This window comes from Streptomyces sp. NPDC054783 (assembly GCF_053611725.1).
In genome coordinates this window covers 115,344-171,387 of record NZ_JBSHAY010000019.1, presented here as the reverse complement: position 1 = coordinate 171,387, position 56,044 = coordinate 115,344, and the positions used below count along the sequence as shown (strand labels likewise).

54 protein-coding genes and 3 pseudogenes (2 of these 57 only partly in view) are annotated in these 56,044 nt (G+C 70.6%); 42 read left to right on the top strand and 15 right to left on the bottom strand.

The genetic code is table 11. The features are described from left to right. Together smc and ACWGJ5_RS29360 are read left to right on the top strand one after the other, a co-directional pair. On the top strand, positions 1-2,750 hold the 3' portion of the coding sequence (gene smc, locus ACWGJ5_RS29365; protein WP_453312665.1) for a chromosome segregation protein SMC. The gene continues 865 nt to the left of window position 1, outside the view; 2,750 of the gene's 3,615 nt are visible here — the last part of the coding sequence; the start codon falls outside the window, past its left edge; its stop codon occupies positions 2,748-2,750. Positions 2,751-2,954: 204 nt separating this feature from the next. Further along, positions 2,955-4,373: a sugar porter family MFS transporter gene (locus ACWGJ5_RS29360; RefSeq protein WP_453312664.1), complete on the top strand. Its 1,419-nt coding sequence runs from the start codon at positions 2,955-2,957 to the stop codon at positions 4,371-4,373. 117 nt (positions 4,374-4,490) lie between these two features. Here the strand turns inward: ACWGJ5_RS29360 and ACWGJ5_RS29355 are convergent, their stop codons facing one another. Next, positions 4,491-4,835 carry a hypothetical protein gene (locus tag ACWGJ5_RS29355; RefSeq protein ID WP_453312663.1) on the bottom strand — a complete coding sequence of 115 codons (345 nt, stop codon included), beginning with the start codon at positions 4,833-4,835 and terminating at the stop codon, positions 4,491-4,493. A gap of 68 nt (positions 4,836-4,903) precedes the next feature. Further along, positions 4,904-5,875 carry an LLM class flavin-dependent oxidoreductase gene (locus ACWGJ5_RS29350; RefSeq protein ID WP_453312662.1) on the bottom strand — a complete coding sequence of 324 codons (972 nt, stop codon included), beginning with the start codon at positions 5,873-5,875 and terminating at the stop codon, positions 4,904-4,906. Between the two features lie 92 nt (positions 5,876-5,967). Between ACWGJ5_RS29350 and ACWGJ5_RS29345 the strand changes: the two genes are divergently transcribed. Further along, on the top strand, positions 5,968-6,168 hold the full coding sequence (locus ACWGJ5_RS29345) for a hypothetical protein (protein ID WP_453312661.1): 201 nt from the start codon (positions 5,968-5,970) through the stop codon (positions 6,166-6,168). Between the two features lie 6 nt (positions 6,169-6,174). Here ACWGJ5_RS29345 and ACWGJ5_RS29340 read toward each other — a convergent pair whose 3' ends face one another. Beyond that, positions 6,175-7,626 (bottom strand): cytosine permease, encoded by a 1,452-nt coding sequence (locus ACWGJ5_RS29340; protein WP_453312660.1) that lies wholly within the window; start codon positions 7,624-7,626, stop codon positions 6,175-6,177. A gap of 172 nt (positions 7,627-7,798) precedes the next feature. Here ACWGJ5_RS29340 and ftsY point away from each other — a divergent pair, with 172 nt between their 5' ends. Further along, positions 7,799-9,001, top strand: a complete 1,203-nt coding sequence (ftsY, locus tag ACWGJ5_RS29335; RefSeq protein WP_453312659.1) for a signal recognition particle-docking protein FtsY — start codon at positions 7,799-7,801, stop codon at positions 8,999-9,001. A 328-nt stretch (positions 9,002-9,329) separates the two neighbouring features. Here the strand turns inward: ftsY and ACWGJ5_RS29330 are convergent, their stop codons facing one another. Next, the gene (locus ACWGJ5_RS29330; RefSeq protein WP_453312658.1) at positions 9,330-9,992 is read right to left on the bottom strand and encodes a bifunctional DNA primase/polymerase; all 663 of its coding nucleotides are present in this window, start codon (positions 9,990-9,992) and stop codon (positions 9,330-9,332) included. A gap of 457 nt (positions 9,993-10,449) precedes the next feature. Between ACWGJ5_RS29330 and nsdA the strand changes: the two genes are divergently transcribed. From nsdA to ftsH, 6 genes are all read left to right on the top strand, one after another. Next, a complete protein-coding gene (gene nsdA, locus ACWGJ5_RS29325) occupies positions 10,450-11,928 on the top strand; it encodes a transcriptional repressor NsdA (RefSeq protein ID WP_453312657.1) in 1,479 nt (492 codons plus the stop codon). Between the two features lie 343 nt (positions 11,929-12,271). After that, positions 12,272-13,615, top strand: coding sequence for an ammonium transporter (locus ACWGJ5_RS29320; protein WP_453312656.1), 1,344 nt, complete (start codon positions 12,272-12,274; stop codon positions 13,613-13,615). Beyond that, complete coding sequence (locus tag ACWGJ5_RS29315) at positions 13,612-13,950, top strand: P-II family nitrogen regulator (protein WP_453312655.1); 339 nt, start codon at positions 13,612-13,614, stop codon at positions 13,948-13,950. The genes ACWGJ5_RS29320 and ACWGJ5_RS29315 overlap by 4 nt, the downstream gene beginning before the upstream one ends. Positions 13,951-13,978: 28 nt before the next feature. Then, positions 13,979-16,477 carry a [protein-PII] uridylyltransferase gene (locus ACWGJ5_RS29310; RefSeq protein ID WP_453312654.1) on the top strand — a complete coding sequence of 833 codons (2,499 nt, stop codon included), beginning with the start codon at positions 13,979-13,981 and terminating at the stop codon, positions 16,475-16,477. A gap of 145 nt (positions 16,478-16,622) precedes the next feature. Further along, positions 16,623-18,173, top strand: coding sequence for a signal recognition particle protein (gene ffh / locus ACWGJ5_RS29305; RefSeq protein ID WP_453312653.1), 1,551 nt, complete (start codon positions 16,623-16,625; stop codon positions 18,171-18,173). A 117-nt stretch (positions 18,174-18,290) separates the two neighbouring features. Further along, positions 18,291-20,231 (top strand): ATP-dependent zinc metalloprotease FtsH, encoded by a 1,941-nt coding sequence (ftsH, locus tag ACWGJ5_RS29300; protein WP_453312652.1) that lies wholly within the window; start codon positions 18,291-18,293, stop codon positions 20,229-20,231. Here ftsH and ACWGJ5_RS29295 read toward each other — a convergent pair. Then, the gene (locus ACWGJ5_RS29295) at positions 20,228-21,178 is read right to left on the bottom strand and encodes an SAM-dependent methyltransferase (RefSeq protein ID WP_453312651.1); all 951 of its coding nucleotides are present in this window, start codon (positions 21,176-21,178) and stop codon (positions 20,228-20,230) included. The two genes, ftsH and ACWGJ5_RS29295, sit on opposite strands and share 4 nt — an antisense overlap. Before the next feature lie 575 nt (positions 21,179-21,753). Here ACWGJ5_RS29295 and ACWGJ5_RS29290 point away from each other — a divergent pair. The 17 genes and pseudogenes from ACWGJ5_RS29290 to ACWGJ5_RS29210 all read left to right on the top strand — a co-directional run bounded on the left by ACWGJ5_RS29290 (position 21,754) and on the right by ACWGJ5_RS29210 (position 34,840). Continuing rightward, the gene (locus tag ACWGJ5_RS29290) at positions 21,754-22,350 is read left to right on the top strand and encodes a hypothetical protein (protein ID WP_453312650.1); all 597 of its coding nucleotides are present in this window, start codon (positions 21,754-21,756) and stop codon (positions 22,348-22,350) included. Between the two features lie 301 nt (positions 22,351-22,651). Then, positions 22,652-23,071 (top strand): 30S ribosomal protein S16, encoded by a 420-nt coding sequence (rpsP, locus tag ACWGJ5_RS29285; RefSeq protein WP_453312649.1) that lies wholly within the window; start codon positions 22,652-22,654, stop codon positions 23,069-23,071. Between the two features lie 5 nt (positions 23,072-23,076). Beyond that, the gene (locus ACWGJ5_RS29280; protein WP_005479813.1) at positions 23,077-23,316 is read left to right on the top strand and encodes an RNA-binding protein; all 240 of its coding nucleotides are present in this window, start codon (positions 23,077-23,079) and stop codon (positions 23,314-23,316) included. Between the two features lie 82 nt (positions 23,317-23,398). Continuing rightward, the gene (gene rimM / locus ACWGJ5_RS29275; RefSeq protein WP_453312648.1) at positions 23,399-23,950 is read left to right on the top strand and encodes a ribosome maturation factor RimM; all 552 of its coding nucleotides are present in this window, start codon (positions 23,399-23,401) and stop codon (positions 23,948-23,950) included. Next, the gene (gene trmD / locus ACWGJ5_RS29270) at positions 23,950-24,783 is read left to right on the top strand and encodes a tRNA (guanosine(37)-N1)-methyltransferase TrmD (protein WP_453312647.1); all 834 of its coding nucleotides are present in this window, start codon (positions 23,950-23,952) and stop codon (positions 24,781-24,783) included. Before rimM ends, trmD begins: the two co-directional genes overlap by 1 nt. Positions 24,784-24,918: 135 nt before the next feature. After that, positions 24,919-25,269: a 50S ribosomal protein L19 gene (rplS, locus tag ACWGJ5_RS29265; RefSeq protein ID WP_055704359.1), complete on the top strand. Its 351-nt coding sequence runs from the start codon at positions 24,919-24,921 to the stop codon at positions 25,267-25,269. Positions 25,270-25,314: 45 nt separating this feature from the next. Beyond that, positions 25,315-26,010, top strand: a complete 696-nt coding sequence (gene lepB / locus ACWGJ5_RS29260) for a signal peptidase I (RefSeq protein ID WP_453312646.1) — start codon at positions 25,315-25,317, stop codon at positions 26,008-26,010. After that, positions 26,003-27,091: pseudogene (gene lepB, locus ACWGJ5_RS29255) on the top strand (signal peptidase I); the annotation flags it as partial. The gene lepB (ACWGJ5_RS29260) and the pseudogene lepB (ACWGJ5_RS29255), both read left to right, overlap by 8 nt. After that, on the top strand, positions 26,982-27,992 hold the full coding sequence (gene lepB, locus ACWGJ5_RS29250) for a signal peptidase I (RefSeq protein ID WP_453312645.1): 1,011 nt from the start codon (positions 26,982-26,984) through the stop codon (positions 27,990-27,992). The pseudogene lepB (ACWGJ5_RS29255) and the gene lepB (ACWGJ5_RS29250), both read left to right, overlap by 110 nt. A gap of 56 nt (positions 27,993-28,048) precedes the next feature. Continuing rightward, on the top strand, positions 28,049-28,834 hold the full coding sequence (gene lepB, locus ACWGJ5_RS29245; RefSeq protein ID WP_453312644.1) for a signal peptidase I: 786 nt from the start codon (positions 28,049-28,051) through the stop codon (positions 28,832-28,834). Next, the gene (locus ACWGJ5_RS29240) at positions 28,824-29,348 is read left to right on the top strand and encodes an NUDIX hydrolase (RefSeq protein WP_453312643.1); all 525 of its coding nucleotides are present in this window, start codon (positions 28,824-28,826) and stop codon (positions 29,346-29,348) included. Before lepB (ACWGJ5_RS29245) ends, ACWGJ5_RS29240 begins: the two co-directional genes overlap by 11 nt. A gap of 56 nt (positions 29,349-29,404) precedes the next feature. Continuing rightward, entirely contained in the window at positions 29,405-29,713 is a 309-nt protein-coding gene (locus ACWGJ5_RS29235; protein WP_003965949.1) for a DUF2469 domain-containing protein, read from the top strand. Positions 29,714-29,796: 83 nt separating this feature from the next. Further along, entirely contained in the window at positions 29,797-30,189 is a 393-nt protein-coding gene (locus tag ACWGJ5_RS29230) for a YraN family protein (protein WP_453312642.1), read from the top strand. Then, positions 30,190-31,815, top strand: a complete 1,626-nt coding sequence (locus ACWGJ5_RS29225; protein WP_453312641.1) for a YifB family Mg chelatase-like AAA ATPase — start codon at positions 30,190-30,192, stop codon at positions 31,813-31,815. It abuts the gene before it with no gap. Beyond that, positions 31,812-32,972 (top strand): DNA-processing protein DprA, encoded by a 1,161-nt coding sequence (gene dprA, locus ACWGJ5_RS29220; protein ID WP_453312640.1) that lies wholly within the window; start codon positions 31,812-31,814, stop codon positions 32,970-32,972. Before ACWGJ5_RS29225 ends, dprA begins: the two co-directional genes overlap by 4 nt. A 320-nt stretch (positions 32,973-33,292) precedes the next feature. Beyond that, complete coding sequence (whiG, locus tag ACWGJ5_RS29215) at positions 33,293-34,135, top strand: RNA polymerase sigma factor WhiG (RefSeq protein WP_453312639.1); 843 nt, start codon at positions 33,293-33,295, stop codon at positions 34,133-34,135. Positions 34,136-34,282: 147 nt separating this feature from the next. Continuing rightward, positions 34,283-34,840 (top strand): TetR/AcrR family transcriptional regulator, encoded by a 558-nt coding sequence (locus ACWGJ5_RS29210; RefSeq protein ID WP_453312671.1) that lies wholly within the window; start codon positions 34,283-34,285, stop codon positions 34,838-34,840. 183 nt (positions 34,841-35,023) lie between these two features. Here ACWGJ5_RS29210 and ACWGJ5_RS29205 read toward each other — a convergent pair whose 3' ends face one another. Then, positions 35,024-35,611 (bottom strand): murein hydrolase activator EnvC family protein, encoded by a 588-nt coding sequence (locus tag ACWGJ5_RS29205; protein WP_453312638.1) that lies wholly within the window; start codon positions 35,609-35,611, stop codon positions 35,024-35,026. A gap of 273 nt (positions 35,612-35,884) precedes the next feature. Here ACWGJ5_RS29205 and rpsB point away from each other — a divergent pair, with 273 nt between their 5' ends. The 6 genes from rpsB (at position 35,885) to ACWGJ5_RS29175 (ending at position 41,233) form a co-directional block, all read left to right on the top strand. Further along, entirely contained in the window at positions 35,885-36,790 is a 906-nt protein-coding gene (rpsB, locus tag ACWGJ5_RS29200) for a 30S ribosomal protein S2 (RefSeq protein WP_453312637.1), read from the top strand. A 174-nt stretch (positions 36,791-36,964) separates the two neighbouring features. Beyond that, positions 36,965-37,801: a translation elongation factor Ts gene (gene tsf, locus ACWGJ5_RS29195; protein ID WP_453312636.1), complete on the top strand. Its 837-nt coding sequence runs from the start codon at positions 36,965-36,967 to the stop codon at positions 37,799-37,801. Positions 37,802-38,005: 204 nt separating this feature from the next. Beyond that, positions 38,006-38,764, top strand: a complete 759-nt coding sequence (gene pyrH / locus ACWGJ5_RS29190; RefSeq protein ID WP_365718564.1) for a UMP kinase — start codon at positions 38,006-38,008, stop codon at positions 38,762-38,764. A 175-nt stretch (positions 38,765-38,939) separates the two neighbouring features. Further along, a complete protein-coding gene (frr, locus tag ACWGJ5_RS29185; protein ID WP_228623033.1) occupies positions 38,940-39,497 on the top strand; it encodes a ribosome recycling factor in 558 nt (185 codons plus the stop codon). Further along, on the top strand, positions 39,497-40,660 hold the full coding sequence (locus ACWGJ5_RS29180) for a phosphatidate cytidylyltransferase (RefSeq protein WP_453312635.1): 1,164 nt from the start codon (positions 39,497-39,499) through the stop codon (positions 40,658-40,660). The genes frr and ACWGJ5_RS29180 overlap by 1 nt, the downstream gene beginning before the upstream one ends. A 126-nt stretch (positions 40,661-40,786) precedes the next feature. Continuing rightward, a complete protein-coding gene (locus tag ACWGJ5_RS29175) occupies positions 40,787-41,233 on the top strand; it encodes an SRPBCC family protein (RefSeq protein WP_453312634.1) in 447 nt (148 codons plus the stop codon). Positions 41,234-41,253: 20 nt separating this feature from the next. Here the strand turns inward: ACWGJ5_RS29175 and ACWGJ5_RS29170 are convergent, their stop codons facing one another. Further along, a complete protein-coding gene (locus ACWGJ5_RS29170; protein WP_453312633.1) occupies positions 41,254-41,907 on the bottom strand; it encodes a YceI family protein in 654 nt (217 codons plus the stop codon). 275 nt (positions 41,908-42,182) lie between these two features. Here ACWGJ5_RS29170 and ACWGJ5_RS29165 point away from each other — a divergent pair, with 275 nt between their 5' ends. Next, positions 42,183-42,389: a hypothetical protein gene (locus ACWGJ5_RS29165; RefSeq protein WP_453312632.1), complete on the top strand. Its 207-nt coding sequence runs from the start codon at positions 42,183-42,185 to the stop codon at positions 42,387-42,389. Between the two features lie 364 nt (positions 42,390-42,753). On the opposite strand, the pseudogene ACWGJ5_RS29160 reads toward ACWGJ5_RS29165, so the two are convergent. Further along, positions 42,754-43,048, bottom strand: a pseudogene (locus ACWGJ5_RS29160) (hypothetical protein); the annotation flags it as partial. A 173-nt stretch (positions 43,049-43,221) separates the two neighbouring features. On the opposite strand from ACWGJ5_RS29160, the gene ACWGJ5_RS29155 reads away from it, so the two are divergent. From ACWGJ5_RS29155 to ACWGJ5_RS29145, 3 genes and pseudogenes are all read left to right on the top strand, one after another. Then, positions 43,222-43,533 carry a hypothetical protein gene (locus ACWGJ5_RS29155; protein ID WP_453312631.1) on the top strand — a complete coding sequence of 104 codons (312 nt, stop codon included), beginning with the start codon at positions 43,222-43,224 and terminating at the stop codon, positions 43,531-43,533. A 236-nt stretch (positions 43,534-43,769) separates the two neighbouring features. Beyond that, positions 43,770-44,105, top strand: a pseudogene (locus ACWGJ5_RS29150) (UTRA domain-containing protein); the annotation flags it as partial. Positions 44,106-44,145: 40 nt separating this feature from the next. Next, positions 44,146-44,721: a YdcF family protein gene (locus ACWGJ5_RS29145; protein ID WP_453312630.1), complete on the top strand. Its 576-nt coding sequence runs from the start codon at positions 44,146-44,148 to the stop codon at positions 44,719-44,721. Positions 44,722-44,848: 127 nt separating this feature from the next. Here the strand turns inward: ACWGJ5_RS29145 and ACWGJ5_RS29140 are convergent, their stop codons facing one another. Next, complete coding sequence (locus ACWGJ5_RS29140; RefSeq protein WP_453312629.1) at positions 44,849-45,058, bottom strand: hypothetical protein; 210 nt, start codon at positions 45,056-45,058, stop codon at positions 44,849-44,851. A 195-nt stretch (positions 45,059-45,253) separates the two neighbouring features. Continuing rightward, the gene (locus tag ACWGJ5_RS29135) at positions 45,254-45,634 is read right to left on the bottom strand and encodes a nuclease-related domain-containing protein (protein ID WP_453312628.1); all 381 of its coding nucleotides are present in this window, start codon (positions 45,632-45,634) and stop codon (positions 45,254-45,256) included. Between the two features lie 257 nt (positions 45,635-45,891). On the opposite strand from ACWGJ5_RS29135, the gene rlmN reads away from it, so the two are divergent. From rlmN to ACWGJ5_RS29110, 5 genes are all read left to right on the top strand, one after another. Beyond that, positions 45,892-46,998 carry a 23S rRNA (adenine(2503)-C(2))-methyltransferase RlmN gene (gene rlmN, locus ACWGJ5_RS29130; RefSeq protein WP_228623041.1) on the top strand — a complete coding sequence of 369 codons (1,107 nt, stop codon included), beginning with the start codon at positions 45,892-45,894 and terminating at the stop codon, positions 46,996-46,998. A 231-nt stretch (positions 46,999-47,229) separates the two neighbouring features. Further along, the gene (locus ACWGJ5_RS29125) at positions 47,230-48,303 is read left to right on the top strand and encodes a thiamine ABC transporter substrate-binding protein (protein WP_453312627.1); all 1,074 of its coding nucleotides are present in this window, start codon (positions 47,230-47,232) and stop codon (positions 48,301-48,303) included. A gap of 44 nt (positions 48,304-48,347) precedes the next feature. Then, entirely contained in the window at positions 48,348-49,949 is a 1,602-nt protein-coding gene (locus tag ACWGJ5_RS29120) for an ABC transporter permease (protein WP_453312670.1), read from the top strand. A 56-nt stretch (positions 49,950-50,005) separates the two neighbouring features. Next, the gene (locus tag ACWGJ5_RS29115) at positions 50,006-51,025 is read left to right on the top strand and encodes an ABC transporter ATP-binding protein (RefSeq protein ID WP_453312669.1); all 1,020 of its coding nucleotides are present in this window, start codon (positions 50,006-50,008) and stop codon (positions 51,023-51,025) included. 25 nt (positions 51,026-51,050) lie between these two features. Continuing rightward, positions 51,051-51,848 carry a maleylpyruvate isomerase family mycothiol-dependent enzyme gene (locus ACWGJ5_RS29110; protein WP_453312626.1) on the top strand — a complete coding sequence of 266 codons (798 nt, stop codon included), beginning with the start codon at positions 51,051-51,053 and terminating at the stop codon, positions 51,846-51,848. 70 nt (positions 51,849-51,918) lie between these two features. Here ACWGJ5_RS29110 and ACWGJ5_RS29105 read toward each other — a convergent pair whose 3' ends face one another. The 5 genes from ACWGJ5_RS29105 to ACWGJ5_RS29085 all read right to left on the bottom strand — a co-directional run. Next, positions 51,919-52,602, bottom strand: coding sequence for an LAETG motif-containing sortase-dependent surface protein (locus ACWGJ5_RS29105; protein WP_453312625.1), 684 nt, complete (start codon positions 52,600-52,602; stop codon positions 51,919-51,921). 204 nt (positions 52,603-52,806) lie between these two features. Then, positions 52,807-53,214 carry a VOC family protein gene (locus ACWGJ5_RS29100; RefSeq protein WP_453312624.1) on the bottom strand — a complete coding sequence of 136 codons (408 nt, stop codon included), beginning with the start codon at positions 53,212-53,214 and terminating at the stop codon, positions 52,807-52,809. Between the two features lie 97 nt (positions 53,215-53,311). Continuing rightward, positions 53,312-54,844 (bottom strand): hypothetical protein, encoded by a 1,533-nt coding sequence (locus ACWGJ5_RS29095; protein ID WP_453312623.1) that lies wholly within the window; start codon positions 54,842-54,844, stop codon positions 53,312-53,314. Beyond that, entirely contained in the window at positions 54,826-55,572 is a 747-nt protein-coding gene (locus ACWGJ5_RS29090) for an ABC transporter ATP-binding protein (protein ID WP_453312622.1), read from the bottom strand. The genes ACWGJ5_RS29095 and ACWGJ5_RS29090 overlap by 19 nt, the downstream gene beginning before the upstream one ends. Positions 55,573-55,768: 196 nt before the next feature. Further along, a protein-coding gene (locus tag ACWGJ5_RS29085) for an aspartate aminotransferase family protein (RefSeq protein ID WP_453312621.1) crosses the window boundary here: on the bottom strand, positions 55,769-56,044 show its 3' portion. It continues 1,089 nt past the right edge of the window; the window shows 276 of its 1,365 coding nt (coding positions 1,090-1,365); its start codon lies off the right edge, out of view; it ends in the stop codon at positions 55,769-55,771.

The following is a 56,044-nucleotide window of genomic DNA, read 5'->3' as shown; positions in this document are numbered from 1 at the left end:
CCTGGTACGAGCTCTCCCAGCTGGCCGAGCGCGTCCGCGGCACCGTCTCGCTCGCCGACGCCCGGGTGAAGAGCGCCACCTCCGCGCCCCCCGAGGAGCGGCGCGGCCGCGACCCCGAGGACATGGAGCGCGAGGCCGCCCGGATCCGTGAGCAGGAGGCCGAGCTGGAGGCGGCCCTGGAGGCGGCCCAGCGCGCCCTCGACGACACGGTCGCCCACCGCGCCGAACTGGAGCGGGAGCTCGCGCTGGAGGAACGCCGGCTGAAGGACGTCGCCCGCGCCATCGCCGACCGCCGCGAGGGCCTGGCCCGGCTGTCCGGCCAGGTCAACGCGGCCCGCTCCCGGGCGGCTTCGGCCCAGGCCGAGATCGACCGCCTGGCCACCGCCCGCGACGAGGCACAGGACCGCGCGGTGCGCGCCCAGGAGGAGTACGAGGCCCTGAAGGCCGAGGTGGACGGCCTCGACGCGGACGATGCGGACCTGGCCGAACAGCACGAGTCCGCCAGGCGCCGGCTCACCGAGTCCGAAGCCGCCCTGAGCGCGGCCCGCGAGGCACTCACCACCGCCGAGCGCACCCGCGCCGCGACCCAGGCCCGCCACGAGGCGCTGGCGCTGGGCCTGCGCCGCAAGGACGGCACCGGCATACTCCTCGGCGCCCGCGACCGCCTCACCGGAGTCCTGGGACCGGCGGCGGAACTGCTGACGGTCACCCCCGGCTACGAGGTGCCGCTCGCCGCGGCCTTCGGCGCGGCGGCGGACGCGATCGCCGTGACGACCCCGGCAGCGGCAGCCGGGGCGATCCGCCTGCTGCGCAAACAGGACGGCGGCCGAGCGGCACTGTTGCTGGCGGGGGAAGCACCCGAAGGGGACGCGGGGCGAGACATCACGCGGCTCCGCCGCGTGGGCGCGCCCGGCCACGGCGAACCCGCGGACACCCCACGGCCCGGCGCCCCCCTCCTCGCCGCCGAACTCGTCCGCGGCCCCGCCGACCTCATGCCCGCCGTCCACCGCCTCCTGCAGGGAATCGTCGTCGTCGGCACCCTGGAGGACGCCGAGGACCTCGTCTACGCGCACCCGGAACTCACCGCGGTCACCGCCGAGGGCGACCTCCTCGGTGCCCACTTCGCCCACGGCGGCTCGGCCGGTGCCCCCAGCCTGCTGGAGGTCCAGGCCTCAGTGGACGAGGCCGCAGCCGAGCTGGCCGACCTGGCGGTGCGCTGCGAGGCGCTGGCCCAGGAGCAGCGGGCGGCAGCCGAACGGCGTACCGAGGCCGCCACCCTGGTGGAGGAACTCGCGGAGCGGCGTCGCGCGGCAGACCGGGAGAAGTCGGCCGTCGCCCAGCAGCTCGGCCGGCTCGCCGGGCAGGCGCGGGGGGCGGCGGGCGAGGCCGAACGGTCCGCCGCGGCCGCCGCACGCGCGCAGGAGGCGCTGGAGAAGGCCGTACAGGAGGCCGAGGAACTGGCCGAGCGGCTCGCCGTGGCCGAGGAGATGCCGGTCGAGGAGGAGCCGGACACCTCCGTACGTGACCGGCTCGCCGCCGACGGGGCCAACGCCCGGCAGACCGAGATGGAGGCCCGGCTCCAGGTCCGTACCCACGAGGAGCGGGTCAAGGGGCTCGCCGGGCGGGCCGACTCGCTCGACCGGGCCGCACGCGCGGAACGCGAGGCACGCGCGCGTGCCGAGCAGCGCCGCGCCCGGCTGCGGCACGAGGCGGCCGTGGCGGAAGCGGTCGCCTCCGGCACCCGGCAGCTGCTCGCACACATCGAGGTCTCCCTCGCCCGCGCCGAACAGGAACGCGCCGCCGCCGAGGCCGCCAAGGCGCAGCGCGAGCAGGAGCTGACCGCCGCGCGCACCGCCGGACGCGAACTGAAGGCCGAACTCGACAAGTTGACGGATTCGGTGCACCGCGGCGAGGTACTCGGCGCCGAGAAGCGGCTGCGGATAGAGCAGCTGGAGGTCAAGGCACTGGAGGAGTTGGGTGTCGAGCCGGAGGGGCTGGTGGCCGAGTACGGCCCGCACCAGCCCGTGCCGCCCTCGCCCCCCGCCGACGGCGAGGTGCTGCCCGAGGACCCCGAGCATCCGCGCAACCGGCCCAGGCCCTTCCACCGCGCCGAACAGGAGCGGCGCCTCAAGGCCGCCGAGCGGGCGTACCAGCAGCTCGGCAAGGTCAACCCGCTGGCGCTGGAGGAGTTCGCGGCGCTGGAGGAGCGCCACAAGTTCCTCAGCGAGCAGCTGGAGGACCTGAAGAAGACCCGCGCCGACCTGCTGCAGGTGGTGAAGGAGGTCGACGAGCGCGTCGAGCAGGTCTTCACCGAGGCCTACCGGGACACCGCCCGCGAGTTCGAGGGCGTCTTCAGCAGGCTCTTCCCCGGCGGTGAGGGCCGTCTGGTGCTGACCGATCCCGACAACATGCTCACCACGGGCGTGGACGTCGAGGCGCGCCCGCCGGGCAAGAAGGTCAAGCGGCTGTCCCTGCTGTCGGGCGGCGAGCGCTCGCTGACGGCGGTAGCCCTGCTGGTGTCGATCTTCAAGGCACGCCCGAGCCCCTTCTACGTCATGGACGAGGTCGAGGCGGCGCTGGACGACACCAACCTCCAGCGGCTGATCCGGATCATGCAGGAGCTGCAGGAGGCCTCGCAGCTGATCGTGATCACGCACCAGAAGCGCACGATGGAGGTCGCCGACGCGCTCTACGGCGTGTCGATGCAGGGTGACGGCGTCTCGAAGGTCATTTCCCAGCGCCTTCGTTGAGCGCAACCGATCAAGATCAACTGACTTTGTGTTCAAGAAGTGAACATAGAGCCCTTCGGTGTATCGAAAAACTCACAGCCGTTGAACTATTGACTTCGAAACTTGAAGGCATAGTCTCTGCAACGTTGCTTTTACCTTCAGGTCTCACCTGTAAGGGCTCGCCCCCACCCACGGCAGCGTTGCCGTGGCCCGAGGAGATACCCCGTGACCAGCACAGCGCAGGCACCTCAGTCAGGAGCCAGGACGGCTCAACCCGAGCACCTCGGGCACGTCATCTTCATCGCGGCGGCTGCCGCCATGGGCGGCTTCCTCTTCGGTTACGACAGCTCCGTGATCAACGGCGCGGTCGAGGCCATCCGCACCAAGTACGACATCGGCTCCGCGGCCCTCGCCCAGGTCATCGCCGTCGCCCTGATCGGGTGCGCCGTCGGCGCCGCGACCGCCGGCCGCATAGCCGACCGGATCGGCCGCATCCGGGTCATGCAGATCGCCGCGCTCCTCTTCGTCGTCAGTGCTGTCGGCTCCGCGCTGCCCTTCTCCCTGTGGGACTTCGCCTTCTGGCGCATCGTCGGCGGCTTCGCCATCGGCATGGCCTCCGTCATCGGCCCCGCCTACATCGCCGAGGTCGCCCCGCCCGCCTACCGCGGCCGGCTCGGTTCCTTCCAGCAGGCCGCGATCGTGATCGGCATCGCCGTCTCCCAGCTGGTCAACTGGGGTCTGCTCAACTCCGCCGGCGGCAACCAGCGCGGTCACCTGATGGGCCTGGAGGCCTGGCAGGTCATGCTCGGCGTCATGGTCGTCCCGGCCGTCCTCTACGGCATGCTGTCCTTCGCGATCCCCGAGTCCCCGCGCTTCCTGCTCTCCGTCGGCAAGCGTGAGCGTGCCAAGGAGATCCTCGCCGAGGTCGAGGGCAAGGACGTCGACATGGACGCCCGCGTCGCCGAGATCGAGCACGCGATGAAGAGCGAGCACAAGTCCACGTTCAAGGACCTGCTCGGCGGTGGCTTCTTCTTCAAGCCGATCGTCTGGATCGGTATCGGCCTGTCGGTCTTCCAGCAGTTCGTCGGCATCAACGTCGCGTTCTACTACTCCTCCACCCTCTGGCAGTCGGTGGGCGTCGACCCGACGGACTCGTTCTTCTACTCCTTCACGACGTCGATCATCAACATCATCGGCACCGTGATCGCGATGATCTTCGTGGACCGCGTCGGTCGCAAGCCTCTCGCGCTCATCGGCTCGGTCGGCATGGCCGTCGGTCTCGCGCTGGAGGCCTGGGCGTTCTCGTACCACCTCGTCGACGGCAGGCTCCCGAGCACCCAGGGCTGGGTCGCCCTGATCGCCGCCCACGTGTTCGTCCTCTTCTTCGCCCTGTCGTGGGGTGTGGTGGTCTGGGTCTTCCTCGGCGAGATGTTCCCGAACAAGATCCGTGCCGCCGCCCTGGGCGTGGCCGCCTCGGCGCAGTGGATCGCCAACTGGGCCATCACCGCGAGCTTCCCGTCGCTGGCCGACTGGAACCTCTCCGGCACCTACATCATCTACACGGTCTTCGCCGCGCTCTCGATCCCGTTCGTCCTGAAGTTCGTCAAGGAGACGAAGGGCAAGACGCTGGAGGAGATGGGCTGACCAGCCCCGTGAACTCGGGGAGAAGGGCCAAGTCCCCGCTGCCCCTCTCCTCGTACCTTCCGCCGCCCCCGGCCCGGTCACTGCCCGGTCCGGGGGCGGCGGTGTCGTACGCGCCGGTCACCGGATGAGAACGCGGGCGCCGAGTCGCTGGGCCCGTGGCGTCGCCGCCTCGATGTTGTCCAGGCGGCTCTCGATCCCGTACGGATGCTCCCCGAGCGCCGCGCAGATCATGTCCAGGTGGGTGCGCAACAGAGCGATCTCCTCAAGGAACCGGGGAAGCTCCTCGGTCGGGACCGCCATCCAGTCGCCGTCGAGCAGGGGGAGGTAACGGGCGCCCAGCGAGCGCACCACCTCCGATCCCCACACCTTCCGCCGCCAGGACTCGAACCCTGCCGAGTCATTGCACCCCTCGGGCACGTCGAGCGCGTCGAACTCGCCGTTCGGCCCGCGGGACGACCACATCCACACTCAGACTCACGGTCCCAGTGGAGCACCGCGACCCGCCCGGACCACCGGATGGACGCCGCAGGTCAGTCGCCCAGTGCCGGAATCACCCGCTCCGCGAACAGCCGCAGGCTCCGCCACCCCTCCTCCAGCGGCATACCGCCCACCAGCGGATGCAGTACGAGGCTGTCGGCGCCCAGTGCCGCGCACTCCTCTGGAGTGAGGACGCGGTACACGCCCTCCTCGCGCAGCTCCTCCGCCGTCGTGGCCGCCGACTTCACCGCCGAGCGGATCCCACCCGACTGCCACGAGGCGTAGGTCCGCGCCTCGTGCAGGAAGTGCTCGCCGTACTCGGCCCACGCCCGGTCCGGGTCCTCGGCGACGTGCAGCAGGGGAGTCTCGGCCGCCGGCATCATGACCCAGCCCTCGGTGCCGTACTCGGTGAGCTTCTCCTTGTAGTACGACTCCAGCTCCGGCAGATGCGCGCTCGGGAAGAAGGGCAGACCGAGGCGGGCGGCACGGCGGGCGGCGGCCTTGGAGGAGCCGCCGACCAGCAGGAGCGGGTGCGGGTCGGTGTACGGGCGCGGGGTGAGCCGTACCGTGCGGCCCCGGTAGGCGAACTCCTCGCCGGACCACGCCCTGAGCAGGGTCTGAAGCAACTCGTCCTGGAGCCGGCCCCGGCGTCTGAAGTCGACGTCGAACAGGGCGTACTCCTCGGGCCGGTAGCCGATCCCGGCCACCGTCACCAGCCGTCCGCCGCTCAGCAGGTCCAGTACGGCGATCTCCTCGGCCAGCCGCAGCGGGTCGTGCAGCGGGCCGATCACCGCCGACACGGTCACCGCGATCCGGCGGGTCGCCCCGAACACCGCGCCCGCGAAGGCGAACGGCGACGGCAGCCAGTTGTTCTCCGCGCCGTGGTGCTCCTCGGTCTGCACGGTGCTGATCCCGTGCTCGTCCGCGTACGCGGCCATCTCCAGGGCGGCCCGGTAGCGGGCGGAGAGGGCGGCCGGGGTGGCGCCGGGAGCGACGAGGTTGAAACGGACGACCGTGACGGGCATGGGAAGTCCCCCTCCGGTGCGATGCGGTGGAGGGGGACGGTAGCTGACGCAGCGTCAGATGGCCATGGAGAGGCGGGAGGTAGAGTCGCGGGATGACCGATGCCGTACCCACCGATCCACGGGCGGAGGCCGGCCGGGGCCGGGTCGCGCTGTGGCTCGACCCTGCCGACCTGCGGTGGCTGGCCGGCCACTGCTGCTGCCCCGAGGACGCGGACCAGGACACCCGGGACCGCTGCGGCCGCCTCCGATTCCGGGCGAGCGCCGCCCTGCACAAGAGCGGACTGCCCGGCTGAGGCCCGTCACACGGAGACGGACGCGCGCTCCTCGGCCGGTTCGGTGACCTCGGCCGGCTTCGTCACCGCCGGCTTCGGCAGGGCCAGGTACAGCAGGCCCGAGATCACGATCGTGGCGACCCAGCCGAGACCGTACTCGCCGATGACGTTGTTCTTCGCCAGCGGGCCGGTGAACCAGTCCGACGTCGTGAACATCAGGCCGGAGACCAGGCCGATCGCCCAGGCGGCCACGGCCGCGGGCGAGAAGCCGCCCTTGTACCAGTAGGCGCTGGTGCGGGTGGTGTCCGTCATGGCGCGGCCGTCGTACTCGGTGCGGCGCAGCATGTCCGCGCCGAAGACGCCGACCCAGGCGGAGAATGCGACCGCCAGCAGCGACAGGAAGGCGATGAACGAGCCCATGAAGCTCGTCGCCACCAGCATCAGCACACCGCCGAAGACCAGCGAGATCACGGCGTTCACCGAGACCGCCCAGTGCCGCGGCACCTTGAAGCCCAGGGTCTGCGCGGTGAAGCCCGCCGAGTACATCGACATCGAGTTGATCAGCAGCATGCCGATCAGCGCGATGAACAGGTACGGCACCGCGATCCACGTCGGCAGGATCTCGCCGAGGAAGGACACCGGATCGGTGGCCGAGGCCAGGTCCGGCGTGGACACCGCCATCACCGCGCCCATCAGGACCATGGGCAGGACGACGATGCCGGCACCGCCCACCGCCGTACCGACGATCGCCTTCGAGGACGCCGTGCGGGGGAGGTAGCGGGTGAAGTCCGGCGCGGACGGGATCCAGCTGACACCGCCGGCCGCGATCATGCCGACGCCGGTGATCACCGCGGCCGTCGAGCCCCCGCCGTGGTGCATCACCTTCGACCAGTCGGTGTTCGCCGCCAGGTAGGCGAGGACCAGCACCGAGAAGACGCCGAAGAGGTACGTGGCGTACTTGTTGCACTTCTGTACGGCGTTGATGCCGAGGCCCGAGATCGCGAAGGTCGCGACGACGAACACCAGCAGCATCACCATGTCCAGCACGCTGTTGGCCTTCAGCCCGAACACGATGTCCAGGATGGTCAGCATCGCGTAGGCGCCGGTGACCGCGTTGATCGTCTCCCAGCCCCAGCGCGCGACCCAGATCAGCGAACCGGGCAGCAGGTTGCCGCGCTGGCCGAAGACCGCGCGCGAGAGCGCCATGCCGGGCGCGCCACCGCGCTTGCCCGCGATACCGATCAGACCGACCAGGCCGTACGACACGACCGGCGCCGCCGCCGCGACGACGAGCGCCTGCCAGATGTTCAGGTGGTACGCGACGACGAGGCTCGCGCCCATCGTCAGCAGCAGCACGCTGATGTTGGCGCCGACCCAGGTGGGGAACAGCTCACGGGTCTTCGCAGTGCGCTCGTGATCCGGGACCTGCTCGATGCCTCGGGTCTCGAGAGCGCCTTCGGTCTCGACGGTTTTGCTCATGAAAAAGGGGCACCAGACGTGGGGGGACAGGGGACGGTCGGGACTCTACGCGCGTCGACCGAGTCGCCACCATCGTACTTTGCTCCGAGTCCTCGTATTAAGTGGCGTTTGTCTCTCAGAGGAAGACACAAACAGCCTTCCGCGGCAACCCATGGCTGATACTGGACCCGTTATGGAAACCGTCATCCTTGCTGTAGTCATCGCCGTCGTCGTGCTCGCGGCGCTCGGCGGGCTGCTGGTGGGCACCCGGCGCAAGAAGCCGCTGCCTCCGCCGCCCCCGAAGACGCCCGACATCACCGCGCCCCCGGCCGAGCCGCACGTCGGCGAAGAGGCCGAGACGCCGCGCGAAGAACCTCGCCGGACCATCGAGGAGGTGGACCTCCCCGGCGGCCCCGCCCCGGTCGTCGTGGAGGAGCCTCCCGCTGTCGAGGCTCCCGAGATCGAGATCCCGGAGCCCACCGCGGGCCGGCTGGTCCGCCTGCGCGCCCGCCTGTCCCGCTCCCAGACCGCCCTCGGCAAGGGCCTGCTCACGCTGCTCTCGCGTGAGCACCTGGACGACGAGACCTGGGAGGAGATCGAGGACACGCTGCTCACCGCCGACGTCGGCGTGCAGCCCACCCAGGAGCTGGTCGAGAGCCTGCGCGAGCGTGTGAAGGTGCTCGGCACCCGCACCCCCGCGGAGCTTCGCAGCCTGCTGCGCGAGGAGCTGCTCAAGATCGTCGGCACGGACTTCGACCGCACCGTCAAAACCGAGCCCGAGGACCGCAAGCCCGGCATCGTGATGGTCGTCGGTGTCAACGGCACCGGCAAGACCACCACCACCGGCAAGCTCGCGCGCGTGCTCGTGGCCGACGGCCGCACCGTCGTCCTGGGCGCCGCCGACACCTTCCGCGCCGCCGCCGCCGACCAGCTGCAGACCTGGGGCGAGCGGGTCGGCGCCTACACCGTGCGCGGACCGGAGGCCGGGGACCCCGCCTCCGTCGCCTTCGACGCGGTCAAGGAAGGCAAGGAGATGGGGGTCGACGTCGTCCTCATCGACACCGCCGGCCGCCTGCACACCAAGACCGGCCTCATGGACGAGCTCGGCAAGGTCAAGCGCGTCGTGGAGAAGCACGCGCCGCTCGACGAGGTGCTGCTCGTCCTCGACGCCACCACCGGCCAGAACGGCCTGGTCCAGGCCCGCGTCTTCGCGGAGGTCGTGGACATCACCGGCATCGTGCTGACCAAGCTGGACGGCACGGCCAAGGGCGGCATCGTCGTCGCGGTCCAGCGCGAGCTGGGCGTACCGGTCAAGCTGGTCGGCCTCGGCGAGGGCGCGGACGATCTGGCACCGTTCGAGCCCGAGGCGTTCGTGGACGCGCTGATCGGTGACTGAAGGCCCAGCAGATTTACCAAGTGCTTTCGAGGAGCGCCCGCCCCAAGGTCCAGTGGGGGACGGGCGCCGCCTCTTTTTCCGCCTGAACCGGCACCGCCCTCGCGGACGTGGTTGCCCGCCGTCGTGGTGCTTCAACTGATGGTTGCTGTGCCCGGCCGGTGATGGTTGCCGTGCGCGCCGGGGCCGGGCGTAGTCGGCGAGGTCGCGTCGGAGGCGTTGGCGGACGTGTGGGTGAGCGGTTACCGGATTCGGTGGCCGACAAGAAGCGCCCGGCCCCAAGGTGCAGTTGGAGTCGGGCGCTTCGCCCTGCCGGTGCGCGTGCGGCCGGTTACGTCCGTGCCCGCGACCGGTGCGCCACATACGCCAGCGTCCCCAGCAGCAGCCGTGCCGCCGGAGGCCGGGTCGCCGAGTCCAGCGCGGGTGGGCGCAGCCAGCGTGCCGGGCCCAGGCCGCCGCGGTCGGAGGGCGGGGCGGTGATGTGCGTACCGGGGCCGAGGCCGCGCAGGTCCAGGGCCGAGGGGTCGTCCCAGCCCATGCGGTAGAGCAGCCGGGGGAGCTCGGCGGCGGCGCCGGGCGCGACGAAGAAGTGGGCGCGGCCGTCCGGGGTCGCGGTCACCGGACCGAGGGGGAGTCCCATCCGCTCCAGGCGGGCCAGGGCGCGGCGGCCGGCGGCCTCGGAGACCTCGATCACGTCGAACGCCCGGCCCACCGGCAACATCACCGCGGCGCCCGGGAACTCCGACCAGGCCTTGCTCGCCGCGTCCAGCGTGGCCCCGGCCGGCACGGGGGGCGCGAAGTCCAGCGGATGCGCGCCCGGCGCCGGGCAGCCGGCGTGTCCGCACGAGCAGACGCCCGCCGCGGCCCGCGCTCCGGGCACCACGTCCCAGCCCCACAGCCCGGTGAACTCGGCGACGGCGGTGCAATCCGACGAACGGCCGCGCCGGCGCGTGCCGGAACGGATCTCGCGAATGCCGCCGATCGTGAAGCCCATGCCCCCTCCAACGGGTCCAGCGCGCCGGTGGTTACGACACGGAACGAGACGGAAGCGGAACGTAACGCTACGGCTCCGCCTTCCCCGTTCGACGCGAGGTCAAGGCAGCGCCTTGAGGTGCAACGGGTGGCGCATCGGGGTGTTCGCGCCCCTGTGCGCATCACTCCGCCCACTTCCGGCCGTCCTATGTCAAGTGAATCGCGTACGGCCGACCGTGAGTTCATTCGAAGGGGTGGCGAATGGTGGCGTTTCCGGGATCCCCGTGGCTGGGCGGGTGATCGTAGGATTACTGTGAGTGTGCGAGTCCGGGCGGCATATGCATGGTTGGGTATGCCGGAGGCGAGTCGTCAGCTCGTTCGAAGGGTGAGAACCGGCGGACAAGAGGCCGTATTTACCGGCATTCTGATAAGGCTTGGCGCACTCGACGACAAGTGGTCTCAGGGATGGGGGCGTTCCAGTGAGCGGCAACGGCGGTAGCGTGACGAACGCTGACAAGCGCCCCAATGACCTGCTCGGCTCGTGGTTCGTGCGCAGCGGCTGGTCCAAGGGCGAGCTGGCCCGCCAAGTGAACCGCCGGGCACGCCAGTTGGGTGCCAACCACATCTCCACCGACACCTCGCGCGTGCGCCGCTGGCTGGACGGGGAGAATCCGCGCGAGCCGATCCCGCGGATCCTCTCGGAGCTGTTCTCCGAGCGCTTCGGCTGTGTGGTCTCCATCGAGGACCTCGGCCTGCGCGCCGCCCGCCAGTCACCCTCCGCGTCCGGTGTCGACCTGCCCTGGACGGCCCCGCAGACGGTCGCCCTGCTCAGCGAGTTCTCGCGCAGCGACCTGATGCTGGCCCGGCGCGGTTTCCTCGGCACCTCCCTGGCGCTGTCCGCGGGCCCCTCCCTCATCGAGCCCATGCAGCGCTGGCTCGTCCCGAGCCCCGCCTCCCCCCTCCCGCCGGAGCCGGAGCCCCTCCTCGACTCCCGCAGGCCGGGCCGCCTGTCCAAGCCCGAGCTGGACCTCCTGGAGTCAACCACGCGCATGTTCCGGCAGTGGGACGCCCAGTGCGGCGGTGGCCTGCGCCGCAAGGCGGTCGTCGGCCAGCTGCACGAGGTCACCGACCTGCTCCAGGAACCCCAGCCCGAGGCCACCACCCGCAAGCTCTTCAAGGTCGCCGCCGAGCTGGCCGAACTGGCGGGCTGGATGTCGTACGACGTGGGCCTGCAGCCCACCGCCCAGAAGTACTTCGTCCTCGCCCTGCACGCGGCCAAGGAGGCCGGTGACAAGCCCCTCGGCTCGTACATCCTCTCCAGCATGAGCCGCCAGATGATCCACCTCGGCCGGCCCGACGACGCCCTGGAGCTGATCCACCTCGCCCAGTACGGCAGCCGCGACTGCGCGAGCCCGCGCACCCAGTCCATGCTGTATGCGATGGAGGCCCGTGCCTACGCCAACATGGGCCAGCCCGGCAAGACCAAGCGCGCGGTCCGCATGGCCGAGGACACCTTCGCCGAGGCCGACGAGTGGGACGAGCCGGACCCCGACTGGATCCGCTTCTTCTCCGAGGCCGAGCTGTACGGCGAGAACTCCCACTCCTTCCGCGACCTCGCCTACGTCGCCGGACGCAGCCCCGCCTACGCCTCCCTCGCCGAGCCGCTGATGCGGAAGGCGGTGGAGAAGTTCGCCGAGGACGGCGAGCACCAGCGGTCGTACGCGCTGAACCTGATCGGCATGGCCACCGTGCACCTGCTCCAGCGCGAGCCCGAGCAGAGCACGGTGTATGCCTCCCAGGCCATGGACATCGCCAAGAAGGTCCGCTCCGAGCGTGTGAACACTCGTATTCGAAAGACGGTCGACACGGCCGTACGGGACTACGGCGACCTCACCGCCGTGGCCGACCTCACCGATCAGCTCTCCGTCGACCTGCCGGAGACCGCCGAAGCGGTCTGACGCAACCGGCTCCCCCCGCCCCGGCCGCGGCCGGTCCTCCCGAACTGCCCGACTCGGCTCCCCCACGCCAGGTCATCGGGAGGCCCGCCGCGGCCGGCCTGTGTCCGCGGGGTGATCTTCCGGCGATGGTTGCGTCACGATAACGATCGCCGAGCCGCGAATCCGGCGGTTCATCCAGGCGTAACAAGCAGGGCGCCTTCGTCACTCCGGCGAAACAACGAGGGGCTTCCACCGAAACCGCGCTGCGTCAATCTCGTGGCGCATAACCGGCCCACACCCCACACCCGCCGGACCGCTCAGGCACCGCCCGCACGGGGCCGTACCAACCGACGAGGAGACGCCGATGGCACCAGCCATCACGCTTGCCGCGGAGGCACCCAAGCTGTCGTCCGCGAACACAGGCTTCATGCTCATTGCTTCCGCCCTGGTACTGATCATGACGCCGGGTCTCGCCTTCTTCTACGGGGGCATGGTCCGCGTCAAGAGCACCCTGAACATGCTGATGATGAGCTTCATCAGCATGGGGATCGTCACCATTCTGTGGGTGCTCTACGGCTTCTCCCTCGCCTTCGGCACGAACAACAGCCTCATCGGCTGGGACTCCGACTGGTTCGGCCTCCGCAAGATCGGACTGACCGAGCTCTGGCCCGGCTACACCATCCCGATCTTCGTGTTCATGGTCTTCCAGATGATGTTCGCGATCATCACCCCGGCCCTGATAAGCGGCGCCCTCGCGGACCGCGTCAAGTTCTCGGCCTGGTCGCTGTTCATCGCCCTGTGGCTCACGCTCGTCTACGTGCCGGTCGCCCACTGGGTCTGGGGTGCCGACGGCTGGGCCTTCAAGCTCGGTGTGATCGACTTCGCGGGTGGTACGGCGGTCCACATCAACGCGGGCGCCGCGGCGCTCGGTGTCATCCTCGTCATCGGCAAGCGCGTCGGCTTCAAGAAGGACCCGATGCGCCCGCACAGTCTCCCGCTGGTCATGCTCGGTGCCGGTCTGCTGTGGTTCGGCTGGTTCGGATTCAACGCGGGCTCCTGGCTCGGCAACGACGACGGCGTCGGCGCGCTGATGTTCGTCAACACGCAGGTCGCGACGGCCGCCGCCATGCTGGCCTGGCTCGCCTACGAGAAGATCCGCCACGGCGCGTTCACCACGCTGGGCGCCGCCTCCGGCGCGGTCGCCGGTCTGGTCGCGATCACCCCGTCCGGCGGCGCGGTCTCCCCGATCGGCGCGATCGCCGTCGGCGCCATCGCCGGTGTCGCCTGCGCCGCGGCCGTGGGCCTGAAGTTCAGGTTCGGCTACGACGACTCCCTCGACGTCGTCGGCGTCCACATGGTCGGCGGCATCATCGGCTCCCTGCTGATCGGCTTCTTCGCCACCGGCAAGGGCCAGTCCACCGCGACCGGTGTCTTCTACGGCGACCACTCCTTCACCCAGCTGTGGAAGCAGTGCGCCGGTGTCGGCGCGGTCCTCGCCTACTCGCTGATCGTCTCCGCCGTCCTCGCCTTCCTGCTCGACAAGACGATCGGCATGCGGGTCACCGAGGACGAGGAGATCTCCGGCATCGACCAGGCCGAGCACGCCGAGACCGCCTACGACTTCAGCGGCGCCGGCGGCGGTGTCATCGGCTCCGCCGCGCACGCCCCCGCCCCGGCCGCCACGCAGATCAAGAAGGTGGACGCATGAAGCTCATCACCGCCGTCGTCAAGCCCCACCGGCTGGATGAGATCAAGGAGGCCCTGCAGGCCTTCGGCGTCCACGGCCTGACGGTCACCGAGGCCAGCGGCTACGGTCGTCAGCGGGGCCACACCGAGGTCTACCGCGGTGCCGAGTACACCGTCGACCTGGTGCCGAAGATCCGCATCGAGGTGCTGGCCGAGGACGACGACGCCGAGCAGCTGATCGAGGTCGTCGTCAAGGCGGCCCGAACCGGCAAGATCGGTGACGGCAAGGTCTGGTCCACGCCGGTCGAGACGGCCGTACGGGTCCGCACCGGCGAGCGCGGCCCGGACGCGCTCTGACACGACGGCACAAGACAGGAGTCGCTGGGTGACGGGAGCGGACGTGCGCACGGAAGCAGAGGACTCGGGACCCAGCGGCTACGCGGCGGCCCGGCTGCGCCTCCTCACCGAGGGGGCGCGGTCCGGGCCGCCGCGCCGTGCCGCCCTCGCGGAACTGACCGACGACTGGCTCGCCGGACTGTTCACGGCCGCCGCCGGAGGGCTCGAAGAAGGCGAGGGAGCGCAGCCACTTCCGCAGAAGGGTGGTGGCGGGCGACTGGAGGGCGCTTCCCTGGTCGCCGTCGGCGGCTACGGCCGCGGCGAGCTGTCCCCGCGCAGCGACCTCGACCTCCTGCTGCTGCACGACGGCTCCGACCCCTGCGCGGTCGCCGCCCTGGCCGACCGCCTCTGGTATCCCGTCTGGGACCTGGGACTCGCGCTCGACCACTCCGTGCGCACCCCGGCGGAGGCCCGCAAGACCGCCGGGGAGGATTTGAAAGTCCAACTCGGACTCCTGGACGCCCGTCACCTCGCCGGTGACCGCGGCCTCACCGCCGGCCTGCGTACGGCCGTCCTCGCCGACTGGCGCAACCAGGCCCCCAAACGCCTCCCCGAACTGCAGGAACTCTGCTCCGAACGCGCCGAACGCCAGGGCGAGCTGCAGTACCTGCTCGAACCCGACCTCAAGGAAGCGCGCGGAGGGTTGCGCGACGCCACCGCCCTGCGCGCCGTAGCCGCCTCCTGGCTCGCCGACGCCCCGCGCGAGGGCCTCGCCGACGCCCGCCGGCGCCTGCTCGACGTCCGGGACGCGCTGCACCTGGCGACCGGCCGCGCCACCGACCGGCTCGCGCTGCAGGAGCAGGACCAGGTGGCGGCCGAGCTGGGGCTGCTGGACGCGGACACCCTGCTGCGGCAGGTCTACGAGGCGGCGCGGGTCATCTCGTACGCCAGTGACGTCACCTGGCGCGAGGTGGGGCGCGTGCTGCGTTCGCGCGCCGTCCGTCCGCGGCTGCGCGCCATGCTGGGCGGCGGCAAGCCCGTCACCGAGCGCTCCCCGCTCGCCGAGGGCGTGGTGGAGCAGGACGGCGAGGTGGTGCTCGCCCGCGCCGCGCGCCCCGAACGCGATCCCGTGCTTCCCCTGCGTGCAGCGGCCGCCGCCGCGCAGGCCGGCCTCCCGCTCTCCCTGCACGCCGTACGGCGCATGGCCGCCACCGCGCGCCCATTGCCCACGCCCTGGCCCGCCGAGGCCCGTGAGCAGCTGGTCACGCTGCTCGGCTCCGGCCGGCCGACCGTGGATGTCTGGGAGGCACTGGAGGCGGAGGGGCTGATCAGCCGCCTCCTGCCGGACTGGGAACGGGTCCGCTGCCGCCCGCAGCGCAACGCCGTCCACATCTGGACGGTCGACCGGCACCTGATCGAGACGGCCGTCCGCGCCTCCGAACTGACCCGTCGCGTCAGCCGCCCCGACCTGCTCCTGGTCGCCGCCCTGCTGCACGACATCGGCAAGGGCTGGCCCGGCGACCACTCGGTGGCCGGCGAGATCATCGCCAAGGACGTGGCGGCGCGGATCGGCTTCGACCGCGCGGACGTGGACGTGCTGTCCGCCCTGGTCCGCCACCACCTGCTGCTGATCGAGACGGCCACCCGCCGCGACCTCGACGACCCGGCCACGGTCCGCTCGGTCGCCGAGGCGGTCGGCACCCAGAGCACCCTGGAACTGCTGCACGCCCTGACCGAGGCCGACGCCCTCGCCACCGGGCCCGCGGCCTGGTCCTCCTGGCGCGGCTCCCTCGTCGCCGACCTGGTCCGGCGGGTCTCCGCCGTGCTCGCCGGCGACGCCCCCGACGAGCCGGAGCCCGTCGCGCCCACGGCCGAGCAGGAGCGGCTGGCGATCGAGGCGTACCGCACGCGCGGCCCGGTCCTCGCGCTGCGCGCCCAGACGGAACCGGTCACCGACGAGGAGGCGTCCGGCGAGCCTCTCGGCGTGGAGCTGCGCATCGCCGTACCCGACCAGCCCGCCGTCCTCCCCGCCGTCGCCGGTGTCCTCGCCGTGCACCGCCTCACGGTCCGTACGGCGGAACTCAGCACCCTGCGCCTGCCCGACGACGTCGACGACGGCTCGGTGCTGCTGCTCAACTGGCGGGTGGCCGCCGAGTACGGCTCGCTGCCGCAGGCGGCCCGGCTGCGCGCCGACCTCGTCCGCGCCCTGGACGGCACCCTGGACATCGCCGGCCGCCTCGCCGAACGGGACGCGGCCTATCCGAGGCGTCGTGGCTGGGTCGCCCCGCCACCGAGGGTGACCGTCGCTCCGGCGGCCTCCCACCACGCCACGGTGATCGAGGTCCGCGCCCAGGACGCCCCGGGCCTGCTGCACCGGATCGGCATGGCCCTGGAGAAGGCCGGCGTGCGGGTGCGGAGCATGCACGTCAGCACGCTGGGCTCCAACGCGGTGGACGCGTTCTACGTCACAACCGGCACGGGGGCGCCGCTGCCGGCGCAGGACGCGGGGTCGCTCGCGCGGGTGCTGGAGGAGACGCTGCGGGCGTGACCTCGCGACCGTGTGTTCCCTGCTGCCGCGGGGGTTTCGCCCTCGTCCGGCCACTCTCGGGAGCGGGCGAGGACGAATAGCTTGCGGGGCCGGATACCCTGGAGGGCAGCCCGAACCGACTCCGACCTCGAGGACCGACGCCACCGTGTTCGACACCCTCTCCGACCGCCTCAGCGCGACTTTCAAGAATCTCCGCGGGAAGGGGCGCCTCAGCGAGGCGGACATCGACGCCACGGCGCGCGAGATCCGTATCGCGCTCCTCGAAGCGGACGTCGCCCTCCCTGTCGTCCGGACCTTCATCAAGAACGTCAAGGAAAGGGCTCTGGGCGCCGAGGTCTCGCGCGCGCTGAACCCGGCCCAGCAGGTCCTGAAGATCGTCAACGACGAGCTCGTCACCATCCTCGGCGGTGAGACCCGGCGGCTGCGCTTCGCCAAGCAGCCGCCCACCGTGATCATGCTGGCGGGTCTGCAGGGTGCCGGTAAGACCACTCTCGCGGGCAAGCTCGCCAAGTGGCTCAAGGAGCAGGGCCACTCGCCGCTGCTGGTCGCCGCAGACCTCCAGCGCCCGAACGCCGTCAACCAGCTGAGCGTGGTCGCCGACCGCGCCGGCGTCGCCGTCTACGCGCCCGAGCCGGGCAACGGCGTCGGCGACCCGGTCAAGGTCGCCAAGGACTCCATCGACTTCGCGAAGTCCAAGGTCCACGACATCGTGATCGTGGACACCGCCGGCCGCCTCGGCATCGACGCCGAGATGATGCAGCAGGCCGCGGACATCCGGGACGCGGTCTCCCCGGACGAGATCCTGTTCGTCGTCGACGCGATGATCGGTCAGGACGCCGTCAACACGGCCGAGGCCTTCCGTGACGGCGTCGGCTTCGACGGCGTGGTGCTCTCCAAGCTCGACGGTGACGCCCGCGGTGGTGCCGCCCTGTCGATCCGGCAGATCACCGGCAAGCCGATCATGTTCGCGTCCAACGGCGAGAAGCTGGACGACTTCGACGCCTTCCACCCTGACCGGATGGCCTCCCGCATCCTCGACCTGGGTGACCTGCTCACCCTGATCGAGCAGGCGGAGAAGACCTTCAGCCAGGAAGAGGCCGCCAAGATGGCCTCGAAGCTGGCGTCCAAGAAGGGCCAGGACTTCACCCTGGACGACTTCCTGGCCCAGATGGAACAGGTCCGGAAGATGGGCAGCATCTCCAAGCTGCTCGGCATGCTCCCGGGCATGGGCCAGATCAAGGACCAGATCCAGAACATCGACGAGCGGGACGTCGACCGCACCGCCGCGATCATCAAGTCGATGACCCCGGGCGAGCGCCAGGACCCGACGATCATCAACGGCTCCCGCCGCGCCCGTATCGCCAAGGGTTCCGGCGTCGAGGTCAGCGCGGTGAAGAACCTGGTCGAGCGGTTCTTCGAGGCCCGCAAGATGATGTCCCGCATGGCCCAGGGCGGCGGCATGCCGGGCATGCCGGGGATCCCGGGCATGGGCGGCGGCCCCGGCCGGCAGAAGAAGCAGCAGAAGAGGGCCAAGGGCAAGCAGCGCTCCGGCAACCCGATGAAGCGCAAGCAGCAGGAGCTGGAGGAGGCCCAGCGCCGCGAGGACGCCGCGCAGGCCGGAGGCGCCTTCGGGCTGCCGCAGCAGAGCGGTCAGGACTTCGAGCTGCCGGACGAGTTCAAGAAGTTCATGGGCTGAGTCCGTCCCAGAAGTTCATGGGCCGAGCCCCGCTCGTACGTCCTTGAGGGCGCTCCCCGGCCGAGGGGGGCGCCCTCAGCGCATGCCGACGTCCGCCATATGCCTTAACGTCCAGATATGAGCGATGCGGCGCCACCACGCAAAGCCCCTGACCAGCCGTGGCGCACCGAGGGTACCCCCGACGAATCGCCCCCGCGGCCCGGCGGCGGAAGGATCCGCGGCGGAAAGTGGTGGGGGCTGCTCGTCACCGCGGTGATCGTCTTCCTGCTGGCCTATGTCGGACTGAACTATCTCGGCCAGGGCAACCAGCCGACGATCTCGTACACGGAGTTCAGCCGGCAGGTCGCCGCCGGCAACGTCGCCAAGATCTACTCCAAGGGCGACGCGATCCAGGGCCAGCTCAGGAGCGCGCGGGCCAATCCCGAAGGCGGCGGGAAGTACACCCGGTTCAAGACACAGCGCCCGGCCTTCGCGGACGACAGGCTGTGGCAGAACCTGAGCAGTCACGGCGTCACCGTGACGGCACGGCCGGTCGTGCAGGAACGCAGCCTGTGGTCCAACGTGCTGATGTCCCTGATCCCGATCGTGGTCCTGGTCGCGGTGTGGATCTTCTTCGCGCGGCGGCTCGGCGGGGCCCTGCCCGGCGCGGGTGGCCTGTTCGGCCGCCGGGCGCCGCCCAAACCCGTCGGGCCGCGGCCGGGCACCGAGCGCAGGACCTTCGCGGACGTGGCCGGAATCGACGAGGTCAAGGGCGAACTGGACGACGTCGTCGACTTCCTGGAGCACCCCGACGTCTACCGCCGGATGGGCGCGAAGCTGCCCCGCGGCGTGCTGCTCGCCGGCCCGCCCGGCACCGGCAAGACCCTGCTCGCACGCGCGGTCGCGGGCGAGGCCGGCGTGCCGTTCTTCTCCGCCTCGGCTTCCGAGTTCATCGAGATGATCGTCGGTGTCGGCGCGTCCCGTGTCCGCGAACTGTTCGCCGAGGCCCGGAAGGTGGCGCCGTCGATCATCTTCATCGACGAGATCGACACCATCGGCCGGGCGCGCGCGGGCGGTGCTTCCATGAGCGGGCACGACGAGCGCGAGCAGACGCTGAACCAGATCCTGACGGAGATGGACGGCTTCTCGGGCGCGGAGGGCGTGATCGTCATCGCCGCGACCAACCGCGCGGACATCCTGGACCCGGCCCTGACCCGTCCCGGCCGCTTCGACCGGGTGGTCAACGTGGCCCCGCCGGACCGCTCCGGGCGCGAATCGATCCTGCGCATCCACACCCGGGACATCCCGCTCTCCGGTGACGTGGACCTGGCCCAGATGGCGCGCGTGACGCCCGGTATGACGGGTGCGGATCTGGCCAATCTCGCCAACGAGGCCGCGCTGCTCGCGGTGAAGCGCAAGCAGGAGCAGGTGACCGCCTCGGACATGTCGGAGGCGCTGGAGAAGGTCCAGCTCGGGGCCGAGCGCACCCTTGTGATGCCCGAGGACGACCGCCGGCGCACCGCGTACCACGAGAGCGGCCACGCCCTCCTCGGCATGCTGCAGCCCGGCGCCGACCCCGTCCGCAAGATCACCATCGTGCCGCGCGGCCGGGCACTCGGGGTGACCATGTCCACGCCCGAGGTGGAGCGCTACGCCCACTCGGAGGAGTACCTGCGCGGTCGCATCATCGGCGCCCTGGGCGGGATGGCGGCGGAGGACGTCGTCTACGGAGTCGTCACCACGGGCGCGGAGAACGACCTCGAACAGGTCACCAACATCGCGCGCGGGATGGTGGCCCGCTGGGGCATGAGCGAACGGGTCGGCCGTCTGTCCGCCCTCCCGAGCGACGCCCAGCAGGCCTACGGGCTCGCTGCGGCCCCGCAGACCCTCGACGTCATCGACGCCGAGATGCGGCGGATCGTCGACGAGTGCTACGACGAGGCGTGCGCCAAACTCCGCGACCATCGCGGCCAGTTGGACGCCCTCGCCCACGCGCTGCTGGAACACGAGACGCTGGAGGAGGCGGATGCCTACCGGATCGCCGGGATCACACGCCTGACCAAGGAGGGCGACTCCTAGGGCACGCGCGCGACGAGGTAACGGAAGACGTTCGGCATCCACACGGTCCCGTCCGGGCGCCGGTAGGGATGCAGGGCCTCCGTCAGCTCCTTGTCGACCTGCTTGGCGTCCGTCGCCGCGATCGCCGCGTCGAACAGTCCGTTCGACAGCAGCCCCCGTACGGCGCTGTCGACATCGGCGTACCCGAACGGACAGGCCACCCGCCCCGAGCCGTCCGGTTTCAGCCCCGCCCGCTGGGCGACCTCCTCCAGGTCGTCCCGCCGGGCGGGCCGCCAGCTTCGCGCGCTGCGCAGGGGATCGGCCAGTTTCGTCGCCACCCGCAGCACCGAGGAGGTGGCGCAGCGCTCCGGCGGCCCCCAGCCGGCCAGCACCACGGCGGCCCCGCGCACGGCCTGCGGCAGCGCGTCCGCCAGCAGCTCGCCGAGCCCCTCGGAGTCGCCCGCGAGGCACCCGATCGGCTCGAAGACGGTCACCAGGGTGTAGGCGGCGGTCTCCGCCCCGGGCACGTCATGGGGCGAGCCCGCGACGAGTGTCACGGCACGCGCGCGTGTACGGCCGCTCGTGCCGCGCCCTGCGCCGTCGCCGTACCGAGCGCGCCCGGTGCCGCCGCGCACACCGGGCGTGCCGAAGGCGCCCCCGTCGGCGGCGCGCGAGGTGTCCGGCAGCAGGCGCTGGCGGGCGAGGGCGAGCCGCTCGGGGGAGGCGGCGTCGACCCCGGTGACGGTGGCACCTCTGCCGGCCGCCAGCAGCAGGGCGAGCCCGGCGCCGCAGCGCAGGCCCAGCAGCCGGGTGGCGGGACCCACTTCGAGTCGTTCGTAGACGGCTTCGTAGAGCGGCACCAGCATCCGCTCCTGGATCTCGGACCAGTCACGCGCGCGTGCGCACAGCTCCACGCGGGGTGCGGAATCCGCGTGAGGCAAGTGCTGCCGCACGAGCGTAGGTGTCATAGGTAAGCGCCCCAATCCGCCGAGAGTTCACCGCTGTGCCCGGTTGCGTGGTCCCCGTGCCGTGCGCGCGCACTTCCCACGTATGTCAGGTAACTCCCGGCTCGCTGCCCCGTCCAGGGGTCGTGGGGCCCCGCTTGGGCTCCGGGCGCCGGTGTGGCGAGATTTCACGTCCCGGCAATCTGGATGGCCGTACGGTGTCCGCTCCGGGCGAACCGGCCGGTACCGGGGGCGGACGGTGCGCGGGTAACGCCACGCGCGCCGCGGACGCTGACCGGAGTGAGGCCGCACGACGAGAGCGGCCGAAACGGCTCTTGCACACCCGCCGACCACAACCGCACCGGGCACTGCAGGCCGAACCGGGGGTCGGCCTGCAGGGCCTCGTTTGAGGGTGGTGGCGGGCGACGGACGGGCGTACGGCGGACTACGCACCAGCTTGTTACGAGCTGTGTGGCTTCTCCGCAGATCAGCGCACCCGCCCTCGTCCGGACGCATCAGTGCCAACTGACGGGTACGTGCAAATTATTTGGGATGGCCCGGAATAGGAACACATTCGAGCTCCCGCTCGTTGTCATTACGTGAGCACGACACAGACACCACCTGTACTCGCCGCAGAGCTGGCGCAGGCGTGGGCCGACATTCAGCGGTACCACCCCGAGCTGCCGGACCTTGCCGCGCCAGAGTCCCTGATCGGGGAGTCGTCGTCCGCGTGCGGACACGAGCTCTCCTTCGAACGACTGCTCCATGAGGCAGTCCACGGCATCGCCGCCGCCCGTGGGATCCGCGACACCTCCCGCGCCGGCCGTTACCACAACCGCCGCTTCCTCGCGATCGCCGAGGAACTGGGCCTGGACCACCCCGAGGAGCCGCACCCGAGCAGCGGCTTCTCACTGGTCACGCTCAACCCCGAGGCCAAGCGGCGTTACCGTCCCACCATCGAGCGGCTGCAGCGCGCGCTGAGGGCGCACATGGCGGCGACCTCCTCGGACACCACCCGCTCCTTCCGTGGCCCGGCCGCCCGGCACGGCTCCTCCGGCGGCGGAGTCCGGGTCAAGGCGGTCTGCGACTGCGGCCGCAACGTCCGCGTGGTGCCCTCGGTCCTCGCCCAGGCCCCCATCGTCTGCGGCGGCTGCGGCAAGCCGTTCAGAATCCCGGAGGTCGCGGGAGCGGCGTGATCGCGAGCCGCAGAACACCGGCATCTCGTGGGTGCCGGTAGTGGCACCTCGTGACGCCGAGCAGCGCACCCGACGTACGGTCACCTCCACGCCGGGTGCCGCTGACCCATGCCCGGCCCCAGCTCACCCACCCGCGGCCAGAAGCGACCCGCGGGGTGTGGCACAATGGCTAGCTGTACTCGACAGCCGCACAGGACCCCTCTCTCCTCCGGCTGACGCGTCCATCGGGCACTCGGGTACCGCAACCCCACGCGGCAGCTCGCCGTGCCCAACCACGTCAAATCCAGGAGAACCCACTCCCGTGGCAGTCAAGATCAAGCTGAAGCGTCTGGGCAAGATCCGTTCGCCTCACTACCGCATCGTCGTCGCCGACTCCCGTACCCGCCGTGACGGCCGGGCCATCGAGGAGATCGGCAAGTACCACCCGACCTACAACCCGTCGGTCATCGAGGTGGACGCCGAGCGCGTGGCGTACTGGCTGGGTGTCGGCGCGCAGCCGACCGAGCCGGTTCTCGCCATCCTGAAGAAGACCGGCGACTGGCAGAAGTTCAAGGGCGAGCCGGCCCCCGCGCCGCTGCTCGTCGCCGCGCCGAAGCCGGCCCGTCCGTCGTTCGAGGCGCTCGGCGGTGACGACGAGGGCAAGGGTGAGGCGATCACCCAGAAGAAGAAGGCTGAGAAGAAGGACGAGGCGGCTGCCGAGTCCGAGTCGACCGAGGCCTGAGCAGCATGCTCGAAGAGGCGCTTGAGCACCTCGTGAAGGGCATCGTCGACAACCCTGACGATGTGCAGGTCGCCTCGCGCGACCTGCGCCGCGGGCGCGTGCTCGAGGTCCGGGTCCACCCCGACGACCTCGGCAAGGTGATCGGCCGCAACGGCCGTACCGCGCGCGCCCTGCGCACCGTCGTGGGCGCCATCGGCGGTCGCGGTGTCCGCGTCGACCTCGTCGACGTGGACCACGTCCGCTGACGCTTCATCGCAACCGGCTCGGGCCGGGGAGGGCCACTGGGCCGTCCCCGGCCCGCAGTCGTATGACAGGAGATCAAGCACAGTGCAGCTGGTAGTCGCGCGGATCGGCCGCGCCCATGGCATCAAGGGCGAGGTCACCGTGGAGGTACGTACCGACGAGCCGGAGATGCGGCTCGCCCCGGGCGCCGTCCTGGCCACCGACCCGGGCTCCGCCGGACCGCTCACCATCGCCACCGGCCGGGTCCACAGCGGCCGCCTCCTCCTGCGCTTCGAGGGCGTTACCGACCGCAACGGCGCCGAAGCCCTCCGGAACACCCTCCTGATCGCCGAGATCGACCCGGAGGAACTGCCCGAGGACGAGGACGAGTACTACGACCACCAGCTCATCGACCTCGACGTGGTCACCGAGGACGGCGTGGAGGTCGGCCGGATCTCCGAGATCTCGCACCTGCCCTCCCAGGACCTGTTCATCGTGGAGCGCCCGGACGGGACCGAGGTGATGATCCCGTTCGTCGAGGAGATCGTCACCGAGATCGATCTGGCGGAGCAGAAGGCCGTCATCACGCCTCCGCCCGGCCTGATCGACGACCGTGCCGAGATCGCCTCCTCCCGCGACACCGGGGAAGAGTCGTAATGCGCCTCGACGTCGTCACGATCTTCCCCGAGTACCTGGACCCGCTGAACGTCTCCCTCGTCGGCAAGGCACGCGCGCGTGGGCAGCTCGACGTCCATGTGCACGACCTGCGCGCGTGGACGTACGACCGCCACAACACCGTCGACGACACCCCGTACGGCGGGGGCCCCGGCATGGTCATGAAGACCGAGCCCTGGGGTGACGCGCTGGACACGATCCTCGCCGACGGCTACGAGACCGGAGCCCGGGCGCCCGCGCTGATCGTGCCCACGCCCAGCGGCCGGCCCTTCACCCAGGAACTCGCCGTGGAGCTCTCCGAGCGCCCCTGGCTGATCTTCACACCGGCTCGCTACGAGGGCATCGACCGGCGCGTCATGGACGAGTACGCCACGCGCGTGCCCGTCTACGAGGTCTCCATCGGCGACTATGTGCTGGCCGGCGGCGAGGCGGCCGTCCTGGTCATCACGGAGGCCGTCGCCAGGCTGCTGCCCGGCGTCCTCGGCAACGCCGAGTCCCACCGGGACGACTCCTTCGCGCCCGGCGCGATGGCGAGCCTCCTGGAAGGCCCCGTCCACACCAAGCCGCCCCTCTGGCGCGGCCGGGACATCCCGGACGTGCTCCTCAGCGGCCACCACGGGAAGATCGCCCGCTGGCGCCGCGACGAGGCCCTCAGGCGTACGACCGCCAACCGGCCCGACCTGATCGAGCGCTGCGACCCCGAGGCCTTCGACAAGAAGGACCGCGAGATGCTCTCCATCCTGGGCTGGGAGCCGGACCCGGAAGGCCACCCGTACGGCCGATTTTGGCGGCGGGCCGAGGGCATGGGAGAATAGGCCGCTGTTGTGCGCCCGTCCGGCGTGCGCCCCTGCCACAGGGGGACACGACGCCCGCCTCGACCCGCACACGGCTTCGTGCAAACACCTAGTTTCCGTTGATGACCTGTGGCATCAGCGAAGAAAGCAGACGAAATGTCTCACCTGCTCGACTCCGTCGACGCCGCGTCGCTGCGCAGCGACATCCCCGCCTTCCGCCCGGGTGACACCGTCAACGTCCACGTCCGCGTCATCGAGGGCAACCGCTCCCGCGTGCAGCAGTTCAAGGGCGTTGTGATCCGTCGCCAGGGCTCCGGTGTCCGCGAGACCTTCACGGTCCGCAAGGTCTCGTTCTCCGTCGGCGTCGAGCGCACCTTCCCGGTGCACACCCCGATCGTCGAGAAGATCGAGCTCGTCACCCGCGGTGACGTGCGTCGCGCCAAGCTGTACTACCTCCGTGACCTGCGCGGCAAGGCCGCGAAGATCAAGGAGAAGCGCGAGAGCTGAGCGCTCTCCGGGGCCCATGGCCAGGCGGGATAGCATCTCGCCCCGATGGACACCGAAGCACAGCCGACGGAACGCGACCGCTCCTCCCACCGGGATTCCCCGGGGCCGGAGGGACGGTCGCGTTTCGCGTTGGCTGCGCCCATCGCCGACTGGCTGCCGGGCGGCCGGATCACCCTCACACTCTTCCTGTGCCTGGCGTTTTTGCTCGTCCTCAACACTTTCGTGGTGCAACCGTTCCAGATTCCGAGCGGATCCATGGAACAGGGCTTGAGGATCGGGGACCGCGTTCTCGTAAATAAGTTGGCGTACCGTTTCGGTGCCCAGCCGCGCCGCGGCGACGTGATCGTGTTCGACGGTACGGGGTATTTCGGGGACGCCGACTACATCAAGCGCGTTGTCGGTGTGGGGGGAGACCATGTGGTCTGCTGCGACAGGCAGGGGAGGATCGACGTGAACGGCCGCGCCGTCGACGAGTCGGCGTTCCTCTATCCCGGGGACAGCGCCTCCAGCGTGCCCTTCGACGTCGCCGTACCCCCCGGCCGTCTGTTCGTCCTCGGCGACCACCGCAGCGACTCCAGCGACTCCCGCGACCATCTCGGCTCGCCCGGCGGCGGCATGATCCCGGTCGGCGACGTCATCGGCCGCGCCGACTGGATCCTGTGGCCGTACGACCACTGGACGCACCTGACGCGGCCCTCCGCCTACGCGCGCGTGCCCGCCCCGGAGGGCGCGCATGGGTAACCGCGGCAAACCGCGCGGGGTGCCCAGCAGCCCCGCCGACAATCTGCTGCCCACCGGATCGCGCCGCACCTCCGCGCCCGGCGGCGGCCGCACGCGCGCGGAGCGGCGGAAACTGCAGCGCAAGGTCAAGCGCAAGCGCCGGCGTTCAGCCGTCCGGGAGATCCCCCTTCTGGTCGGTGTCGCGGTACTCATAGCGCTCGTCCTGAAGACCTTCCTCGTCCAGGCGTTCGTGATCCCGTCCGGCTCCATGGAACAGACGATCCGGATCGGTGACCGCGTCCTGGTCGACAAGCTCACCCCGTGGTTCGGCTCCAAGCCGCAGCGCGGGGACGTCGTCGTCTTCCACGACCCGGGCGGCTGGCTGGCCGACGAGCAGACGGCCAAGAAGCACGACCCGGTCGTCGTCAAGCAGCTCAAGGAAGGCCTCACCTTCATCGGGCTGCTGCCCTCCGACAACGAGAAGGACCTGATCAAGCGGGTCATCGGGGTCGGCGGCGACCACGTCAAGTGCTGCGACAAGCAGGGCCGGGTCACCGTCAACGGCGTACCGCTCACCGAAGGGGACTACATCTATCCGGGTGACGCCCCGTCCGCCCAGCCCTTCGACATCACCGTTCCCAAGGGCCGGCTGTGGGTCATGGGCGACCACCGGGGCAACTCCGCGGACTCGCGTTTCCACCAGAACACCTCGTACGGCGGAACGGTGTCCGAGAAATCCGTGGTCGGCCGCGCCGTCGCCATCGGCTGGCCGATCGGCCACTGGACGCGCCTCGAGGAACCTAAAACCTTCGCAAGCGTCGCCGACTCCGCGTCGCGTACGACCGCCGGTCCCCCGCTGTCGCATAGGGTTGCCCCCGAGAATCCGAACGGAACGACCCAGCTCCCGACCCCTGCGGAACTCCCGCTCGTTATGGGAGTAGTGGGCCTGCGTCGAATGTGGGGCAGGCGGCGGCACAGAGTAAGGAGTTGGCGTGGGGGATGTGGCGGTTGGCGCACGGTCGGGGCACGACGGCGAGGAGCACCGCGGGCACCCCGTGGACGCGAACGCCCCCGTGCCGGACGGCGCCATGACCTCCGGGAACGACGCGGCGGGCGACGAGGGCACGCCGGGCGACGGGCAGCCGCCCAGGACCGAGGGCGCGGGTGCGGGCGAGGCCGCGGACCGGCCGAGGAAGCCGCGCTCCTTCTGGAAGGAGCTGCCGATCCTCGTCGTCATCGCGCTGGTGCTGGCGCTGCTGATCAAGACGTTCCTCGTGCAGGCGTTCTCGATCCCGTCCGCCTCGATGCAGAACACCCTCCAGGTGGGTGATCGCGTCCTGGTCGACAAGCTCACCCCGTGGTTCGGCTCCAAGCCCGAGCGCGGCGAGGTCGTGGTCTTCCACGACCCGGACAACTGGCTGGCGGGCGAACCGGCGGCGACCCCGAACGCCGTGCAGAGGGTCCTCAGCTGGATCGGCCTGATGCCGTCCGCCAACGAGAAGGACCTCATCAAGCGCGTGATCGGCGTCGGCGGCGATACGGTCCAGTGCAAGAACACCGGCCCGCTGCTGGTCAACGGCAAGCCCCTGAACGAGCCGTACGTCTACCCCGGCAACACGCCGTGCACCGATGACGAGCTGGGCGGCCAGTTCAAGGTGACGGTGCCCCAGGGCTACATCTGGGTGATGGGCGACCACCGCCAGAACTCCCGCGACTCGCGCTACAACCAGTCCGACAAGCACCACGGCATGGTCCCGGTCAGCGACGTCGTGGGCCGCGCGATCGTCAAGGCCTGGCCGATCAACCACTGGGGCACCCTGCCGGTCCCGGACACCTTCGACCAGCCCGGCATCAACCAGCAGTCCACGGAGTCCGCCGCCCTGACGGTGGCCCCGCAGGGCGTGGCCATCGCCGCGGTACTGCCGGTGGTGGTGTGGCGGCGCCGGCGCGCGGACCGGCTGGAGTCCAAGGCCGAGCGGAAGACGTCCGCGGGCAGCCGCTGACCGGAGCGGAAACAGGGGCTGCCCCTGCCCGGTACCGCCGGGTAGGGTGCGGGTCCATGGGTGGCGAGAGCACGACGCGTACGGCCCCGCACAGCGGCGGGACAGGCACGGCACAGCCCGGCGGCAGCCGGCTCGGACAGCGGCTTTCCTCAGTGGCCGTGGCACTGGGTCTGGTGCTGTTCCTCGGCGGGTTCGCCTGGGCGGCGGTGACCTACCGGCCGTACACCGTGCCCACCAGCTCGATGACGCCCACGATCGACGCCGGCGACCGGGTGCTCGCGCAGAAGGTCGACGGCGGTCAGGTCAAGCGCGGTGACGTCGTCGTCTTCACGGACAAGAGCTGGGTCACCAACGCCAAGGTGGTCAAGCGCGTGGTAGCGGTCGGCGGCGACACCGTCTCCTGCTGCACGAACGGCAAGCTGACCGTCAACGGCAAGCAGATCGACGAGCCCTATCTGCCCGAGGGCAGCCTGGCCGAGATCAAGAACTTCCCGACGGTGACCGTCCCCCAGGGCCGTCTGTTCCTGCTCGGTGACGAGCGCCAGGGTTCCCTGGACTCCACGGCCCACCTCACCGACGCGGCCAAGGGCACGGTCTCCCGCGACGCCGTGAACGCCCGCGTGGACGCGGTCATCTGGCCCTGGAAGGGCTCGCTCAAGCGCCCCACCGGCTTCGAGGCCCTCGGCGCGCTCTCCCAGCCCGGTCCCCTGTCCACGATCGAACTGCTGATCGTCGCGGGCGCCGTCCTGGTGCTGGCCGGCGGCGCCTACGGCCCGATCGCGGGGCGCATGGGCCGTAAGCGCGCCCGTAGCGCCCGCCCGGAGGCGGCCGGTGTCCGCTGAGACCACGCGGACCGGCGAGGACTCGTACGAGGGCGGCCTGCGCAAGGTGGCCCGGGTGGTCCTCCTCGACCCGGAGGACCGCATCCTCCTCCTGCACGGCCATGAGCCGGACGATCCGGCCGACGACTGGTGGTTCACCCCCGGCGGAGGCCTGGAGGGTGCCGAGACGCGCGAGGAGGCCGCGCTCAGGGAACTCGCCGAGGAGACCGGCATCACCGACGTCGAACTCGGCCCGGTGCTGTGGCGCCGCATGTGCTCCTTCCCGTTCGCGGGTCGCCGCTGGGACCAGGACGAGTGGTACTACCTGGCCCGTACGACGCAGACGGCCACCGCTGCGCAGCGGCTGACGGAGCTGGAGCGGCGCAGTGTCGCCGGAGCGCGCTGGTGGACGTGTCGGGAACTGACCCGGGCACATGAGACGGTGTATCCGACCAGACTCGCCGAGCTGCTGCGCACGCTGCTCGACGAAGGTCCCCCGGCCAGTCCCGTGACCCTCGATACGGAAATCGTCTGAGGGCCCGTCGGACTGGCGCACAATGGGGGGATCGCACGGCTGAAGGGGAACATGCCATGAGCGCCGAGGACCTCGAGAAGTACGAGACCGAGATGGAGCTGAAGCTCTACCGGGAGTATCGAGATGTCGTCGGTCTGTTCAAATACGTGATCGAGACCGAGCGGCGTTTCTACCTCACCAACGACTACGAGATGCAGGTGCACTCGGTCCAGGGAGAGGTGTTCTTCGAGGTGTCGATGGCTGATGCCTGGGTCTGGGACATGTACCGGCCGGCGCGCTTCGTGAAGCAGGTACGGGTCCTCACGTTCAAGGACGTGAATATCGAGGAGCTGAACAAGAGCGACCTGGAGCTTCCGGGCGGGTGACGGCTGCTGTCGCTCGTGTGGGTGACAAGGTTTTCCACAACCGCTGGGTAATTCACCAAGATCAACACGTGTCGGCCGGATGCGTGACCGTTGGCGCCGGAGGTGGTGCCGACATGAACGCACGAGAGGCACTGGGCAAGTACGGCGAGGACCTGGCCGCCCGGCGGCTCGCCGAGGCCGGAATGACGATCCTGGAACGCAACTGGCGCTCCGGCCGTTCCGGCGAGATCGACATCGTCGCGCGCGACGGTGACGCGCTCGTCGTCTGCGAGGTCAAGACCCGCAGGGGCGGCGGCTACGAACACCCCATGGCCGCGGTGACCCCCGAGAAGGCGGCCAGGCTGCGCGCGCTGGCCGAGCACTGGATCCAGGCCCACGGCGGGGCGCCGCCGGGCGGCGTCCGCATCGACCTGATCGGCGTCCTGCTGCCCCACCGCGGCGCCCCGTCCGTCGAGCACGCGCGGGGGGTGGCCTGAATGGGATTCGCCCGCACCTGCTCCGTGGCCCTGGTCGGCGTCGAGGGAGTGGTGGTCGAGGTCCAGGCCGACCTGGAACCCGGCGTCGCCGCGTTCACCCTGGTCGGCCTCCCGGACAAGAGTCTGACGGAGAGCAGGGACCGGGTCCGGGCGGCGGTGGTGAACTCGGGCGGGGAGTGGCCGCAGAAGAAGCTCACCGTCGGACTCAGCCCGGCGTCGGTGCCCAAAGCCGGCTCCGGCTTCGACCTGGCCGTCGCCTGCGCGGTGCTCGGCGCCGCCGAGCGGATCGATCCGCGTGTCCTCGCGGACATCGTCATGATCGGGGAGCTGGGCCTGGACGGACGGGTCCGACCGGTCCGCGGCATTCTCCCGGCCGTCCTCGCCGCTGCCGACGCCGGCTACGAGCAGGTGGTCGTACCCGAGTGCGCCGCCGCCGAGGCCTCGCTGGTCCCCGGCGTCTCCGTGCTCGGCGTCCGCAGCCTGCGGCAGCTCATCGCGGTCCTCACCGAGGAGCCCGTCCCCGAGGAGGAACCGGACGAGCAGGGCCGCCCCGACCCCCTCCTGGCCGGTCTGCGCGTGCCGGGCACGGGCGCGGCCACCGGCATGCACAGTGTCGGCGCCGCACAGCACGAACACGACCACGACCTGGCGGACGTCGTGGGCCAGACCTCGGCCCGTACGGCCGTGGAGGTCGCCGCCGCCGGTGGACACCACCTGTTCCTCGAGGGCCCGCCCGGCGCGGGCAAGACGATGCTCGCCGAGCGGCTGCCCGCCGTCCTTCCCCGGCTCGCCAGGGAGGAATCACTGGAGGTCACGGCGGTGCACTCGGTGGCCGGGCTGCTGCCACCGGGCAAGCCGCTCATCGACGTGGCGCCCTACTGCGCCCCGCACCACTCGGCCACGATGCAGTCGCTCGTCGGCGGAGGCCCCGGCATCGCACGCCCCGGGGCGGTCTCCCTCGCCCATCGCGGAGTGCTGTTCCTGGACGAGGCGCCCGAGTTCCACGGCCAGACCCTGGACGCCCTGCGACAGCCGCTGGAGTCGGGCCACGTCGTGATCGCGCGCAGCGCGGGCGTCGTCCGCTTCCCGGCCCGTTTCCTCATGGTGCTGGCGGCCAACCCCTGCCCCTGTGGACGCTTCTCGCAACGCGACTCCCTGTGCGAGTGCCCGCCGTCGGCGATCCGCCGCTACCAGTCCCGGCTCTCCGGTCCGCTGCTGGACCGGGTGGACCTGCGTGTAGAGGTCGATCCGGTCACCCGGGCCCAGCTCACCGAACCCGACGCCCGGGGCGAGTCCACGGCGACCGTGGCCGAGCGGGTACGGCACGCCCGCCGGCGCGCGGCGGCCCGCCTGGCCGGAACCCCCTGGCGCACCAACAGCGAGGTCCCCGGCCGGGAACTGCGCAGTCGCTACCAGCCCGTCGCCGGCGCGATGGACGAGGCCGAGCGCAACCTCGAGCGGGGAGTGCTCACGGCCCGAGGCATCGACCGCGTCCTGCGCGTCGCCTGGACGGTCGCCGACCTCGTCGGCCACGACCGCCCGGACGCCACCGACGTCGCCCTGGCCCTGCAACTGCGCACCGGAGTGCCGCGCGGGGTGCCGATGGCCATCGGGGCGCTGACATGACCACGAGCGAGGACTCCGCAGACGAGCTGCTCGGACGGGTCCTTCTCTGCCGGGTGATCGAGCCGGGGGACGAGGCCGGTGGGCGGTGGGTCCGGGAGTTCGGGGTGGGGGAGGTGGTGCGGCGGCTGAGGGAGGCGGTGCCGGCCCTGCCGGGGGTGAGCGAGGTGCGGTGGGCCGGGCTGGTCGCCCGGGCTCGGCGGGCCCGGCCCGAGCGGGATCTCGCGGTGGCCGGGGCGGCCGGGGCGCGGTTCGTGGTGCCCGGGGGCGCCGAGTGGCCCGGGCAACTCGATGATCTGGGGGATGCCCGGCCGATCGGGCTGTGGGTGCGCGGGCGGCCCAGCCTGCGGATGTGGGCGCTCCGGTCCGTCGCCGTGGTGGGCGCGCGGGCCTGCACCGAGTACGGCACCCATGTCGCAGCCACACTCGCCGGAGGCCTCGCCGAGCGGGGCTGGGTGGTCGTCTCCGGTGGCGCGTACGGCATCGACGGCGCCGCCCACCGAGGCGCCCTCGCCGCCCGCGGAGCCACCGTCGCCGTGCTGGCCTGCGGCGTCGACCGGCCGTATCCGAGCGGCCACGCCGCCCTGATCAGCCGGATCGCGGACCAGGGGCTGGTGGTCGGGGAGTTGCCGCCGGGCGACCATCCGACGCCCAGCCGGTTCATCCTCCGCAACCGCGTCATCGCCGCGCTGACCAGGGGCACCGTGGTCGTGGAGGCCGCCTGCCGCAGCGGCTCGCTGGCCACCGCGCGGGCGGCGGAGCGCCTCGGACGGTTCACCATGGGCGTGCCCGGCCCCGTCACCAGCGCTATGTCCGCGGGCGTGCACGAACTGCTGCGGGCAGAGGCCGCCCTGGTCACGGACGCCGCGGAAGTCGTCGAACTCGTGGGTGACATGGGTGAGCTTGCCCCACGCCGCAGGGGCCCGGTGCTCCCGCGTGACCTGCTGGAACCCGCTTCCCGGGCCGTGCTCGCCGCCCTGCCCGGCAACCGCGCGGCCACCGTCGAGGAGATCGCGCTCGGTGTGCCGACGACCCGCGACGAGGCGATCGCGAAACTGTACGAACTCCGAGCACTTGGATACGTCGAACGACATGGCGACGGCTGGAAGTTGACACGCCAGGCGATGATGTCGGTCCGCACCGGTCACGGTCCGTGCTGACCGAACGTGTTCGGCCGTCCGGGGGAACCTCCGACGCCCTTGACGTTTCCCGGAGTTGACGCTCCGGCCGGTCACACAGAGCGAGCCGTGGAACCCGCGCGCGAGGGCAGCGGGAGCGCCCCGCGCACGGGTGGAGCCGCATTGTTCGCACACCGCGACACCTCAGTCACGCTACGCTCACGAAGGCGCCGACACAGATCGCGCCAACTCGACACCAGACCGACAGCTCACCCAGGTAGCCCACTTCACCCGCCGACCCCCACCCCATCCCACTCAGAGCACTTCACAGCACTTCACGGCAGAACGGCACAAGGCGACGAATGCCCCAGCACACCTCCGGGTCAGACCGGGCGGCGATCCCCCCAGCCGCCCGCGACGGTGGCAGCGTGCGGCCGCCCGCTCCCTCGACGCTCGACGAGCTGTGGCGGTCGTACAAGGAGACGGGGGACGACCGGCTGCGGGAACAGCTGATCCTGCACTACTCGCCGCTCGTGAAATACGTCGCGGGCCGGGTGAGCGTCGGCCTGCCGCCCAACGTCGAGCAGGCCGACTTCGTCTCCTCCGGCGTCTTCGGGCTGATCGACGCGATCGAGAAGTTCGACATCGACCGGGAGATCAAGTTCGAGACGTACGCGATCACCCGGATCCGGGGCGCGATGATCGACGAGCTGCGGGCGCTGGACTGGATCCCGAGGTCGGTGCGGCAGAAGGCGCGGAACGTGGAGCGGGCCTACGCCACGCTGGAGGCGCGGCTGCGGCGCACCCCGTCCGAGGGCGAGGTCGCCGCCGAGCTGGGCGTGGAGGTCGACGAACTCCACGCCGTGTTCAGCCAGTTGTCGCTGGCCAACGTGGTCGCGCTGGAGGAGCTGCTGCACGTCGGCAGCGAGGGCGGGGACCGGCTCAGCCTCATGGACACGCTGGAGGACACCGCCGCGGACAACCCCGTGGAGGTCGCCGAGGACCGGGAGCTGCGCCGCTTCCTGGCGCGGGCGATCAACACGCTGCCCGAGCGGGAGAAGACCGTGGTCACGCTGTACTACTACGAGGGGCTCACCCTCGCCGAGATCGGCAACGTCCTCGGGGTCACCGAGAGCCGGGTCAGCCAGATCCACACCAAGTCGGTGCTGCAGCTGCGGGCAAAGCTGGCGAGCTTCGGGCGCTGAGCGCGCGGGCCCGGGTGACCGGATCGGTGGTTCGGGTGACCGGATCGGTGGTTCGGGTGGTGCGGCCGGCGTCATGGGGAGAGCGGCTCCCGTTCGGGTGGGGGCGTCCGTAAAGTGGTTGACGTGCCAAGGATTCGAGCGGCCTCCGTGGCCGAGCACCGGTCGATGCAGCGAGCCGCCCTGCTGGACGCGGCCCGGTCGTTGTTGTCCGAGGGCGGGACGGAAGCGCTGACGTTTCCCGCGCTGGCCGAGCGGACCGGGCTGGCGCGCTCGTCCGTGTACGAGTACTTCCGGTCCCGGGCCGCGGTGGTCGAGGAGCTGTGCGAGGTCGACTTTCCGCTGTGGGCGGCGGAGGTGGCGGCCGCGATGGAGCGGGCCGCGTCCGCCGAGGGCAAGGTCGAGGCGTATGTGCGACAGCAACTGGCGCTGGTCGGGGACCGGCGGCACCGGGCGGTCGTCGCCATCTCCGCGAGTGAGCTGGACGCCGGGGCGCGGGAGAAGATCCGGGCGGCGCACGGCGGGCTCGTCACGATGATCGCCGAGGCGCTCGGGGAGATGGGGCATGAGCAGCCCCGGCTGGCGGCGATGTTGCTGCAGGGGGTTGTGGATGCGGCGGTGCGGCGGATCGAGCTGGGGGCGGCGGAGGATCCTGCGGCGGTCACGGATGCGGCCGTGGCCATGGCGCTGCGGGGTGTCAAGGGCTGAGGCTCGCTGCTGCCGGGGCGCGTCCCGGTACCTGCAGGGTGCCCTGTGCCGTCGCTGGGCGGGGGCGGGGTCGCTGACCGGCGCTGACAGGCTGCCTCCCCACTCTCGGTTTCGCTCGAGCGGGGGGACCCCCACCGTCCACCCATGCCGCCCCTAGCGGCACGACTGCCCGCAGCTACGCAGCTACGGCGGCAGCGGTACCCCCAGCACCGGCAGCAGTCTCGGTGGCCCTCTGTGCAGGAGCCACGGCGGCAGCAACGACAGCGGGTCCAGGTAGGAACGTCCGCGGCGCAGGCCCCAGTGGACGCACGTGGTGGGGCAGTGGGAGGCGGCCGTCGGTTCCAGCGTGCCCACCGTCTCTCCCGCCCTCACCTCGTCCCCCTTTCGCACCAACGCGGTCACCGGCTCATACGTCGTACGAAGATCCGTGCCCGTCAGGTCGACCGAGACGACCCCGCGTCCGGCCACCCGGCCCGCGAAGGCCACCCGGCCGGGTGCGACCGCCCGTACCCCGGAGCCGGGCGGTGCTGCCAGGTCCACGCCCCGGTGACCGGCGCCGTACACCGTCGCCGGCGGCTCCCAGCCCCGTAACACCAGGGGCCGGACGCCCACCGGCCAGGTGCGCGCGACAGCCGGGACCGGGGCGGCAGGGGGCGGTGCGGGGGCCGGGGACGGGGTGTCCGCCCAGGAGCGGCAGGGCGCCAGGGCGGCCGGTGCCAGGCCGAGGAGCACAACCATCGGCAGCAGGGCATATCGCATCGCTTCTCGCATGGGACAACCGTCCCGCACCCCCGCCGATCACGGCCGGACACTGTGGACAACTCACCGGTTGTGGACAGCGGCGTCACCCGGTGCCCCGGCGGTCCCGTACACTTCTTCTGGCGATCCGGGTCACCGGGTCGACTTCGCACGCCCCGACACCAGGCCGTCAAGCGGTCGGTGTCAGCGCCTCTCGGTCCTCAGCGGCAAGGCGCGTCGCGGGCGTCAGGCGCGGGAGCCGTCCGGCATCCGCGGCACAACCGAGAAACTCAAGGAGATACGGCCATGGCCGTCGTCACGATGCGGGAGCTGCTGGAGAGCGGCGTCCACTTCGGTCACCAGACCCGTCGCTGGAACCCGAAGATGAAGCGCTTCATCTTCACCGAGCGCAACGGCATCTACATCATCGACCTGCTCCAGTCGCTGTCGTACATCGACCGCGCCTACGAGTTCGTCAAGGAGACCGTCGCCCACGGCGGCACGGTCATGTTCGTCGGCACCAAGAAGCAGGCGCAGGAGGCCATCGCCGAGCAGGCCACCCGCGTCGGCATGCCCTACGTCAACCAGCGCTGGCTGGGCGGCATGCTCACCAACTTCTCGACCGTCTACAAGCGTCTGCAGCGCCTGAAGGAGCTCGAGCAGATCGACTTCGAGGACGTCGCCGCGTCCGGTCTGACCAAGAAGGAGCTTCTCGTGCTCTCGCGCGAGAAGGCCAAGCTGGAGAAGACCCTCGGCGGTATCCGCGAGATGCAGAAGGTGCCGAGCGCCGTCTGGATCGTGGACACCAAGAAGGAGCACATCGCCGTTGGTGAGGCCCGGAAGCTGAACATCCCGGTCGTCGCGATCCTCGACACCAACTGCGACCCCGACGAGGTCGACTACAAGATCCCGGGCAACGACGACGCGATCCGCTCCGTCACCCTGCTCACCCGTGTGATCGCCGACGCCGTCGCCGAGGGCCTCATCGCCCGCTCCGGCGTCGCCACCGGCGAGAAGGGCGAGAAGGCCGCGGGCGAGCCGCTCGCCGAGTGGGAGCGCGACCTGCTCGAGGGTGAGAAGAAGGACGAGGCTCCGGCTGCCGAGGCCGCCACCGAGCCCGCCGCCGAGGCCGCCACCGAGCCCGCCGCCGAGGCTGCTCCGGCCGAGGCTGCTCCGGCCGAGGAGAAGGCCGCCGAGGGCGAGCAGGCCTGACGTCAGCGTTGACGGCGGGGGTGGTACTGCATCCGACAGCGCCTTGGGCGCGGTGAAGTCCACCCCCGCTGTTCACCCGTAGGTCGGCACGACGTACGCGCTCCGCGGCTACATGTGGAACGCAACCGTGCGGATCTGAAGATCTCCCAGACTTCGAGAAAGACTCACAGACTCATGGCGAACTACACCGCCGCCGACGTCAAGAAGCTCCGTGAGCTCACCGGCGCCGGCATGATGGACTGCAAGAAGGCGCTCGACGAGGCCGAGGGCAACGTCGAGAAGGCCGTCGAGGCGCTGCGCATCAAGGGCCAGAAGGGCGTCGCCAAGCGCGAGGGCCGCTCCGCCGAGAACGGCGCCGTGGTCTCCATCATCGCCGACGACAACTCCACCGGCGTCCTGGTCGAGCTGAAGTGCGAGACGGACTTCGTCGCCAAGGGCGACAAGTTCCAGGCCGTCGCCAACAAGATCGCCGAGCACGTCGCCGCGAGCTCCCCGGCCGACCTCGAGGCCCTGCTGGCCTCCGAGATCGAGCCCGGCAAGACCGTCCAGGCGTTCGTGGACGAGGCCAACGCCAACCTCGGCGAGAAGATCGTCCTGGACCGCTTCGCGCAGTTCTCCGACGGCTTCGTGCTGGCCTACATGCACCGCACCATGCCCGACCTGCCCCCGCAGATCGGTGTCCTGGTCGAGCTCGACAAGCCGAACGCCGAGGTCGCCAAGGGCGTCGCCCAGCACATCGCCGCCTTCGCGCCGAAGTACCTCGCCAAGGAGGACGTGCCGGCCGACGTCGTCGAGTCCGAGCGCCGCATCGCCGAGGAGACCACCCGCGCCGAGGGCAAGCCCGAGGCCGCGATCGCCAAGATCGTCGAGGGTCGTCTCAACGGCTTCTTCAAGGACGCCACGCTGCTCGGCCAGCCGTACGCGCTGGACAACAAGAAGTCGGTCCAGAAGGTGCTGGACGAGGCCGGTGTCACCCTGAAGCGTTTCTCGCGCATCAAGGTCGGCATCTGAGCCCGTTCCGCGATCGACGCGCGACCCACGGGAAATTCTCGGTAGGGTCGACAGCAGTCGTCCGCGCACACCGCCACACCCCGGGGTGGGGCGGACGGCAGCAGATCTGACGAGGAGGCCATTGCCGCGCATGGGAGCGAAAAGCAACCCCATCGGCAATGGCCTTCTTCGTATGTGCAACACGTGAAAGAGGCGGGATCTCCCATGACCACCAAGGCCCAGAAGAGCGACGACGGCAAAGTACGCGGCCGGTTTCTGCTGAAGCTGTCCGGAGAGGCCTTCTCCGGTGGCGGGGGCCTGGGCGTGGACCCGGACGTGGTGCACAAGATCGCCCGGGAGATCGCGGCCGTCGTACGGGACGGCGCGGAGGTCGCGGTCGTCATCGGTGGCGGCAACTTCTTCCGCGGCGCCGAACTCCAGCAGCGCGGCATGGACCGAGCCCGCTCCGACTACATGGGCATGCTCGGCACCGTGATGAACTGCCTCGCCCTCCAGGACTTCCTGGAGAAGGAGGGCATCGACAGCCGGGTGCAGACCGCCATCACCATGGGCCAGGTCGCCGAGCCGTACATCCCGCTGCGCGCCGTGCGCCACCTGGAGAAGGGCCGCGTGGTCATCTTCGGCGCCGGTATGGGCATGCCGTACTTCTCCACCGACACCACCGCCGCCCAGCGCGCCCTGGAAATCGACGCCGAGGCGCTGCTCATGGGCAAGAACGGCGTGGACGGGGTCTACGACTCCGACCCCAAGACCAACCCGGACGCCGTCAAGTTCGACGCCCTCGGCTACGGCGAGGTCATCACCCGCGACCTTAAGGTCGCCGACGCCACCGCCATCACGCTGTGCCGCGACAACAAGCTCCCGATCCTCGTCTTCGAACTCCTCGCGGAGGGCAATATCGCCCGTGCCGTCAAGGGTGAGAAGATCGGCACGCTGGTGGGTGACCAGGGCAGCCGGGACTGACCCGGCATCAACCCGGCCGGAGGCGCGCGGCCCCGTAAGGGGGCCTGACCCTGGCCGGGGGATGGACAATGTCCTGCCGGTCGGGAACCGTGCAGGAAGAAGACGCGACGCAGCCGGCCGCCGCCCGTCAGAGGAACCGCAGCCGGGCCTTACTCAAGACACGCAGGAGCAAGTGGTGATCGAAGAGACCCTCCTCGAGGCCGAGGAGAAGATGGAGAAGGCCGTCGTGGTCGCCAAGGAGGACTTCGCCGCGATCCGCACCGGCCGTGCGCACCCGGCGATGTTCAACAAGATCGTGGCCGACTACTACGGTGCCCCGACGCCGATCAACCAGCTGGCCTCGTTCTCCGTGCCGGAGCCGCGCATGGCAGTCGTGACCCCGTTCGACAAGAGCGCGCTGCGCAACATCGAGCAGGCGATCCGCGACTCCGACCTGGGCGTCAACCCCAGCAACGACGGCAACATCATCCGGGTGGTGTTCCCCGAGCTGACCGAGGAACGCCGCCGTGAGTACATCAAGGTCGCCAAGGGCAAGGGCGAGGACGCGAAGATCTCGATCCGCTCCGTGCGCCGCAAGGCCAAGGACGCCATCGACAAGCTGATCAAGGACGGCGAGATCGGCGAGGACGAGGGCCGCCGTGCGGAGAAGGACCTCGACGACACCACGGCGAAGTACGTCGCCCAGGTGGACGAGCTCCTGAAGCACAAGGAATCGGAGCTGCTCGAAGTCTGATGAGCGACTCTTCCTGGGGGGCACCGCCGTCGGTGGGCCAGGCCGGGTACTGGGGGTCCGCCGCGGGCGGGCCTGCCCAGCCTGCCCCGGGGGCCGTCCCGGCGGGTCCCGCGTACGATGCGCCTGAGGCGCACCAGACTCGCCCCATGCCCATCGTGCCCGACGAACCCGCGTACGGCTCAGCCCAGGACGGCGACCGGGGGACCGCTCGGCGTAGCGGCTCCTTGTTCCAGGAATTCCAGGACGAGTTCCGCCCCGAGCCCCCGCAGGCCCGCACCCTCCCGGCCGAGAACCAGAATCCGGAGCCCATGCCCGACGCCCACCAGCCGGCCCCAGCGCCGCAGAAGAAGAGCGCGGGCCGTGACCTGAGCGCGGCCATAGGCGTCGGGGTCGGGCTCGGTGTGGTGATCGTCGCCTCCCTGTTCGTCAAGAAGGCCGTCTTCGTCGGTGTGATCGCGGTCGCCGTCGTCGTCGGCCTGTGGGAGCTGACCAGCAGGCTGCGGGAACGCAAGGAGATCAAGGCGCCGCTGGTGCCGCTGGCGGTCGGCGGTGCGGCGATGGTGGTCGCGGGGTATGTGCGCGGCGCCGAGGGCGCGTGGGTCGCGATGGCGTTGACCGCGCTGGCGGTTCTGGTCTGGCGCATGACGGAGTCGCCGGAGGGCTATCTCAAGGACGTCACGGCGGGCGTGTTCGCGGCGTTCTACGTGCCCTTCCTGGCCACGTTCGTGGCGATGATGCTGACCGCGTCCGACGGACCCTGGCGGGTCCTCACCTTCCTCCTCCTGACGGTCGTGAGCGACACCGGCGCGTACGCGGTCGGCTGGCGGTTCGGCAGGCACAAGCTGGCACCGCGCATCAGCCCCGGCAAGACCCGCGAGGGCCTGGCGGGCGCGGTGCTGTTCGCGATGGTCGCGGGCGCGCTGTGCATGGAGTTCCTGATCGACGACGGCGCCTGGTGGCAGGGCCTGCTGCTGGGCCTCGCGGTGGCGGCCAGCGCCACGCTGGGCGACCTCGGCGAATCCATGATCAAGCGCGACCTGGGCATCAAGGACATGGGCACCTTGCTCCCCGGCCACGGGGGCATCATGGACCGCCTCGACTCTTTGCTTCCCACTGCGCCGGTGGTGTGGTTGCTGCTGGTGGTGTTCGTCGGCTCCGCGTGAGCGTCGTGTCGTACGGCTTCCGGGCCCCCGTCCTGTCCGAGGGCGGGGGCCTTCGGCATTGGTCGTACGGCACTGGCGGTGGGACGATGCTGGATGTAAGCCCCCTATCCGGAAAAGGAGGCCGTCATGTCCGCCTTCCATGAAGAGATCGACGTCGACCGGTCTCCCGGCGAGGTCTGGGCGTATCTCAGCGACCCGTCCCACCTGCCGGAGTGGCAGAAGAGTGCGGTGTCGGTCGAGCAGCTCGACGACAGCCCCTTCGGACTCGGGTCCCGGATCCGGATCACCCGCCACGTCGGCCGCCGCGACGTCCCGCTGACCATGCGGGTCACCGAGTTCGAGCCACCGCGCTCATGGAGCATGCGGGGCACCGACGGTCCGGTCCGGGGAAAGGTCCACGGCGAGGTCACCCCGCTTCCCGACGGCCGTACCCGCGTGACCATGGACCTGGACTTCGAGGGCCACGGTCTCGGCAGGGTGCTGATCCCCCTCGTCGTACGCCCCCAGGTCCGCAGGGAACTGCCGGAGAACGAGCGGCTGCTCAAGGAGCGGCTGGAGCACACCGCCGCCTAGGCCCCGTCGCCGGGCGTTTCTCAGGTGGCCCGGATTGCGGCGATGTCGAACTGGAGGCGGACCTTCTCGCTCACCATGGCCCCGCCCTGGGCCAGCCGGGCGTCGTAGGTCAGCCCCCAGTCCGAGCGGTTGATCGTGGTGGTGCCGTCGAAGCCGACCCGCTCGTCACCGAACGCGTCGATGACATGACCGATGTAGGTGAGTTCCACGTCGACGGGGCGGGTGGTGTCCTTGATCGTGAGATCGCCGGTCATGCGGTAGACGTCCTCGCCCTCGAGCCGTACGGCCGTGCTGGTGAAGGTCATCCGTGGGTGCGCGCCGGCGTCCAGGAACTGCCGGCCGATCAGGTGCGCGTCGCGCTGCTCGACACCCGTGTCGACGCTGGCCGTGTACAGCACGATGTCGGCCCGGGAGCGGGCCGGGTCGCGGCCGTCGAAGTAGAGGCGGCTCTCGTACTCGCTGAAGGCTCCCCGCACCGTCGTCACCATCGCGTGCCGTACGGAGAACCCGATCCTGCTGTGTGCCGGATCGATCAGCCACTCGCCGGTGAGGCCCGCCAGATCGGGATCGGGCAGAACGGCGGTGGCACGGGCCACCGGCGCGGCGGTCGCCACGGGAGCGGCGGCGGACGGCTGCGCGCGCCGGTGGGAGGAGTTGCGGCCGAAAAGGTTCATGCTTCATGTGGTTAACGCCAGGCCGAGGGGCGAGACAAGGTCCGACCAGGAAACCCGACCGTTCGTCAGCAGAACTTCACAGCCCACCGGAGCTCTCAGAGGCCACCCCATCGGATCTCCGACACCGGTGGAGCCAGTCAGCTTTAAGCGCTAATTTCCGATTTGGGCTGTTGACGTCATGCCTGCGGCATATGACGATATGCGGAACAGCGAGCGCCGAACCGTCGCCCTGTGAACCGCGCGGCGCTCCCGTCCCGACCCGAAGGAGGGCGGCAATGAAGACAGTCCGGAGGCGCATGCCGGGCAAGAAATCGGCGGTGGCGGTAATGATTCTTGGGGCGACCCTCCTGGTCGCTCCGACCGCGACCGCCGCCACCGAGAGCCCGAAGCCCCAGAGCCCCAGCCTCGACCGCTGCATTCACAGCGCTGGTCCGGCGGGGCGCTTCTATTACCCGGGCTTCGCCAACGTCCCCTGCATCTGAGTGGCACATCGGACCAGGAGGGCTCAGCCGCGCTCGGCTGAGCCCTCCCCCGTATCGGGCGGCCACCGTGCGAGCCATGTGCTTCCAGCGACCGGGCCGTCTCTGGGTCGTCAGTCCGCATTCTCGATCGCTTGTCGTGCTGCGGCTGTGAAAGCGGTGCGTCTCGACAGGCGCATCGTGGCATCAGGGGCCTGCTCGGGATCGCACGATTTCACAGCCTTCCGACTCTCGCCCGGTCGAGTCGCTTGAGAGCCGTCAGGCCTTCGCTGATCTCCGGGCCCATCGCGTCGTCCACGTTCTGCGGCGGTACGAGTCTCCACATCTCGTTGATCGCGAACCGTGTTTCAAGGGCTACTTGGCGCTCTCACGGAACATGTGATCGACGGCCTTCGTCGTCCGTCCGTTCCCGACTGGACGGCATGAGGTGCGTGTACACCCGAAGCGTCAGCACCGGGTCGGTGTGTCCCAGGTACTGGCCGACGGCCGTGACGCTCTCCCCGGCGTCCGGCGTCCGGCGTCCGGCGTCCGGCGTCCGGCGGAACGGAGGCGTGGGAGTGCCTCGGCGTGCGCATGCCGTGCCGGCGTGCCGACTCGTACTTGCCGTCGGGCCCGGCATCGGGGATGAGGCCGGCGGCAGCAAGCGCGGGTTTCCACTCCTGGACGGTCAGCCGTCAGGCGACCAGTGCACTATGTTGAACGCGTTCAAATCTAGGGCTCGGACATGGGGGCAGGGATGGGGGCAGGGGTGGGGGCAGCCGGCAGACTTGCGTACATCCTGAGGCGAATGGGGCGGTGTGTGCTCATATACGTGCTCCTCCACACCGCAGCGTGGGTGGTCATCTCGCAGACCGTCTGGTGGAAAGACAGCTTCCTGGCGATCATGACGCTGGGCATGGACATGCTGCTGATCATCGGCATTCCAACCCTGTTCATCGCCATTTTCGCGGTCTGGGTCCACAGCCGGATGGAGACGGTCCGGTTCCGTGTGCTGCTTGCCCTTCCGCTGGTCGTCTGTGCTTGTCCCCTCCTTGCGAGCAGCGCCGGCGAACCTCTGGCGTTCCAGGCCATGGCTCAGATCGCATTCGCGGCACTGGTCCCCACGCCGTTCTTCCCCGCGGGGTGGCTCGAAGAGGCCACGCGGTGAATCGGGCGACGCTGGACCTCAGCAGCCGGTCGACCGGGGCTCAGTGCCGGTTGGCCGACGTTGCCGCATCCCCGTGATCGACCTGACAAGGAGCGATGGCGACCAGGTCGGCTACATGATCATGCGCTCCGGTACGAGCGGGCCGGCGACATCGACGCCTCGGCTGCGGAAGGCGTTGGCAGCGGACGGCCTGGTCACTTCGTCCCGAGGTCACGGCACTGTCGTGCGGCAACAGCGAGCAGCCAACGCACACGCTGACCAGCTACTACCGGCCCGAGCACGTTGAGGCAACGCGTCTGGTCGACCCGACGCCGGGCCCGGCCGGTCGAGGCGGCGGATTTCGCGTGCTGTACGACGCGGGTTACGAGATCGATCACATGAAGGAAGAACTCCTTGCCCGCGCCCCCAGCCCCGACGAAGTGAAGTTCCTGCAACTGCCACCCGGTGAAGCCGTCGTGGAGCTGCACCGGACGACCTGTACGGCCGACGGTACGGTGGTCGAGTTCGCCATCGGGGTGCACGCGGCTTCACGCTTCGCGTGGGAGTACGACTTCAAGGTCCCCGACTGGGCTTCAAGGTCCCCGACTCGGCGAAGGACCGGGAAGGCCAGCAGTGATCACGGCACAGGAATGGGCGGACACACGGCGCCTGTGGGGCTACCACCAGATGGGCCGCGCGCCCCGGCCGTGCTCGGTCGCCATCGGACTCGGCAGCCACGACCTGGGGGTGGCCGATGCTGCGGTCGACCTGTACAAGCGCGGCATGGCTCCACTGCTCGTGTTCACCGGGGCCGCCAGCCCCACGACGCGGGAGCGCATGCCCCGAGGCGAAGCCGTTCACTACCGAGAGCGGGCGCTTGAGCTTGGCGTTCCCAGCTCAGCCGTGCTTGTGGAGCCGCGTGCTCGGAACACGGGCGAAAATATCCGCTTCTCCCGAGAGGCATTGGAAGAGGCCGGCGTCGACGTCTCCGCTGTCCTGCTGATCAGCAAGCCGTACGAGGAGAGGCGCGCCTACGCCACCGCGCGCAAACTGTGGCCCGAAGTTGAGATCATCAGCGCTTCCAGCCCGATGACGCTGGACGAATACGTCGACTCCATCGGTGACGCCCGTTTGGTGATCGACATGCTCGTGGGGGCGCTACAGCGACTGCTGATCCATCCGGAGCAGGGCTTCATGATCAGCCAGTGACTGTCAGGTCCCTCACGAACGGCCCTTGGGGGCGTGCCCGACGGGTCGGCACAGTCCTTGCGAATCTCCTGGCTACGCTCGCGCCAGAGCGCCCCGCGGCGCGTGGCTGCGGGGCGCCTTGTGGGGTTCAGTCGATCTTCTGCCCGTCGTACGTACCGCCCTTGCAGGTGTTGTCCGTCAGATCGGCCGTTCCGCCACCCTGCTTGCACTGAGAAGGGGTGACGTAGGATGGGGCGCCCTGTGCGGTGGCGGCGGTGGCTGTGGCGGCGCCTGAGAGGCCGAGTCCGGCGAGGGCTGCCGTGGCGATGACGGCGGCGAGGATTCGTCGAATGCGCATTTGGTTCCCCTTTCACGGATTGCCTCGGTTGGGGCCACTAGCCAGCTTGATCTTCACCCATGCGGGTGGCATGTGATGTTGCGCCATTCGGGTGACAGTGCTGTCGGGTGCGGGTGCGGGTGCGGGTGCGGGTGCGGGTGCGGTGACGCGACCCGTCGGACAGGCCCTAACCGGCCCAGGTTCGGGCATCCCGCGCTACCTGGTAGATACCTGTTCAACCTTGAGCACGAGGACCCGTGGGTTCGCGTTCTTGATCGTCAGCTTCGCCGCGTCCACTACCGAGATCACCGGACGGACAGGAACGTCACCTTCGCAGTGGCGAGAGAGGACCCGCGATACGCGGCGCGCCTCGGACTCGCTGATTGCGATGTGGCGGGTCGTGGCCCCGTTGACCGTGATGGCGGTGTCGCCGTACCAAACGGCCTTCCCCGGGTGGCGTTTCGAGTTGATGGAGAAGACGCCGGCGGGGCCAATGGCAAGGTGGTCGATGTCCGCGCCGCTCGCCCACTGAACGGCATGCAGGGCCGTCGTGGGCCTGGCGAGCGGACGCCTGAAGATTCGTGGTGCCAGGTCCACGGCAGCCTGAATGGCCGCCTCGATGTCTTCGTGGCGGCAGCACGTAGCGCCATGGACGATCTACTCCGCGTGGGTGGGCCGGAACGATAGACAGTGGCAGCTCAGCCAGGGCGCACGGACCCATCGGCTGGGCCGTTCCTGGGCCGTTCCTGGGCCGTCCGATGCCGCTCAGTGACGACCGGTGACGCCTGCTGACGACAGTCGTGGCCTGCGGCACCCGCAGACCACCCATTTGGATCTGCGACACTGGTAAGGCCATGCCTAAGCCCGGAGAACTCACTTTCGTCGCCCCGCGCGGTGCTCAGAAGCCGCCGCGGCATCTTGCCGACCTCACCCCCGCCGAGCGCAAGGACGCGGTGGCCGAGATCGGTGAGAAGCCGTTTCGTGCCAAGCAGCTCGCGCAGCACTACTTCGCGCGGTACGCACACGACCCGGAGCAGTGGACCGACATCCCCGCCGGATCGCGTGCCAAGCTCCAGGACGCACTGTTCCCCGAGCTGATGACCGTCGTCCGGCATCTGTCGACCGACCAGGGGACGACCCGCAAGACGCTGTGGCGGCTGTTCGACGGGACCCTCGTGGAGTCGGTGCTGATGCGGTACCCGGACCGGGTCACCATGTGCATCAGCTCGCAGGCGGGGTGTGGGATGAACTGCCCGTTCTGCGCGACCGGACAGGCGGGGCTCGACCGGAACCTGTCCACCGCCGAGATCGTGCATCAGATCGTCGACGGGATGCGGGCGCTGCGGGACGGGGAGGTGCCCGGTGGGCCTGCCCGGCTCTCCAACATCGTCTTCATGGGCATGGGCGAGCCGCTCGCCAACTACAAGCGGGTCGTGGGTGCCATCCGGGCGCTGACCGATCCGGCTCCGGACGGGCTGGGACTGTCCCAGCGCGGCATCACCGTGTCCACCGTCGGGCTCGTGCCGGCCATCCACCGGTTCGCCGACGAGGGCTTCAAGTGCCGGCTCGCGATCTCCCTGCACGCCCCCGACGACGAACTCCGCGACACCCTCGTCCCCGTCAACACCCGCTGGAAGGTGCGCGAGGTGCTGGACGCCGGGTTCGAGTACGTCGAGAAGAGCGGGCGCCGGCTGTCCATCGAGTACGCGCTCATCCGCGACATCAACGACCAGGCGTGGCGGGGAGACCGGCTCGGGCGGCTGCTCAGGGGCAAGCCCGTGCACGTCAATCTCATTCCGCTGAACCCGACGCCGGGCTCGAAGTGGACCGCCTCGCGGCCCGAGGACGAGAAGGCGTTCGTCGAGGCCATCGCCGCCCATGGTGTGCCCGTCACCGTCCGGGACACCCGTGGCCAGGAGATCGACGGAGCCTGTGGTCAGCTCGCGGCCACCGAGCGGTAGTCTGGGCCGGTCCACATATCTTCATATCCAGACACCTTCATATTCCGACAGGGGAGCGCCACAGCGCTGAGAGTGCGGCGGACAGGGCCGCAGACCCTCTGAACCTCGCCCAGGTCATTCTGGGTAGGGAGTTCGGTCATCACTCAAGCTGTTGCGCCCTGCCCGGGTCCTTTCCGTAAGCGACCCGGGCGGGGCCGCGTCTCTTCCTGGCCAACCCCAGGAGGACATCCAGTGCAGAACAAGACCTTCGTGGCCGTGGCGGTCGGGCTCGGCCTGATCACGCTGTCCGCGTGCGGATCGACGGACGCCAAGTCGTCAGCGGACTCCAAGTCCGTGACCCTGGTCAGCCACGACTCGTGGGCCGTGTCCAAGAACGTGCTCCAGGACTTCGAGAAGAAGACCGGGTACAAGGTCCACGTCCTCAAGGACGGCGACGCCGGGCAGGCCGTCAACAAGGCGATCCTGACCAAGGACAACCCGCAGGGCGACGTCTTCTTCGGCGTCGACAACACCCTGCTGTCCCGTGCCCTCGACAACGGCCTCTTCCAGCCGTACACCGCCAAGGGCCTCGACAAGACCGGCGCCGCCTACCAGCTCGACAAGGACAGGCACCGGGTCACGCCGATCGACTACGGCGACATCTGCGTCAACTACGACAAGAAGTACTTCGCCGACCACCGTCTGACTCCGCCGCAGACGTTCGCCGACCTGGCCAAGCCGCAGTACAAGAACCTCCTCGTCACCGAGAACGCCGCCACCTCCTCGCCGGGCCTCGGCTTCCTGCTCGGCAGCGCCGCCCAGTTCGGCGACAACAGCTGGCAGGGCTACTGGAAGAAGCTCAAGGCCAACGGCGTCAAGGTCGTCGACGGCTGGGAACAGGCCTACTACCAGGAGTTCTCCGGTTCGTCGGAGGGCAGGAAGGCCGGCGGTGACCGGCCGCTCGTCGTGTCGTACGCCTCCTCACCGCCCGCCGAGGTCATCTACGCCAAGAAGCGGCCCGGCACGGCCCCGACCGGGGTGTCGTACGGCACGTGCTTCCGGCAGATCGAGTTCGCCGGGCTGCTCGGCAACGCCCGGAACCCCAAGGGCGCAAAGGCGTTCATCGACTTCCTGGTCTCCAAGGAGTTCCAGGAGGACATGCCGCTGAACATGTACGTCTACCCGGTCGTGCAGGGCGCGAAGGTGCCCGCCGAGTTCACCGAGTACGGCAAGGCCGCCGGGCACCCCGAGACCATGGCCCCCGGCAAGATCGCCGCCAACCGTGACCAGTGGGTCAAGTCGTGGACCTCGCTCGTACTGAAGTAGCGCCCCGGAAGGGCCGTACGGGGAGCGCGGCGCGGCTCGGGCTGATGGCCCTGCCCGTCGCGTTCTTCGCGCTGTTCTTCGCCTGGCCCGTGGCCGCGATCGTCGCGCGCGGCCTGAAGGCCGACGGTGTCTGGCAGTTGGGGCGGATCGCGGAGGTGGTCACGCAGCCGGACATCCGGCATGTGCTGTGGTTCACCACCTGGCAGGCGCTTGCCTCCACCGCGCTCACCCTGCTGTTCGCACTGCCCGCGGCGTACGTCTTCGCCCGTCTCGACTTCCCCGGCAAGCAGGTGCTGCGGGCCGTCGTCACCGTGCCGTTCGTGCTGCCGACCGTCGTCGCCGGGAGCGCGTTCCTCGCCCTCGTCGGGCACGGCGGGCTGCTCGACGAACTGTGGGGCGTACGGCTGGACACCACGGTCTGGGCGATCCTGCTGGCGCACGTCTTCTTCAACTACGCGGTCGTCGTACGGACCGTGGGCGGGCTGTGGTCCCAGCTCGACCCCCGGCAGGAGGAGGCCGCCCGCATGCTCGGCGCGTCTCCGCTCGGTGCCTGGCGCAGAGTCACCCTCCCGGCCCTCGCGCCCGCCGTGGCCGCCGCCGCGCTGATGGTGTTCCTGTTCACCTTCACCTCCTTCGGCGTCGTCCAGATCCTCGGCGGCCCCACCTTCTCCACCCTCGAAGTGGAGATCTACCGGCAGACCTCCGAGGTCTTCGACCTCTCCACGGCCGCCGTCCTCACCCTCGTCCAGTTCGCCGCCGTCGGCGCGATCCTCGCCGTGCACGCCTGGACGGTACGGCGCCGGGAGGCCGCGCTGCGACTGGTCGACCCCAGGGCGACCGCCCGCCGCCCGCGCGGCACCGGGCAGTGGGCCCTGCTCGCCGGCGTCCTCGTCACCGTCGCGCTGCTGCTCGTCCTGCCCCTCGCCGTTCTCGTCCGCCGCTCCCTGGACGCGCCGGGCTTCGGCTACTACCGGGCCCTGACGAACGCGGACGGCGGTACGTTCCTGGTGGCGCCGGTGCACGCGGTGTGGACCTCTGTGCAGTACGCCGTCGCCGCCACCGCCATCGCCGTCGTGATCGGAGGTCTCGCCGCCGCCGCGCTGGCCCGCCGGGACGCCGGACGGCTGGTCCGGGGCTTCGACGCGCTGCTGATGCTGCCGCTCGGCGTCTCCGCCGTGACCGTCGGCTTCGGCTTCCTGATCGCCCTCGACAAGCCGCCGCTGGATCTCAGACAGTCCTGGATCCTCGTCCCGCTCGCCCAGGCGCTGGTCGGCGCCCCGTTCGTCGTACGGACCATGCTGCCCGTGCTGCGTGCGGTGGACGCACGGCTCCGGGAGGCCGCCGCCGTGCTCGGGGCCTCGCCCTGGCGGGTGTGGCGGGAGGTCGATCTGCCGATGGTGCGGCGGGCGCTGCTGGTCGCGGCAGGGTTCGCGTTCGCCGTCTCGCTCGGAGAGTTCGGGGCGACCGTGTTCATCGCCCGGCCCGACAACCCCACGCTTCCGGTCGCCGTGGCCCGGCTGCTCAGCCGCCCCGGAGACCTCAACTACGGCCAGGCGATGGCCCTTTCGACCATCCTGATGGTGGTGTGCGCCGTCGCGCTGCTGCTCCTGGAGCGGCTGCGCACCGACCGGACGGGGGAGTTCTGATGCCGCTGACCGAACGGGGGAGTCCCGATGCCGCTGACCGGACCGGGAAGTTCTCGATGCTGCTGAGCCTCGATGCCGCGACCGTGCGCTTCGGCGGGCGGGCCGTGCTCGACGCGGTCGATCTCGACGTCGCCGAGCACGAGGTGGTGTGTGTGCTGGGCCCCAGCGGCAGCGGCAAGTCGACCCTGCTGCGGGCGGTCGCCGGGCTCCAGCCCCTGTCCGACGGCCGGGTCCTGCTCGACGGCCGCGACCAGTCGGGCGTGCCCGCGCACAAGCGGGGCGTCGGCCTGATGTTCCAGGACCACCAGCTCTTCCCGCAGCGGGACGTCGGCGCGAACGTGGCCTTCGGGCTGCGCATGCACGGCGTCGCCAAGGGGCAACGGGACGCCGAGGTCGGGCAGTTGCTGGATCTGGTAGGGCTGCCCGGGGCCGCCCGGCGGGCCGTGGCCGCCCTGTCCGGCGGCGAGCAGCAGCGCGTGGCCCTCGCCCGGGCGCTCGCCCCCAGGCCCCGGATTCTCATGCTGGACGAGCCGCTCGGCCAGCTCGACCGCTCGCTGCGCGAACGCCTGGTGGTCGAACTGCGGGAGGTTTTCGGCCGGTTGGGCACCACCGTGCTCGCCGTGACCCACGACCAGGGCGAGGCGTTCGCGCTGGCCGACCGGGTGGTGGTGATGCGGGACGGGCGGATCGCGCAGTCCGGCACGCCGCTTCAGGTGTGGCAGCGGCCCGCCGGCGCCTTCGTGGCCCGCTTCCTCGGTTTCGACAACGTGGTCCCGGCGACCGTCGCCGGTACGGTCGCCGACAGCCCCTGGGGCAAGCTGCCCGTCCCCGACGGTTCCCCGCAGGGCAGCCGCACGCTGCTGGTCCGGCCGGCCGGAGTACGGCTCGTGCCGGCCGACGGCGGCCTGGCCTGCACGGTGACCGCGCGCACCTTCAAGGGCACCCATGTCGCCGTACACCTCCAGCCGGGGGACGGGCCGCGCCTGGAGGCGGCCTGCGCGCTGCGGGAGGCACCCGAGGTCGGGGACGGGGTGGGCGTGGAGTTCGACGCGGCCGAAATCGTCGTGCTCGACTGATCGGCGCGCCCCTAGGGTGAGGGCCATGACCTTGCTTGCGCATGAGCGCTACTGCGACGAGATCGCCGACCAGGTAGGCAGGTTCAGGACCCTGGTGACCTCCGGCGCCGATCTGAAGGCCACCGTGCCGACCTGCCCGGAGTGGACGCTGGAACAGCTCGTACGGCACATGGGCGGCGCCCTGCGCTGGGCGGCCGCACTCGTCCGGACCCGGGCCCAGGAGATGGTCCCGCGCGAGCAGGTACCGCTCGGCGCGGGTCCGGACGCCGAGGGGGACGCGGCAGCCCTCGACGCATGGCTCGCGGAGACCGGCGAACTGGTCGTCGGGGCACTGCGCGAGGCCGGTCCCGACGCCAAGGTGTGGTCCTGGACCGGCGCGGCCACGAGCGGGTTCTGGGCCCGCCGGATGACCCACGAGATCACCGTTCACCGCGCGGACGCCGCGCTCACCGTCGGGGTGCCCTACGAGGTCGCGCCCGAGGTCGCCGTCGACGCGCTGGACGAGTGGCTGCAGATCGTGGAGTGGGTGCAGCGCTCCGGGGCGCGGGAGTGGGCCACCGAGCTGCGCAGTCCGGGCCGCAGCATCCATCTGCATGCCACCGACACCGACCCCGCGCTGAACGCCGAGTGGCTCATCGAGCTGGGCGAGGACGGCGTCAGCTGGCGGCGCGGCCATGAGAAGGCCACGGTCGCCCTGCGCGGCCCGCTCACCTCCGTGCTGCTCGCCTTCTACAACCGGCTGCCGCTGGACGCCCCCGGCCTCGAGGTCCTCGGCGAGCGTGAGTTGCTGGAGTTCTGGCTGAAGCAGGCCAGCTTCGGCTGACACACGACCGCGGCCCGTCCCCTGGGGATAGGGGGACGGGCCGCGGCGTCGTACCTGTTGCGGAAGGGCGTCAGCCGTTGCCGCGGGCTCCACGACGGCGCATGCCGAAGTAGACCGCGCCACCGCCGACGACGACCAGCGCGCCCGCGATGCCGGCGATCAGGCCGGTGTTGGAGTCGGCACCGGTCTCGGCGAGGTTCGAGTCACCGGCCGCCGGGGTCGGCGCGTTGCCGACCGTGCCCGCCGGGGCGGAGCTGGACGCGGAGGCCGTCGGGGTCGGGGTCGCCGACTCGGCCGGGGCGGACGTCGACGGCGCCGGCTTCGTCGGGGCCGACGCCGTCGGGGTCGGGCTCTCGGTCTTGCAGGCGAGGGCTGGGGTGGTCAGCAGGTTCTGCAGGTCCTGGTCGACCAGGCCGGCCGTGACGTGAACACGGTACGTCGCCTTCGGCTGCCATTTCTCCGAGAAGGTGACCTGGGTGCCCTGGGCCGATCCAGTGACCTTCTGCTGACCGATCTGCTTCTCGACTCCGCCGGCGTTCTCCCGGTAGACCGTGATGGTCGCGGGGGTGGCGGAGGCATCGGTGTCGGTGACGACGATGACGCCCTTGTTGCCGTCGCACTTGGCTTCGGCCTTGAAGTCGCTGATGGTGCACGCCAGCGCGGAGCCGGACAGCCCCAGCACGACCGCGGCCGAGGCGGAGGCAACACCCAGAATGCGCACGGAACGGCGTACGCCACGGTGAGTTATGGACAACGTTTGTCCTTTACAGAGTGCAACTGCGGGGGGTTCAGGGGGCGTTGAGGCACCGGATGAGGTGAGTGCCCCAGCATCCCCAAGAGGCTCACAGGTTTATAAGCGCTCCGTAAGAGTGTCAACGCATATGCCACCAACGGCCGTTGACTTTGCCTGCTTATTAATCACCGTGACGTTTGACGACGATTTGGGCGGCGGGGCGGGTCAGCCCTGGACCGCCGCCGGGTCCATCCAGATGACCTCCCAGGTGTGGCCGTCGAGGTCGTCGAAGGCGCGGCCGTACATGAAGCCGAGATCCTGGGTGTGGCCGCTCGGGGTGGCGCCCGACGCGAGGGCCTTGTCCACGAGTTCGTCCACCTTCTCGCGGCTCTCGGCGCTCAGCGCGACCAGCACCTCACTGGACTTCGTGGCGTCGGCGATCTCCTTCTCGGTGAACGTGGCGTAGAAGGGCTTGGTGAGCAGCATCGCGACGATGGTGTCGCTGATCACCACGGACGCGGCCTTCTCGTCGCTGAACTGCGGGTTGATCGTGTAGCCGAGCTCCGTGAAGAACTTCTTCGAGGCGTCGAGGTCGTTCACGGGCAGGTTCACGAAGATCATCTGCTGGTACATGAGGGCTCTCTCCCTGCTGGTCCGTGCTGGGGTCGGCGTGTTCGGTGGGGTAGACCGGGGGCCCCGGCAGAACTCATCGGTCGCCGGAGATCTTTTTTCAGCGTTTCACGGGGAGGGCCGCCAGCGCGGCGACGACCAGGGTGAGCGGACCGAACAGCGTCAGCAGGGCCGCCGCGCGCAGGGCCGCGGCCGTGCGCAGCATCGAGGCGGGGGCGCCCAGACGGAGCAGCGCGGCGGTCGTGTCGGCCCGGCACTGGCGGGTCTCCACGGCCGCGGTGAGGAGGGTGGCGACCGTGCAGCCGGTGACGAGCAGCGCGCCGAGGGTGGTCAGGGGCCCGAACGCCGGTGCGGAGCCGGCGTACAGCGTGGCCATGGCGTAGCCGGCGGACGCGACCGCGCAGACGACGCCCAGGGGGCGGCCGATGCGGATGGCCTCCGCCATGAGGACCCGGCCGGCCAGCAGACGCAGGGCGCCCGGGCGGGTGGACTGCAGAAGACGGCCGCACAGGTGGGTGAGGCCGGGGGCGGCCAGCACCAGGCCGGTCGCGGTGAGGAGCCGGCCGAGGAGTACGGCGGCGTTCGCGCGGTCGGCGTAGGACTGGACCGCGAGGCCGGTGGCCAGCAGGGCGATACCCCAGGGCAGGCCGATGGGTGCGGTGTGCCGGGGGCCGGGAAGGACGTCGGCCAGGTCGCCCTCCGGCATCGGGGGTTCGGGGTCCGTCGAGCTGTCGGGCGCGGTGGCGGTGTCGCCCTGCCCGGGGCCGGGAGCCGCCCCGGCGGCACGGCTGTCCCCGGCATGCCGATGGGGCTGCGCGCCGTCGTCTCGTGCGCCCGCGGGCCGACGACCGGACCGCTCGCCGTCGTCCACCGGCCCGTGCTTGTCCTCCGCCTGCTTGTCCGGTACGTGCTTGACCTGACCCTGCTCGTTCTGACCCTGCTCGTCCTGCCCGTGCTCGTCCCTTCCCTGCCCGTCCCGAGCGTGGTTGCCGCGAGCATCCCCGGCCCCCGGCCGCAACCGCGCCCCGAACCTTCCGTACGTCCCGAACGTCTCCCGCGCCACCGAGGAGCCGTACGCCCCGAAGGGGCCGTACCTGCGCAGGAGCGGGGTGGCGGGGCGGGGGTCCGTCGGACGCAGGGCCAGGGCCACCGTGGTCGAGGCGAGGGCCGGGACCACGCCCAGCAGCGTCAGGGTCGCCGGGACGGGAAGGTGCCGGCCCGCCGCCAGGAAGTCCGCCACCGCGCCGTCGAAGGGCATGCCCGTGAGGTCGCCGCGCAGGTCGAGGAAGACCAGCAGGGCCAGCAGTGAGCCCAGCGTGCAGGACAGGGCCGTGGTCAGCGCGGAGACCGCCATCAGGCGCGCCGGACCGAGGCCCACGGCGGACAGGCCCGTGAGCGGCCGGGCCCCGGGGTCGGTGCGCGCGACGGCGATCGCGAAGTACACCGTCGCGGCGAGCGGCAGCGCGCACCAGGCCAGCCGCAGCGCGGCGGCATCCGCGGCCTCGGGGTGGTTCAGGGCGTAACCGAAGCAGGACAGCAGGAGGAAGCCGGTGCCCGCCGAGGCCGCGGCCACCAGCAGGCGGCGCACCTGGACGGCGGGCCGGGCCGCCCGGGTCAGACGGAGAGCGACCACGCGGCGCGGCCTTCCGTCTCGGGGGCGTCGGGCAGGTGCACGGTGCTGACGCGTCGGCCGTCCAGCAGGGCCACGGTGCGGTCGGCGAGGGCGGCGGTGTCGGCGTCGTGCGTGGCGAGGACCACGGTGATGCCGTGCGAGCGGGCGGCCGTGGTCAGGGTGCGCAGCACGTGGTTGCGGTCGGCGCGGTGCAGCGGAGCCGTGGGCTCGTCGGCGAACAGGACCGTGGGGGCCGGGGCCAGCGCCCGGGCGATGGCGATGCGCTGGCGCTCGGCCTGCTGGAGTTCGTGCGGGCGGTTGCGGGCCCTGTCGCCGACGTCGAGCCGCTCCAGCCACTCCAGCGCCGCGACCTTGGCCCTGCGGCGGCTGGCGCCGCGCAGCATGAGGGGCAGGGCGGCGTTCTCCCAGGCGTTCAGCTCGGGGACCAGGACCGGCGCCGGGTCGATCCAGCCGAAGCGGTCCCGGCGCACCCGCTCCCGGCGCATCGGGCCGAGGGTGTGCAGGGGCGCGCTGTTGAACCACACCTCGCCGCTGCGCACCGGTACCAGGCCGGACAGACAGCGCAGCAGGGTCGTCTTGCCGCTGCCGCGCGGTCCGGTGACGGCGAGGATCTCGCCCTCGCGCACGCCGAGCGAGACCCCGGCGAGCCCGGGGGAGCCGTCGGGGTGCCTGAAGTGCAGGGAGCGTGCCCAGAGCACGTCGTTGTCCGGTGGGGCCTCGGCCTCCATGGCTGCACACCTCGTTCTGATCCGTTTTCCCGTGCCTGTTCCCTCGTCCGGGGGAACGAAGGCTGGGCCGATCGGTCACTGGAACGCTAGGCAGCCGTCACCGGGAGGCCGGACAGCACACGGCCCCGGGCCGCCGTTCTCACTCGAACGGGCGGCACCGGGGCCGGTACAGATCAGCTGATCGGACGAATCAGGCTCAGAGCTTGGTCCATGCCTCCGTCAGCGTCGCGCGCAGGATCTGCTCGATCTCGTCGAAGGTCTCCTGGTTGGAGATCAGCGGCGGGGCGAGCTGGACGACCGGGTCGCCGCGGTCGTCGGCGCGGCAGTACAGGCCGTTGTCGAACAGTGCCTTGGAGAGGAAGCCGTACAGGACGCGCTCGGTCTCCTCCTCGTTGAAGGACTCCTTGGTGTTCTTGTCCTTCACCAGCTCGATGCCGTAGAAGAAGCCGTTGCCGCGGACGTCGCCGACGAT

What these genes read in the sequence shown, in the direction of transcription:
- ACWGJ5_RS29355 (WP_453312663.1), bottom strand. Translation starts at nt 4,835, where the DNA reads ATGTGGTCGTCCCGCGGGCCGAACGGCGAGTTCGACGCGCTCGACGTG.
- ACWGJ5_RS29350 (WP_453312662.1), bottom strand. Translation starts at nt 5,875, where the DNA reads ATGCCCGTCACGGTCGTCCGTTTCAACCTCGTCGCTCCCGGCGCCACC.
- ACWGJ5_RS29345 (WP_453312661.1), top strand. Translation starts at nt 5,968, where the DNA reads ATGACCGATGCCGTACCCACCGATCCACGGGCGGAGGCCGGCCGGGGC.
- ACWGJ5_RS29340 (WP_453312660.1), bottom strand. Translation starts at nt 7,626, where the DNA reads ATGAGCAAAACCGTCGAGACCGAAGGCGCTCTCGAGACCCGAGGCATC.
- ftsY (WP_453312659.1), top strand. Translation starts at nt 7,799, where the DNA reads ATGGAAACCGTCATCCTTGCTGTAGTCATCGCCGTCGTCGTGCTCGCG.
- ACWGJ5_RS29330 (WP_453312658.1), bottom strand. Translation starts at nt 9,992, where the DNA reads ATGGGCTTCACGATCGGCGGCATTCGCGAGATCCGTTCCGGCACGCGC.
- ACWGJ5_RS29320 (WP_453312656.1), top strand. Translation starts at nt 12,272, where the DNA reads ATGGCACCAGCCATCACGCTTGCCGCGGAGGCACCCAAGCTGTCGTCC.
- ACWGJ5_RS29315 (WP_453312655.1), top strand. Translation starts at nt 13,612, where the DNA reads ATGAAGCTCATCACCGCCGTCGTCAAGCCCCACCGGCTGGATGAGATC.
- ftsH (WP_453312652.1), top strand. Translation starts at nt 18,291, where the DNA reads ATGAGCGATGCGGCGCCACCACGCAAAGCCCCTGACCAGCCGTGGCGC.
- ACWGJ5_RS29295 (WP_453312651.1), bottom strand. Translation starts at nt 21,178, where the DNA reads ATGACACCTACGCTCGTGCGGCAGCACTTGCCTCACGCGGATTCCGCA.
- ACWGJ5_RS29280 (WP_005479813.1), top strand. Translation starts at nt 23,077, where the DNA reads ATGCTCGAAGAGGCGCTTGAGCACCTCGTGAAGGGCATCGTCGACAAC.
- trmD (WP_453312647.1), top strand. Translation starts at nt 23,950, where the DNA reads ATGCGCCTCGACGTCGTCACGATCTTCCCCGAGTACCTGGACCCGCTG.
- rplS (WP_055704359.1), top strand. Translation starts at nt 24,919, where the DNA reads ATGTCTCACCTGCTCGACTCCGTCGACGCCGCGTCGCTGCGCAGCGAC.
- lepB (WP_453312646.1), top strand. Translation starts at nt 25,315, where the DNA reads ATGGACACCGAAGCACAGCCGACGGAACGCGACCGCTCCTCCCACCGG.
- lepB (WP_453312644.1), top strand. Translation starts at nt 28,049, where the DNA reads ATGGGTGGCGAGAGCACGACGCGTACGGCCCCGCACAGCGGCGGGACA.
- ACWGJ5_RS29235 (WP_003965949.1), top strand. Translation starts at nt 29,405, where the DNA reads ATGAGCGCCGAGGACCTCGAGAAGTACGAGACCGAGATGGAGCTGAAG.
- ACWGJ5_RS29225 (WP_453312641.1), top strand. Translation starts at nt 30,190, where the DNA reads ATGGGATTCGCCCGCACCTGCTCCGTGGCCCTGGTCGGCGTCGAGGGA.
- dprA (WP_453312640.1), top strand. Translation starts at nt 31,812, where the DNA reads ATGACCACGAGCGAGGACTCCGCAGACGAGCTGCTCGGACGGGTCCTT.
- whiG (WP_453312639.1), top strand. Translation starts at nt 33,293, where the DNA reads ATGCCCCAGCACACCTCCGGGTCAGACCGGGCGGCGATCCCCCCAGCC.
- ACWGJ5_RS29205 (WP_453312638.1), bottom strand. Translation starts at nt 35,611, where the DNA reads ATGCGAGAAGCGATGCGATATGCCCTGCTGCCGATGGTTGTGCTCCTC.
- rpsB (WP_453312637.1), top strand. Translation starts at nt 35,885, where the DNA reads ATGGCCGTCGTCACGATGCGGGAGCTGCTGGAGAGCGGCGTCCACTTC.
- tsf (WP_453312636.1), top strand. Translation starts at nt 36,965, where the DNA reads ATGGCGAACTACACCGCCGCCGACGTCAAGAAGCTCCGTGAGCTCACC.
- pyrH (WP_365718564.1), top strand. Translation starts at nt 38,006, where the DNA reads ATGACCACCAAGGCCCAGAAGAGCGACGACGGCAAAGTACGCGGCCGG.
- ACWGJ5_RS29180 (WP_453312635.1), top strand. Translation starts at nt 39,497, where the DNA reads ATGAGCGACTCTTCCTGGGGGGCACCGCCGTCGGTGGGCCAGGCCGGG.
- ACWGJ5_RS29175 (WP_453312634.1), top strand. Translation starts at nt 40,787, where the DNA reads ATGTCCGCCTTCCATGAAGAGATCGACGTCGACCGGTCTCCCGGCGAG.
- ACWGJ5_RS29170 (WP_453312633.1), bottom strand. Translation starts at nt 41,907, where the DNA reads ATGAACCTTTTCGGCCGCAACTCCTCCCACCGGCGCGCGCAGCCGTCC.
- ACWGJ5_RS29165 (WP_453312632.1), top strand. Translation starts at nt 42,183, where the DNA reads ATGAAGACAGTCCGGAGGCGCATGCCGGGCAAGAAATCGGCGGTGGCG.
- ACWGJ5_RS29140 (WP_453312629.1), bottom strand. Translation starts at nt 45,058, where the DNA reads ATGCGCATTCGACGAATCCTCGCCGCCGTCATCGCCACGGCAGCCCTC.
- rlmN (WP_228623041.1), top strand. Translation starts at nt 45,892, where the DNA reads ATGCCTAAGCCCGGAGAACTCACTTTCGTCGCCCCGCGCGGTGCTCAG.
- ACWGJ5_RS29120 (WP_453312670.1), top strand. Translation starts at nt 48,348, where the DNA reads ATGGCCCTGCCCGTCGCGTTCTTCGCGCTGTTCTTCGCCTGGCCCGTG.
- ACWGJ5_RS29115 (WP_453312669.1), top strand. Translation starts at nt 50,006, where the DNA reads ATGCTGCTGAGCCTCGATGCCGCGACCGTGCGCTTCGGCGGGCGGGCC.
- ACWGJ5_RS29110 (WP_453312626.1), top strand. Translation starts at nt 51,051, where the DNA reads ATGACCTTGCTTGCGCATGAGCGCTACTGCGACGAGATCGCCGACCAG.
- ACWGJ5_RS29100 (WP_453312624.1), bottom strand. Translation starts at nt 53,214, where the DNA reads ATGTACCAGCAGATGATCTTCGTGAACCTGCCCGTGAACGACCTCGAC.
- ACWGJ5_RS29090 (WP_453312622.1), bottom strand. Translation starts at nt 55,572, where the DNA reads ATGGAGGCCGAGGCCCCACCGGACAACGACGTGCTCTGGGCACGCTCC.